We start from the raw sequence: 56916 nt of genomic DNA on the forward strand, positions 1-56916 counted from the left end.
AGCGGTGTCCTCGGCTCCCGGAGGATCGTCGGAGCCGGTCTGGTCGAGGATGGTCGTAGTCACGCTGCTGGTGCCAACCACGAGGTTCTCGTAGCCACCACCCGAGGTGCTGGCGATGCTGGCGGTGAAGGTCTCGCCGCTGTCGGCGTAGGCGTCGTCCAGCGTGCTGACGGTGAAGCTCGCGCTGGTGGCGCCGGCGGCGATGGTCACCGCCTGAGTCACCGGAACGAGGTCGCCATTGTCGGTGGTGACGTGGCCGGTGACGACGTTGACCGTCAGCACCGAGGTCGGTGCTTTGTCGACCGAGACGGTGTAGGTGATTGACTCACCCTCGATCACGCTGGACTCGCCGCTGATCGAGATCACGGCCGAGACACCCGCCGTTTCGACAACGCTGACAGTCTCTTCCCCCGTGCCGCCATCAAACACGAATTCCGGCGCGGTGCGAGCCGTGCCGAATTCGAACTCCAGCGGATCCACGCCTTCGGTGATACGCAGCAGGCGGACAAAGCTGTTGCCTTCGCCACCGGCGCCACCGTTCAGACCGGCAGCCGGGGCGTCGATGGCGTCGTCGATGTCGCCGCCGTCGTTGATGGCCTGGATGACGCGGTCAATCGTCGCGTCGCCGACGGTGGATTCTTGCGGTGTCGGGCGGGTGGTGTCGGAGAGCTCGGCGGTGATGGCGATGGTTTCATTCGGCTGCACTTCAAGCAGCTGGCCGTCGCTGGTGGCCAGTTCGACGCGGCCGCCGTTGCGGGTGATGACCACCTCACCTTCGAAAAGGGCGTCGCCAGCCTTGAGCACGCGCAGTTCGCCGTTTGCGTTGCGGGCATAGGCCTCGCCGATGACTGCCACGACGGTTGCTACGGGTTGATTGATCGCCATTTGAGTTCTCCGCTGGGCCGGCACAGCGCCGACCTACACTGATTCGATAGTGAAAGATTACGGTCGCCGCACGGCGAAGCCTATTGGACCGGTGGACAGGGTGGGCCACGCGCGATGGCGCAGCGGCCGGGGCTCAGGCCGCGTGATCGATATCGACCGGCACATATTTGAGTGCCAGCACGAGCTGGAGCCGGTCGCGCACGCCGAGCTTTTCGAAGGCTGCGCCGAGATGCGCCTTGACGGTGCGCTCGGTGATGTCGAGCCGGCGGGCGGCTTCTTTGTTGGTGGCGCCGCGGGCAACTTCGAGCGCGACGGCGCGCTCACGCGGCGTCAACAGATCAAGCCCGGGGTCGGCCTCGGCGGGGTGTTCGCCGAGCAGACGTTCGCTGGCGGCACCCATGACCCGACTCATCAACTCGGGGCCCAGCCACAAACCACCGTGCGTCACGGCGACGGCCACCTGCTGCAGCATGGCGGGGGTGGCGTGACTGTGGCAGTAGCCACGCGCGCCAAGTGCGATGGCGTGCATGGCGTCTTCCTGCACCGGCTCGGGCGAGAGCACGACAACCGGCACGCCAGACAGGGTCGCGATGGCCGATGACAACTCGGCCGAATTGAGCGGCACGCGAGCCCACCACAGCACGTCGGGACGGCCGCCACCCAGTTCTGTACGCACGACAGCATCCGGAAACGCACTTTGCCAGCGCGCCTGGAGTTGGCCTTTCGAGGAGATGAATAGGTGCTTTGTCATCGTTCCGTCAGCGCATTGGCCTTGGCCCGCAAGACCGGTTTGAGCAAATAGGACAAAATCGTTTTCTTGCCGGTCAGCACGTCAACTTGCGCGACCATGCCAGGAATAATCGGCAGGTTCTGCCCCAAACTTGACTCTGTTGTACGCACTCGCACGATATAAAAGGCATTTCCGCGGTCGTCCATGACCGTATCAGCGCCGATTTGCTCAACCGTGGCCTTGAGTCCGCCATAGATGGAAAAGTCGTAGGCAGTGAATTTGACCTCCGCCGCCTGGCCGGGCCGCAGGAAGGCGATATCCTTGGGATTGATCTTGGCTTCGAGCAGCAGAGCCTCGTCCAGCGGCACCACCTCGGCCACCTCCTTGCCGGGCTGCACCACGCCACCGACGGTGTTGATCAGCAGGCGCTTGACCGTGCCGCGCATGGGTGACTTCACTTCGGCGTGCTTGACGCGGTCGATCAGCGTCAAGCTGCCCTCGGACAAACTATTGAGTTTGGCGCGCGTGTCCGACAACTCGTTGCGCGCCGCATTGCGGTAGGCCAGTTCGACGTCCTGAATATTGCGACTGGCTTCGGCAATGGACGACTGGATGCGTGCGATCTGGGCATTCGCCTGATTGCGCTCGCCGCGCAGTCGCGCCACATCGCGCTCAAGACGCAGCAGCTCGACTTCGGACACGGCACCCGAGGCGAGCAAGGGTTTGGTCACGTCGAGCTCTTGCGACACCAGGTTGAAGGTCTGCGTGGCTTGCGCCAGACGAGCCTGCACCTCGACCAGCTCCTGGCTGCGCTGCGCCATCTGCTGGCGCGCAATCGCCAGTTCGCCATCGAGCTTGGCCTGGCCGGCTTCGTACAAGGCCCGCTCTTGCTCGATCAGCTCCGGCGCGGCCTTGGCCACCTCGGGCGGCGGAATGAAGGCCGCCCCTTCGGACAGCGCCACCAGCCGCGCGGCCTTGGCCACCAGGGCGTAGTACTGCACCCGGTTTTCGCGCAAAGAGGACACAAATCGGGTGGGATCAATGCGCACCAGCGTCTGGCCGATATCGACCACGTCGCCCTCCTTGACCAGAATCTCTTCGACCACGCCGCCGTCGAAGGACTGTAAGACCTGCAACTGGCTGGACGGGATGACACGCCCTTCGCCACGCGTGACTTCGTCGATTTCGGCAAAACCGGCCCACACCAACAGCAGCAGGAATACGACCAGCGAGCCGCGCAACAGCGCCCGCGCGCGCAGCGGCTCCTGCTCCATCACGGCGCGGTCGGCATCGCCGCCCCAATCGACATCGGTTTCGCGCTGCTCGGGTACCATCCGCCCGAACAGCCGGTCGAGCAGTGGCCGGGTACGACTGGCCACGGCATTGGACGCTCGGCCGATGCGCTTGAACTGTTCCGCATTCAGATTACTCATGCGGCCCTCCCGATACGCCCCTGGCGCAAGGCCTCGACCACTTGAGACTTGGGTCCGTCAGCAACGATCTTGCCGCCGTCCACCACGATGATCCGGTCGACCAACTCGAGCAACGAGGTGCGGTGGGTAATGACGATCATCGTCTTGCCCGCCGCGCAGCTACGCAACTGCTGCTTGACGTACTCCTCGCTGGAGTGGTCCATCGAGCCGGTCGGCTCATCCATCAGCAGGATCGGCGGATCGTTGATCAGCGCGCGGGCAATCGCCACGCCCTGACGCTGGCCGCCGGAGAGCGATTCGCCGCGCTCACCCACGAGCATGTCGAAGCCCTTGGGATGGCTATTCACAAACTCCGCGATCCCTGCCTGCTCGCTGGCGCGCACCACGTCGGCGTCGTCGGCGTCGCGCGAGGCGATGGTGAGGTTGTCGCGCAGGCTGCCGTAGAACAGCGTCACATCCTGCGGCACATAGCCCACATGGCGGCGCAGTTCGGCGGGGTCGAGCTGGCGCAGATCGATGTCATCGATCAGCACCGCGCCTTCGGTGGGCCGGTACAGACCGAGAATCAGTTTGTGCAACGTGGTCTTGCCCGAGCCAACCCGCCCGAGAATGGCCACCCGCTCGCCCGGCTCGATGCGCAGCGACACATTGCGCAGCGCCTCGACGTCCTGGCCTGGGTACACAAAATGCACATCCTTGAATTCGATGCGGCCGACGAAATTCTGCCGGCTGACAAAGCTGGAATCCTCCGGCCGCTCGATGGGCCGCGAGAGAATCTCGTCCAGCGAGGTCAACGCCGTCGCCGCGTTGTGATACTGCGTCAGCAAACCGGCCACCTGACCGATCGGTGCCAGTGCGCGCGAAGACAACATCGAGCAGGCGATCAGCCCGCCCATGCTCAGCTCGCCCTTGGAGATCAGATACACGCCGAGCACAATGATCACCACGTTGGTGGTCTGCTGAACCCATAGCGCGCCGTTCATGGTCGAGGCTGACAGCAAGCGCAACTGGGCGCTGGTGCGCGCCAGAAACACCGCGCTCTGCTCCCACTTGCGCTGCATGTACCCCTCGCAACCGAGTGCCTTGACCGACTCCAGCCCGACCAGACTCTCCACCAGCGTGGCGTTGCGCTGCGCGCTGGCGCGATACGTGGTTTCGGACAGCTCGTGCATACGGCTCTGAACCGTCATGGCGTAGAGCAGCACGATCAACACGCCGACAACGATGGGGATGATCATCGGCCAAGCGATCCAGCCGATCACCACCAGAAAGATCAGTGCGAACGGCAGATCCACAAAAGCGCTGACCGTGGCCGAGGTGATGAAATCACGCACCGTCTCGAAGGAGCGCAGATTAGACGCAAACGAGCCGGCCGACACCGGTCGCTGCTCCATCTGCAAGCCGAGCACCCGCTCCATGATATAAGCCGACAATTTGACATCGACCCGGTTGCCTGCCAGATCAATGAAATAGCCGCGCATGGTGCGCATCACCAGATCGGCCACCATCACGATCGACACCCCGATCGCCAGCATCCACAGCGTATCGACGGCGTTGTTCGGCACCACGCGGTCGTACACGTTCATGGTGAACATGGGCAGTGCAATGGCGAACAGATTGATCATCAAGGCCGCGACCAGCACATCGCGATACAGCGGGCGATTGTCGTTGATTGCCCCCCAGAACCAGTGGCGATGACGCACCGTCCCCACGGCCGGCGTGCGCGCATCGAAACGGAAACGCGGCCGGACGAAAATCGCATGGCCGGCGTAGCGCGCCGCCAATTCGCCGATCGGCAGCTCGGCTTCGGCGTCGCCGAGATCGGGGAAGATCACCCGCGCGGTCGAACCATCCTCGCTCCAGCCTAGCAACACGCAGGCCTGCTCATCGGCCAGAATCAACACCACAGGGAAGAGCGCCGCATTCAGCCGTTCAAGCGGCCGACGGGCCAGGTTGGACGTCAGCCCGGCGCGCCGCGCGGCGCGGTCGAACAAGGACGGGGTGAGGCGATGATTAACCAGCGGCAAGCCGGCCGTGGCCGCATCGCGCGTGAGGGTGCGGCCGTGTGCACGCGCAATCACCAGCAAACTTTCAAGCAGAGCGTCGGGCCGGTGAACATCTGCGGCTGGCGCAGCCATCGCTTCAGCAGCGGCGGCGGCCGGTGGCGCCGTATCGACCTGAGAAATGTCGTTGTCAGTCATGTGATCCTGTCGCAGCTCCCGTTCGTCGGGAAAGAAGGCGAGTCTCGCAGGTCAGTAACGGCAACACGCGTGCCGACTTTATGCGAAACGCCAATATTGGCACAGGCTCAGCTCAATTTAGGCGACGTCACCCTGCCGGGCAGCCCAGGACACGCATTTTTTCCTCAAGATCAGGGAACTCACTCCGTTGTTAGCACTCCCAGTACGCGAGTGCTAAAATAGCCGCAACTTTTTGGGAGGACATCGTCGATGACGCACACTTTGTCGCTACCGATCCCGACCTCCGTCGGCAGTATCGACCAGTACATCCAGTTCGCCAACCGCATCCCCTTGCTCACCGAGCAGGAGGAAAAGACCTACGCCCACCGTCTTCACGACGATGGCGATGTCGAGGCGGCCCGCGCCCTGGTGTTGTCACACCTGCGCCTCGTGGTCGCCATTGCCCGCGGCTATCTGGGCTACGGCCTGCCGCACGCCGACCTGATCCAGGAAGGCAATCTCGGCCTCATGAAGGCGGTCAAGCGCTTCGACCCGCGCCGCGGCGTGCGCCTGGTGTCCTTCGCCATTCACTGGATCAAGGCCGAGATCCACGAATACATCCTGAAGAACGCGCGCTTGGTCAAGGTGGCCACCACCAAGGCCCAGCGCAAGCTCTTCTTCAACCTGCGCAGCCTGAAGAAAGATCGCAACGCGCTGAGCCCGGACGATGTCTCGGCGGTTGCCGCGCAGCTAGGTGTCAAGCCCGAAGAAGTCGTCGAGATGGAAACCCGTCTCGGCGGGCAGGACGTGCCCCTCGACGGCGGCCGCGACGACGATGACGAGCACTTCGCCCCCATCGCCTACCTGCGCGACCCCGCTGCCGAACCGAGCGAATTGCTGGCCAACGCCGAACAGGCACAGCTGCAGAGCGACGGCCTGGTCAATGCCATGGCCGCACTGGACGAGCGCAGCCGCCACATCATCTCGGCCCGCTGGCTGACCGGCGACGACGGCAAGGCCGCCACACTGCACGAGCTGGCCGACGAGTACGGCGTCTCCGCCGAGCGGATTCGCCAGATCGAAGCCAAGGCGCTCAAGCAGATGCGCGGCGAGCTGGCCGCATTGGCCTGATTGCGACCCGTCGCAGACAAAAAAGGGCGACCCGCAGGTCGCCCTTTTTCTTTCGCTCAGCGCGCGCCGGGCGCTGACAGTCGTTTAACACCTTCAACAAAACGCTTGAGCGTCGGCGACAACTCACCGCGCGGAATGCTCACATCAATCAACTGGAAGCGACCACGCGTGGCCACGGCATGCTCGAGCGCCGCGGCCAGTTCAGCGCGCGTCTCAACCCGCAGACCATCGCCGCCCAGCCCCTTGGCCATCCCGGCAAAATCCCAATGGCTCAGGTCATTGAAGGACGACTCCGGCTGGAAGGTGCGCAGCATCTCCCACGAACGGTTGTTAAACACCAGCACAATCGGGTCCCAGCCAAAGCGGCTGCAATTGCCGAGTTCCCAGCCGGTCATCTGAAACGCGCCATCGCCGACCAGAATCAAGGGTCGCTCGCCGGTCGCCGCCTGTAACCCCAGCCCCGCCGGCACGCCGAAGCCCATGGTCGCGTAGTAGCCCGGCGCGACCAGCGCCTGGTGCGCGATATCCATGGCGGTGAACATGCAGTCGCCCATGTCGGCGGCGATCGGCATCACGCCGTGGCGTGCCATCAAGTCATTGATACCGCGTGCGATGTCACCGGGCACGATGGGCGCATCGTCGGCGACCATCCCGTGTGGATAGCTTGGCGGCGGCAGGGTCGGCACCTGGCGTGCTGAGGGCGCACGTTCGAGCAGCCGACGCACCACCCGGCCAAGCGGCAGATGCGTGTAGGTGTGATAGCCGAGCGTGACTTCGCTGTCGCACGCCACGATCGCCTTGCGCAAATCAATCTGTCGCGCCGACACGCCAAAGTTGGTATCCGACACCAGCACGCCGAGCATCAGCAGCGCATCCGAGTCCTCGACCATGGCGGTCACCGACTCGGCACCCGCGACGCCCAGATACGTGCCGGCCAGCGGTGCATCGTGCCCCGCCAGCAGACCACGCCCCAGAATGCTGGTCACCACCGGAATGCCCAGCTGGCGCGCCAAGGCGGCCACCTGCGCCTCCAGATCGAAGCGTCGGACCTCGACACCGGCCATCAACACCGGCCGCTCGGCCGCCGCGAGACGCGCAAGGATTTCGTCCGCACAGGCATCGAGCGCAGCATCATCAACCACTGGCTCGCCCAGCGCCACGACCGGCTCGCAGGGCTCGGCCACCATGTCGCGCGGCAACTCGATATACACCGGGCGCGACTCACGCAGGCAGCTCGCCAGCACCCGGGCAATCTCGGCCGGCGCAGTGCGCGCGTCAGTCAGGCGCGCCTGGTCACAGGTGATTTCCTGATAGATGGCGAACTGCGAATCCAGGGTTTTGGCCTGGTGATGCAGCAGCAGGCCGGCGCTCGACTCACCTTTGCCCGGCGCGCCTGAGATGACCACCACGGGCGACTTCTCGGCATAGGCGCCGGCCACCGGATTGACCATGTTGAGCGCACCAGCGCCATAGGTCACGGCAGCCACCGACAGCGTACTGCGAATGCGCGCCGAGGCATCGGCGGCGAAACCGACGCCGGGCTCATGACTCAGGGTGTAGAGCGGGAGGATGCCGGAGCTTTCGATTTCCCGGAAAAACGGGAGGGCGAAATCGCCGGGAATACCGAACACTTCGCGCGCACCGTGTGCCTTGAGCGCCGACAGCAGAACTTGGGACAGATTCATGACGAATCTCCGGGACAGGAAAGCGCCCAGACTACCGATTCGCTCGATCCAGTTATTGCGTAATGCGGCCTGCGTTTGGCAGATTCTGCCTCGCGTCAGGTCTCGGAGAACAAGGCCTGGATGTCCTCGGCAATATCCTGCGCCGACGTGCCGTGCTTGACGTAGAGCCGCAGCCGACCCTGGGTGTCGAACACATAGGTGCCGGCCGAGTGGTCGATGGTGTAGTTCGGCCCCTCGGTGTCACCGCTCTTGCGGTAGAAGACCTTGAAATCCTTGGCCACGGCCTCGGTGGTCGCCATGTCGCCAAACAGCCCGAGGAAACGCGTATCGAAGGCCGGCACATATTGCGACAGCAACTCCTGCGTATCGCGCTCGGGGTCGACCGTCATGAACAACACCTGGGTGCGCGCGGCATTGGGGCCGAGCAGGCGCATGACTTCGGTCATGGTCAGCAAATTGGTCGGGCACACGTCCGGGCATTGGGTAAAGCCAAAGAACAGCGTCACCACCTTGCCCTTGAAATCGGTGAGCGTACGCGGCGCGCCGGTGTGGTCGGTGAGCGAGAAGCCTTTGCCGTAGTCGGCGCCGGTGATGTCGGTGTTCTTGAAACTCTTGGGCGGCTCAGCAGGACTGCAGGCGGTCAGCGCAAGCGCGGCGACCACCAGGAAGATTCGAAGCATCGTGGCCTCATCAATAGGGCAAGTAGTGATCCACCAGCAAGGCGGCAAACAACGATGATAGGTACACGATGGAGAAGCGGAAAGTCTGTTGCGACAATTTGTCGCTGTAATCCACATACAAACGCCATGCGTAACGCAGGAAGGCCAGGCCCAGCACCACCGCCGCCGCCAGATAGGCCGCACCGCTCATGCGCGTGGCAAACGGCAGCAAAGTGACGGCGAACAGGATAATGGTGTAGAGCAGCACCGACAGCCGGGTGTAACGCGAGCCGTGCGTGACCGGCAGCATGGGCAGGCCGGCGCGGGCGTAATCGGCGCTGCGGTACAAGGCCAGCGCCCAGAAGTGCGGTGGCGTCCAGGCAAAGATGATGAGAAACAGCAGTAGGGCATCACTGCCCACTTCGCCGGTCACGGCCGCCCAGCCTAGCACCGGCGGCATGGCACCGGACGCGCCGCCGATCACGATGTTCTGCGGTGTGCGCGGCTTGAGAAACACGGTGTAGACCACGGCATAGCCCACAAAGGTGGCCAGCGTCAGCCACATGGTGAGCGGGTTCACCGCGTTGTAGAGCAGCAGCAGACCCGCGCCGCCGAGCACCAGCGAAAACGCCAGCGTCTCGGCCGAGGACAACTCACCGCGCGGTAGAGGGCGCGCCCGGGTACGCGCCATGCGCGCATCGATCTGTTGCTCGATCAGGCAGTTCATCGCCGCCGCCGCGCCGGCGACACACGCGATACCGAGCGTGGCGAACAGCACGATCTGCGCCGAGGGCAGCCCCTCCGGCACCGCGAGGAACATGCCGATCATGGCGCAGAAGACGATCAACGTATTGACCCGCGGCTTGGTCAGCACATAGAAGTGCCGCAGACGGCGCAAGGCGTCAGCGCTATCAAGCGTAAGCGTTTTCATGTTTTTTACTCCCTGCAACGCCCCATGCCCGCCCGGGCATCAGCCGTGTATTGATCACTACCATCACCAAGAGCAGCAGCGCCGCACCGGCGTTATGTGCCACCGCCAAGGGCAGCGGCAGACTCATCAGCACGTTGGCAATACCGAGGCCGACCTGGCCTGCCAGAACCAGCGCCAACAGCGCTGCCATGCGGCCAAACCCCTGCTTCGTCAAACCCACCATCAACCCGAGCAAGCCCACCGTCACCACGAGGGCCCCCATGCGGTGCGCCCAATGAATGGCGGTCAGCGCCTCATGTGAGAGCAGATCGCCGGTCGCGGTCATGCCCAGTTCGCGCACCACATGAAAGGCATTGGCCGTGTCCATGGCCGGCCACCAGCTGCCGTGGCAGGTCGGGAAATCGGTACACGCCAGCGCGGCATAGTTGGTACTGGTCCAACCGCCGAGCAGAATCTGGACGAGCACCAGCAACAAACCGACACGCGCTAAACGCACCAGAGCCGGCGAGGCAAAGCGTCGCCTCAGCCCACCCGCGCGGATCGCCAGTAGCGCCAACAGCGACAAGGTTGCCAGCCCGCCCAAGAGGTGCCCCGTCACGATGGCTGGCTTGAGCAGGAGCGTGACCGTCCATTTGCCAAGCAAGCCCTGAAAGACCACCACGCCGACGAGCAACACCGCAATGCCGGGCCGTACGTCCGGGTCGCGCCGCTGCCGCCAGGCCAGTGCGGCAATCACCAGAATGATGAAGCCGAGCGTGGCTGCCAGATAGCGGTGGATCATTTCCTTCCACGCCTTGGGCAGCGACACCGGCCCGCCCGGCGCGGCAGACTCGGCCTCGGCGATGTGCTCGGCTGCGTGTGCAGGCGTCACCTGCCCATAACACCCCGGCCAGTCGGGGCAGCCGAGGCCGGCATCCGACAGCCGCACATAGGCGCCAAACACCACCACCGCAAGGGTGAGTGACAGCGCAAGGAAGACCAGCCGGCGATACATGCTCAGCCGACCTGCGAGTATTTGAGGAGCCGCGCGAGGTCCTTGACCATGCCTTTCGGGTCCAGTTCGGTGGGATAGCGCATCATCACGTTGCCGCGCGGATCGGCGAGCCAGACCTGCGCGACGGTGGTGCCATCGAGTTGATCAAGCCATTGGCGGTCGGCCCGCGCGACGACCAGCTCGGGATGCTCGGCCAGTAGCGACGCGTCGGGCGCGCCGTCATCAGACAGCAGCCATACCCGTGCGACGCGAGGAGATTCCTTGGCCTGTGCGGTGCGCACCTGGCGCGTGAAATACAAGGCCTGCCGGCAGCTTTCGTCGCACGCAGCGGGCGAGACGACGACATAGGTCCAGAAACCTTTAATGTCCTCGCGCGCGAACTGACCGCCGTCGGCAGTAGCAAGCGCGCCATCGGGCAGCAAGGTCGGCGTCACCAGGGCGCCGTAGTTGCTGCGCCCGCTCGGTTGCCAGACGTAGAACGCAAAATACGATGCCGCCACCGGCAACACACACACCACCATCAGGGCCACCAGCGTGAGCCGGGCTTTACGAGTCATTTGAGCCACTGCCATGACGCCTCCAGCGCCGCCATCCAAACCATCCACACAAGCCAGCGGACAAGGCCGCCAGACCAAACCATTGCACCGCGTAGCCGCGATGACGATCCACCCCAAGATCGGGGCGGGGCCAGTCGCGGATGAGGCCGTCAGTCGAGGGGTCGGTTTGCTCAAGCACCTCGTTAATGACCGCCAGTTTCGACCAGGCGCGATACGCCGCCAGGTCCACATACTGCCAACGCGCGCCCTCGCCCGGTGCATCCGCCAGGGTGTAGGGCTTGGCCTCGGGCAAGCGGACTCGCCCGTTGATCGTCACCTCACCCGCCGGCGTAGTCACGACCGGCAAGGCGCTGCGATCCAGCCCAATGCCCGTCCAGCCTCGCTTGACCAGCACCACCGTGCCATCGGCCATCTGCAAGGGCGTGAGCACGTGATAACCCGGCTGACCATACTGCACCCGGTTGTCGAGGTAGATCGTTGCTTCACTCCGCCACTGCCCCGTCAGCCGCAGCACTTGCCACTCGGTCAGATTCGCTGCCGCGGTGGTCGAGGGCGCGGTCGCCGCGGCTTCGATGCGCGCGCCCAGCGCCAGCTTCTCTTCCGCCCGGTCGGTTTGCCACAGCCCGAGCTTGATCGTCAGCACACAGACCAGCCCCCCCACCACGTAGGGCACAACGCCCATCAACCGCATGCTCACCCCTGCGACGGAGCCGCTGGGCTAAACTGGAATAACACCTCCGTGGAGCCTCGCATGCGCATCGTCGTCGTTCTCTTTCTGATCGCCATTCTGGTCAGCCTGGGCTCCGCCCTGTTGTTCATGCTGCGTGACGATGGCAAGGGGCCGCGGGTCATCCGTGCGCTGACGCTGCGGGTTGGGCTGTCGATCGGCTTGTTTCTGTTGCTGATGGCGGGCTTTGCGACCGGCATCATTCCCGGCCGCCTGTAACACGCACTCCGGCCATCACAGCCAATAGACCACCACGAACAACACCAGCCACACCACATCGACAAAGTGCCAATACCAGGCCGCCGCTTCAAAGGCGAAGTGATTGTCTTTGGTGAAGTGGCCCGCCATCACGCGGAACAGCATCACCAGCAACATGATCGCGCCAATCGTCACATGCAGGCCGTGGAAGCCGGTCATCATGTAAAAGGTCGAGCCGTAGATGCCTGAGGTCATCTTCAGGTTCATCTCGCCGTAGGCGTGCATGTATTCATAAATCTGAAAGCCCATGAACAAGGCGCCGAGCAGCACAGTGAGCAGCAAGCCGAGTTTGAGCTGCGTCCGGTTGTCTTTCATCATGCCCCAGTGGGCCCAGGTCAGCGTGGCCCCCGAGGTCAGCAGAATCAGGGTGTTCAGCGCAGGAATGCCCCAGGCGCCCATCGGCGAGAACGCCTCTTCGGCGCGCGGACCCGCCGTCGGCCACACGGCCTCGAAACCCTGCCACAGCACGCTCACGCTCTCTTCGCTGCCGAGCGACGGCACCGCAATGACGCGTACGTAAAACAGCACGCCAAAAAAAGCGAAGAAGAACATCACCTCGGAGAAGATGAACCAGCCCATGCTCCAGCGGAAGGAGGCGTCGACGTTCTTGCCGTACTGCCCGCTTTCGGATTCGCGAATCACCTGGCCGAACCAGCCGAACAGCATGTAGATCAGCGTCGCCAGACCGACGAAAAACACCAGCGGCCCCGGCCCGGTATGGTTCAGCCACATCACCGAACCGGCACCGATGCATAGCAGGGCAAAGGAACCGAAGATGGGAAACTTCGACGGCTCTGGTACGAAGTACTTCTCGAAAGTCGGACTCATGTTGAAGTCTCCGGTCAGTTAATTCTGGGGTCGCGCATGCGCGCAACCCTCAACTCATGCGCCCACGACGAAGTGTACGAAGGCTACGATAGTCAGCACGAACACCAGACCGGCCAGCAGGCCGGCAACGATGACCGCCTTGGGGTTCAGCGAGGTGGCGTCATCGTTGTAATGACGCCGCTTGCGAATCCCCACAAAAGACCACAGCACTGCACGCAGGGTCGCCCAGAAGCTGGCGCGTGGCGTGTCGGCCATCAGCTGCGCCCGCCCGGCGCCGTTTTCTGCGCCTGCGTGCCCTCAACCTCGAAGAAGGTGTAGGACAAGGTGATCGTATTCACATCATTCGGCAGCTTGGGGTCGACCACAAACAGCACCGGCATGACCCGCGTCTCGCCTGCGGCCAGGGTCTGCTTCTCGAAACAGAAGCAGTTGAGCTTCTTGAAGTAGTCCCCCGCCAGCTGCGGCCCATAGCTCGGCACCGCCTGTCCGGTGATTGGCACGTCGCGCGTGTTGGTCACCTCGTAGGTAATCTCGACCAACTGCCCCGGGTGAACATCGACCGTGTTCTGCGTCGGGCGGAAACGCCAGGCCAGATCATGCGTATTGGCATCCAGCTCGATGGTCAGCTGGCGCGTCGGATCGACCTGCGTGTTCTCCACCACATCGGGCTGCAGGATATTGCGCAAGCCGGTGACCTGGCAGATGGCCTCGTAAAACGGCACCAGGGCAAAGCCGAAACCGAACATGGCCACCGCCGCAATACCGAGGCGCACCAGCAGACGACGGTTGTCTTTCGCCTGCGCGTTCATTGGCCCAGCCAGCCGATCTTGACCACGATGGCGAAGAAGAACACCAACGCCATCAGCAGCAACAACAGTGCGGAGCGGGTGTTCTTCCCTTTGGTCATGGCAGCAGCGATCACTTGACGACCGGCGGGATCTCGAAGGTGTGGTGCGGCGCCGGCGACGGCACTGTCCACTCGAGGCCCTGCGCATCTTCCCACGGACTGGCCGCGGCTTTCTTGCCATCACCGCGCACACACTTGACCACGGCGACGATGAAGATCAGCTGCGACAGGCCGAAGCCGAAGGCCCCGATACTGGCCAGCGCGTTGAAGTCAGCGAACTGCAGCGCGTAGTCAGGAATCCGGCGCGGCATGCCGGCCAGGCCCAGGAAGTGCATCGGGAAGAAAGTGATGTTGAAGAAGATGATCGAGCACCAGAAGTGCAGCTTGCCGATGAACTCGGAGTACATGACCCCGGTCCATTTCGGCAGCCAGTAGTAGGCACCGGCAAACAGGGCAAACAAGGAGCCGGCCACCAACACATAGTGGAAGTGCGCCACCACGTAATAGGTGTCCTGCACCTGGATGTCGATCGGCGCAATCGCGCAGATCAGGCCGGTAAAGCCGCCCATGGTGAACACAAAGATGAAGCCGGTCGCCCACAGCATGGGCGTCTCGAAGGTCATCGAGCCACGCCACATGGTGGCCACCCAGTTGAACACCTTCACCCCGGTAGGCACCGCGATCAACATGGTCGCATACATGAAGAACAACTGAGTCGCCGCCGGCATACCGGTGGTGAACATGTGGTGCGCCCACACCACGAAGGACAGGATGGCGATCGAGGCCGTGGCATACACCATCGAGGCATAACCAAACAGCGGCTTGCGGGCAAAGGTCGGGATGATCTCGCTGACAATGCCGAAGGCCGGCAGAATCATGATGTACACCTCGGGGTGCCCGAAGAACCAGAACACGTGCTGATACAACACCGGGTCACCGCCGCCGGCCGCATTGAAGAAGCTGGTGCCGAAATGACGGTCGGTGAGAATCATGGTCACCGCACCGGCAAGCACCGGCATCACCGCAATCAGCAAATAGGCCGTGATCAACCACGTCCAGCAGAACAGCGGCATCTTCATCATCGTCATGCCGGGGGCGCGCATATTGAGCACGGTCACCACGATATTGATGGCGCCCATGATCGAGCTGATACCCATGATGTGCACCGCAAAGATCGTCAGATCCATGCCCATGCCCATCTGCACCGACAGCGGCGCATACAGCGTCCAGCCCGCGGCGGTGGCGCCGCCCGGCACAAAGAAGGAGCCGATCAGCAAGATCGCTGCCACCGGCAGCAGCCAGAAGCTCCAGTTGTTCATGCGCGCGAAGGCCATGTCGGAGGCGCCGATCATCAGCGGCAGCATCCAGTTTGCAAAGCCCACAAAGGCCGGCATGATCGCGCCGAACACCATCACCAGGCCGTGCATGGTGGTGAGCTGATTGAAGAACTCGGGCTGCACGATCTGCATGCCCGGCTGGAACAGTTCGGCCCGGATCGTCAGCGCCATCACACCCCCCGAGAGGAACATGATGAAACTGAAAATCAGGTACATCGTGCCGATGTCCTTGTGATTCGTCGTGGTGATCCAGCGCATCAGACCGGTCGGGCCGTGATGGTGATGATCGTCGTGCACTTGATCGGGGGTGACAGCAGACATGCAGCCTCCTCTACCTGAACTCAGTTAAGCGCGGCCGTGATTTCGGCCGGCTGGATGGCTTCGCCCGTCTGGTTACTCCAGGCATTGCGGGTATAGGTAATGACGGCGGCGAGGTCCGTGGCCGACAACTGCTTGCCGAACGCGGCCATGGCCGTACCATCACGGCCTTGCATCACCACCTTGATCTGCTCAGCCTTGTCGCCCTGCACAATCGGCGAACCATCGAGCGGCGGGAAGGCCGGCGGCATGCCTTTGCCATCGGCCTGATGGCATGCGGCACAGTTGGCGGCAAACACCTGCTCGCCCTTGGCAACCAGCTCCTGCAAGGCCCATTCCTTGTTCGGATCTTCCTTTGTGGCAGCCAGCTTGCCTTGCTGATCCGCAACCCAGGCGCTGTATTTATCCGCAGAAAGCACATGCACTTCGATCGGCATGAAGCCATGGTCCTTGCCGCACAGTTCGGCACAGTTGCCACGGTAGACGCCTTCCTTGTCGGCACGAAACCAGGTGTCGCGGATGAAGCCAGGAATCGCGTCTTGCTTGACACCAAGCGCCGGCACCCACCAAGCGTGGATCACATCATTGGCGGTCAGCAAAATACGCACCTTCTTGCCCACTGGCACCACCACCGGATTGTCCACCTCCAGCAGATAGTGTTCGCCCTTGGCGGCCCGCCCCTGAATCTGGTCCTGCGGGGTCGACATGTTCGAGACGAACTGGATGCCCTCGCCTTCGCCCTTGATGTAGTTGTAACCCCACTTCCACTGATAGCCGGTGGCCTTGATGGTGATGTCGGGGTTTGAGGTGTCCTTCATGGAGATCACCGTCTTGGTCGCCGGCCAGGCCATGCCAAGCAGGATCAGCACCGGGATCACGGTCCACGCGATTTCCACCATGGTGTTCTCGTGGAAATGCGCCGCCACGGCCCCTTTGGACTTGCGGTGGTGAAACACCGACCAGAACATGACACCGAACACCGCCACGAAGATCACCAGACAGATGATCATCATCAGGGTGTGCATGTCGTAAATTTCGGTGGCCACGGAGGTCACCGGCGTCTGTAGATTGACGCTGGACTGTTCCGCCCACGCCCCGGCTGCGGGCACGGCGGACAGTGCGGTTACTGCGAAACGAGCCAACACGCTCATGTGCAACCCCCATCCAAGTCTATGTGGGGCGCAAAAAACTAGCGTTCCCGGTCAGCCAAAACGGCGCCGTCAAATCTCTGCGGGGCTCAGGCCATCCGGAACCCGCCTTGCGCCGGTTGCGGTCTCTCTCCCCCGAAATCCGCTGTGTGATTTGTTTTGCGCGGAATCGGTCTCTGCGCGGCATAGTGCCACATGCGTTTTAAACGTCGCAAGGAGATTTTTGATATGGATCAACGTGCTGCAGTGCACTATGAGCTAGTGCGCCGCAACACGCCCGCACTTCAGGCGCCGCAGGCTTGCGCCGCCACGTCGCGAGCCGCCGCTTATTCCATCGTCGTTTGCGGGGCGGCCAGGCGTCGCCGGAGCCATCGCATCAGCGCGCCCATCAGCGGAAATTCTTCGTACACCCCGCGGGCGGCATCCCAGAAGTCCCGGTGCTCGGTGACGCGCCCTGACGCATCGAAGCGCAGATGGCTGGCGCCGATGATCTCGACGTCCCGGCCCGCAAGGCGACAATGCAGCGCCCAGATCAGCATGGCCTGGTCGCCCCGCTCGAACCGCTCGGTCACCACAAAGCGCGGCGTGCCGAGTTGCTCGAACATGTGGCTGAAGATGCTTTTGATCGCGTCGATGCCGTGCACATCATTGAACGGATCAACAAAATGCGCATCCTCGGCATAGAACGCCGCGAAGCCGTCGACCTCCGTCGGCGTCAGCGTTTCGTAGAAGCGCACCAGCGAATCGAGCGTCGCCATCACCGCCCTCCCCCGCCGGTCAGCCGGCGCACCAGCGCAAAGTAGAGCCCGTAAGGCAGCAAGCGCAAGAGCTTGAGCACCCGCGAAAAGCGCTTCGGAAAATGAATATCGAACTCGCCCCGACGCAAGCCCTCGACCACCGCCTCGGCCGCCGTCGGCGGATCGATCAGTGCCGGCATGGGGAAATCATTGCCGGCGGTCAGCCGCGTCGCCACAAAACCGGGGTTGATCACATGCACACCGATGCCGCGCGGCCGCAGTTCCAGAAACAAGCTCTCCGCAAAGTTGATCAGCCCCGCCTTGGTCGCGCCATACACACAGGCGCGCGGCAGCCCGGAATAGCCCGCCACACTCGACACCACCGCCACATGGCCCAGCCCCCGCGCCAGCATGCCCGGCAGCACGGCCGCCACACCCGCCATGGTGGCTGACAGATTGACCGCCACGGTCATGTGAATCACCTCGGCACTCAGCTCAGTTGCGGGTGTCGGTTGATAGGCGCCCGCCAGAAAGATCACCACGTCGCAGCTGCCCCAACGGTCCATCAGCGTCGCCCATGCATCGGCCACCGCCCCTTCCGCCGTGATATCCAGCGGCAATACCTCGGCACCACCGACCGCCTCCGCCACCGTCTCGAGCACCGCCGCCCGGCGCCCACTCAAGGCCAGCCGCGCGCCCCGCGCCGACAAGGCGTGCGCCAGCGCCTCGCCAATCCCAGTGGACGCCCCCACCAGCCAGACCCGCTGGCCGCGCCAGTCCCGAATCGGGGGGTTGAGACTCATTTGCCCGCGTCGCGCTTGGTAAAGCTCAGCGTGACCTCGCCCAGATGAATGCCAAATTTGCGCATTGATGAGCGATTGAGCATCACGCGCTCATCAATCAGAATCATCCAGTCGTCGAAATCCACCTCATACACCTTGCCGTCCACCGGCAGGGCCAGCACATAGCGCCAGCGCAGCGCATTGCCACGCGCCTGCCCCTCGGCCGTGCCGACCACGTCGCCGGCGGTGCCGGTGTAGCGACCATCGCCCTCGGCGCGGATCGTCCACACCCGTCGCTGGGTCGTGCCGTCGGCGTAGGTAAAACGCTCGTCCAGCGTCCCGACCGGCCCCTCCCAGGACGCGTCGATCACCACATGGAAGCGCTTGATCACCTCACCACTGCGGTCTTGAAACATGCCCCACGCATCGAGCGTTCCGTTGAAGTAGGACTCCAGTGTCAAGCGCGGCGTCTCTGCGGCGTAGCGCGACACATCGGTGCCCGCACAGCCGCTCAGGCCGATCGCGCCCACTAGTGCGCATATCCATTTTTTCATCGCAACTCTCCCATGTGATTGCGCCAGCGCCACAGCAACAGCGCGGCGATCAGCTTGAGCACCACAGGCACGCCGGCATACACCACGGCCAGTGCGCGCAGCGCCGCCTCGTCCTGCCCGCCGGGCACATAGCCCAGCAGTGCAAGCAACGGCAGAGCGAGGCCGGCGGCCAGCGCCAGGTTGGCCTTGGTCACGAAGTTCCACCACCCGAAACACGCCCCGTCGCCAGCGTTCACCTCCGCTAACTGGTCGGCCAGAATGGCCGGCGGCAGGGTCAGGTCCGCGCCAAGCGCCAGGCCCGATGCCATGCAGATCACCAGAAACGCCGTACCGTCGCCGGCCGACAAGCCGGCGGCCCACGCAAAGGCGACGATGCTGACCAACATGCCCAGCAGCCAGGCGCGCACCTTACCCACCCGGCGCGCCACCGCCACCCACAGCGGCAAACTCGCCGCACCGGCGACAAAATAGGCGGCCAGAAACAGGCCCGCCCGGTCGCCCTGACCGATCACGTCATCCACAAAAAACAGCACGGTGGTCGCCGGCACGGCGGCCGCGATACCGCCCACGGCAAACACCGCGAGCAGACGCCGAAACGCGGGCCGGCCAAACACCGCGGCGAGCATGGCAAACGCCGGGGCATGGCTGGCACCGTGCGCCGAATCCCGCCCCACACGACCGAGCGTCAGCCACGCCGCCAGCATCAGCACGGGCACAAAGACCAGCGCCAAAGCCGCCAGCCCCTCGGCCGAGTCAGTCGCCAACAACCCAGGCAAGGTCGCGGCCAGCACCACGCCCACCAGCCCAAAACCCTCGCGCGATGCAACCACCCGGGTCCGATCCAGCGATGTCGGCGCCAAGCGCGCGCCCCAGGCCTGATAGTTGATATTGGCCACGGAGTAGCCAGCGTAGGCCACCGTGAGTGCCATGATCAGCCACAGCGCGCCGGCAGACTCGGGCGGGCGCAGCAAGGCCAGCACGCCCAGGCCCAGCGGTATCAGACCCCACGCGATCAGCGCCCTGCGCCCCCGCGCGCGGTCGCTGAACTGACCGATCAATGGGTCGGCGACGGCATCCAGAATGCGCGCACCGAGCAACACACCGCCCACCAGCGCCAGCGGCATGCCGAGCGAATCGGCATACAGCTTGGGCACGTGCACATAGATCGGTAACGCGGCGAACGCGAGTGGCAAGCCGAGCACACCATAGGCCAGCACCTCTCGGCGCGGCAGCACGGCGGTGGTCACGGTCGCGCCTCACCGAGCAACTGTGCGCGCAGCGCCGGCTCCCGCGTCCGCGGATCGAGCCAGATACCAAAGAAGGCCTCGCCGAACGCGACCTCGTCGATGCGGCCCACCGGTCGTCCCTGATGAAAAAACTGCACGCCCTTACCCGCCTCGCGCAAGGCCACCAGCACCTCGCCTTCGCGCACGTCGGGAAAAATCGACACCAGCGCCGGGCGCCAACGCTCGGCATCATCAACCCCAAGTCGCGCCATTTCTTCAAAGGTGGTGTCGATCAGCGCCGTGGCGGGGATGTCCCGCGCGTATCGAATCGCCAAGGCCTCGCCGGGCGTGCCGCGCCACAAGGTGGCGTCGTAGACCCGCAGCACGAACCAATCGAGGCTGCCACTGCCGACACGCTGCCATGCCCCTCGGTCCAAGGCGCCGGGCAAGGGCACTTCGGCCCGTGCGACTGCGCTCCAGGCCAGCATCAGTGCGATCAGCAGCAGGCGTTTCATTGGGTGCGCTCCGGCTCAGCATGCGCCAGGCAAAAGTGATGCACACCGAGGTCGCCAGCAGCAAAACCCGCCTCGCAGTAGGCCAGGTAGAACTGCCACATGCGCACGAAGCGCTCGTCGAAGCCCTGCACCCGTACCGCTGATTGCTGGCTGTTGAATGCCACCGCCCAGCGCTGCAGGGTGCGGGCGTAGTCGAGCCCGAAGTCGAAGCGATCCACCGTGTCGAGCCCCGCGCGACCGGCGTCGGCCGACACCCGCGTCGGCGTGGGCAACATGCCGCCCGGAAAGATGTAGCGCTGAATGAAGTCGGTGCCGCGGCGGTAGCCGTCGAACAAGGCTTCATTGATGGTGATGGCCTGAATCACCACCCGCCCGCCCGGCGCGAGACAGTTTTTGAGCTGGGCGTAGTAAGTCGGCCAAAAGGCCTCACCGACCGCTTCGATCATCTCGATCGACACGATATGGTCGTAGGTGCCTTGCACATCGCGGTAGTCGCGTAGCTCGAAGTGCACCCGATCCGCCCAGCCGCCGGCGTCGGCGCGTGCCTGCGCCAGATCGCGCTGGCGCGGCGACAGCGTGATGCCGTGCACCTCGCAGCCATAATCGCGCGCGGCGATCTCGGCAAAACCGCCCCAGCCGCAACCCACTTCGAGAATGCGCTGCCCCGGCTGCGCGCCGAGCTGGTCCAGAATACGGCGATACTTGCGGGTCTGCGCGTCGAGCAGTGGCTCGTCGGCATCCGCGAACACGGCCGCCGAGTAGGTCATCGACGGGTCGAGCCACAGGCGATAGAAATCGTTGCCCAGATCATAGTGGGCGGCGATATTGCGGCGCGCCCCCCGCCGCGTGTTTTTGCGTGCCAGATGCATCAAGCGATGCAGCAGCAGCGACCAACCGCTGCCGCGGACCGCGCGCCCCAGCGATTCGCGGTTGGCCGCAAGCAGGCCGAGCAGCGCGCTCAGGTTGTCGCAATGCCACTGCCCGTCCATCCAGCTCTCGCCCAGGCCGATGTCGCCGCTGGCGATGACCTGGTCGAACATCGCCATATCGGTCACCGTCCAGCTCGCCACCACCTCGCCCTCGCCCAGCCGCAACGGCGACGCACCGGGCAGTTGCAGCGCAATCGCCCCGCCACGCAGGCCCTCTAGCAGACGCAGAACGGCACGCACCCGCCGCGGCAGGCGCGCCTCGCGACCGGTCAGACGAATTTCCAGGGATTGTTCGTGGGTATTCATGAGCGGATCCTCTCGAGCGGGGGTTCGGGTTTGCGGAAAAACGGCACGCGCTTGCGCCACAACTTCAGCGCCTGCACATGGATGCGCCACATGACGCCGAAGGTCATGAACGGGAAGCGCATCGCCCAGCCGGCCAGCACCCGGCCGCCCAGCGGCGCGAGCTGCCCGCTCAGGCGGGTCGACAGCTGCGGCTGGCCGTTTTCGACATAGTCGATGCGCACATCACTGCGCTCGGCCGACAGATTGAAGCGGAAGCGATACACGCCGGAGACCGGAAAAAAAGGCGACACATGGAAGACCTTGTCCACGGTGAATACATCGGTCGACACGATCGGACGGTGGTCCGGGTGGGCGACCACATAGGTGTGACACTCGCCAAAGGTGTTGTTCACCTCCGCCAGCACGGCCCGCAGGCCACCGGTTGCGTCATGGCAAAACCAGAAACTGACCGGGTTGAACACATAGCCGAGCAGGCGCGGAAAGGTCTGCAGAATGACTTCACCATCGACCACCGCGTCCAGCCCCTTGTCGCGCAGCATCCTGGCCAGCCACACCGCCGGATCGCCGCCGTCACGCGCACCATGATCGGCCCGGCGCAGGCTGAAGACATTCGCCCGGTCGACGCCCAGCAGCGGCACGCGCAGCGAGCCCCACGCCGACAGCGGCACCCGCAGGAAGGCGATGGGATAGACAAAGCGATGCGTAACCGGCGTGTGACGCACATGCACCACGGAGCCGGTCCCGACGCTGGCGGTCAGCGGCATGCCCATCAGGCGCTCAGTGCCACGGGAGCGTCGGCGGACGCACCCCACGGGATCTCGGCGCCGAGACGGCGCGCGACGTCCATGGCCGAACGCAAGCCGTCTTCATGAAAACCGTAGCCCTGCCATGCGCCGGCAAACCAGATGCGGTGCTGCCCCTGCACCGCCGGCAACCAGCCCTGCGCCTCGATGGCGAGCTGGTCGAACACCGGATGCGCGTACTCGATGCGCTTGATCACGTGCTCATCGCGCGGGGCACGGTACGGGTTGAGCGACACCACCACCGGCCGGGCAAACGGCAGCGGCTGGAGCTTGTTGATGAGGTAGGACACCGACACCGGCGCGTCGCCATCGCTCGGCACCGCCCCGGCCATGTAATTCCACGCCGACCACAGCGCCTCGCGACGTGGCAACAGCGCACGGTCGGTATGCAGCCACGCCACGTTGGGCTGGTAGCGCACCGCGCCCAGCACCGACTCTTCCGCCCGCGTCACCTGCCGCCCGAGCATTTCCAGCGCCTGATCGCTATGGCAGGCGAGCACGACACCGTCGAAATCCTCGACACCCAGCGGGGTATGCACCCGCGCACCCCGCGTCGAGCGGACCACCCGCCCAACCGGTGAGGCCAGCCGCACATCGTCAAGATCCGCCACCATGCGAGCCACATAGCGCTTGGCGCCGCCGGCGACCGTCAGCCATTGGGGGCGATTCTGTATCTGCAGCAAGCCATGATTGAGGCAGAAGCGCACAAAGGTGCTCACCGGATAGGCGAGCATGGTGCGCGTCGGGCACGACCAGATGGCCGCCGCCATCGGCAACAGATACCAGTCGCGAAAGGCTTGCCCGTAGCCGTGCGTATCGAGGTAATGCCCCAACGAATCAGACGAGGTCTCGGCCGACACCGCCATCGCACTCGCCTCGCGGTTGAAGCGAACGATGTCGGCCACCATCCGCCAGAACGCCGGCCGCACCGCATTGCGCGGCTGGCCGAAAAGCGTCGCCAGCGAGGTGCCCGACCACTCCATGTCCGGGTCCGAAAGACTCACCGAAAACGACATCTCCGAGGCCACCGACGCCACCCCCAGCTGCGCGAACAGCGCGCACAGGTTCGGATAGGTGCGCTGGTTGAACACAAGAAAGCCGGTATCCACCGCAGCCACCTGGCCGTCGAGCTCGATGTCGACCGTATTCGTATGTCCGCCCATATAGTCGGCCGCTTCGAAGAGCGTCACCCGATGCGTCTTGCGCAACAGCCAGGCCGTCGCCAGGCCGGAGATTCCACCGCCGATCACGGCGATCTTCTGGCCCGGCGGCGGCGTAAAGCGATGCTGTTCAGTCATGTCCATGGTCGACTCCTGAAAATTGACGGCCGCTCAGGGCTGGCGGTCGGAAAGCAGTTTCTCGATATGCGCCACCAGCGCCGGATCGTCCGGCGGCACATCGCTGGCGAAGCTGCGCACCTCGGTGCCGCTGCGGTCGATCACATACTTGTGAAAGTTCCAGCGCGGCGCCTCTCCGGTCTGCGCGGCGAGTTGTCGATAGAAGGGATGCGCCTGCGCACCACGCACCGACGATTTCGCGTGCAGCGGAAACGTCGCGCCGTAGGTCGTCTGGCAGAAATCGGCGATCTGTTTGCCCGAGCCCGGCTCCTGGCCGCCAAAGTCATTTGACGGGAAGCCCACGACCACCAGACCGCGCTCGCGATACTGCGCATGCAAGCGCTCCAGCCCGTCGTACTGAGGGGTAAACGCGCACCGGCTGGCCGTATTGACCACCAGCACGACCTGCCCGGCGAACTGACACAAGCGCTCGGGCTGCGTATCCATCAGCGGGGTGAAGTCGTGGTCGAGCAGTGCGGGGCAGGTTTTCTGCGCCCACACCGGCGAGGTCAAGGCCCATAGCGCAAAGGCAGTCACCGCCGGGGAAGCGGCCGAGCTGATCGCGAAGCGGCGCATGATCACCACCCCCGATGCAGCACGATCAGGTGCTCGAGCGGCGTCGTCGATGAGGCCTGTTTGTCCAGGACAGTATTTGAGCCCGTTTCCGCCCCGGCAGCGGCCGGAGAGGCCTCGACACGAAGCCCGGAGACCAGCAGAACCGCAGCAAATCCGACGCTCAAGGCGGCGACCCCGCTGACACTGAACACGCTTTTCTTATTCATGAATCTGTCCTAGACAAAATTGAATCACACCCCTAAGATAGAGCTAGCCGAAAGAAACGTCAACACTTTGTCCAGGACAAACAATGAGCGCACTCCCCATCGCCGCCGTCGAACGCGACACCGGAATCCCCAAAGACACCTTGCGTGTCTGGGAGCGTCGCTACGCCTTCCCGCAACCCGTGCGAGACGACAAGGGCGAACGCCTCTACCCGGCCGAGCAGGTCGAAAAACTGCGTCTGTTGAGGCGCCTGCTCGACCAGGGCCACCGCCCCGGCAGCATCGTCGCGGCCCCCACCGAGGCGCTCGCCGCACTACTCGAACCCGCCGGCGAGCGCGGTCGAGAACCCGCGGACCCCGGCATTGCCGCGCTGATCGACCTGGTGCGCCTGCACCGCAGCGCGGAGCTTCGCGCCACACTCCAGCAACACCTGGTCAAACTCGGCCTGCAGCGCTTTGTGAGCGAACTTGTCGCGCCCTTGAGCCGGGCCATCGGTGAGGCGTGGTTGCACGGCGAGATTGGCGTTGCCGAGGAACACCTGTTTACCGAGCACGTCCAGAACCTGCTCCGCAGCAGCATCAGCAGCCTGGGCACGGGCAGCCGCTCACCGCGCATCCTGATGACCACCCTGCCCGGCGAGGAGCACATTCTCGGCCTGCTCATGGTCGAGGCCATGCTCGCGCCCGAGGGGGTGCAATGCATCTCGCTGGGGGCGCAAACGCCGTTGGCCGACATCGCACAGGCGGCCCGCGACGGCCAGTTCGACGTCGTCGCCGTGTCTTTCAGCGCCGCGTTTCCGGCACGCCAGGCCTTTCGCGGCATTGAGCAGCTTCGCGATGCACTCCCCGCCAGCATCGCGCTGTGGGCAGGCGGCGCGGCGCTGCATGGCAAACGCAAGCGCATCGACAAGGTGCAGCAGATTGCGCAGCTCGACGACTTGCCCGACGCGCTCGCCGAATGGCGCAAGGCGAACTGATCAGCACGGCTGCGGTATCCTGCGCCTTTGCCCGCCGGACGCCGTCATGGCCCTTTTGCCTCCTGATTTCGAAACCAAGATCTGCCCCCCCGAAGCGCTCGCCGAGCGCGTCGCGAGCTTGCCGCGGCCGCGTGTATTCACCAATGGCTGCTTCGACATCCTGCATCGCGGCCACGTGACCTGCCTGGCCCGCGCCCGCGCGCTGGGCGCATCGCTCATCGTTGCGCTCAACACCGATGCCTCTGTGCGCCGCCTCGGCAAAGGGGCCGACCGCCCCATCAATCCGCTGGCCGATCGGCTCGCGGTCATGGCCGCGCTCGGCAGTGTCGATCTGGCGACCTGGTTCGACGAAGACACGCCGCTCGACACCATCCTCACCTGCCGTCCGGACGTGCTCGTCAAAGGCGGCGACTGGCCGACCGACACCATCGTCGGCGCGGCCGAGGTGACCGCCTGGGGCGGCCAGGTTCACGCCATTGCCTTCGAGCATGAACGCTCCACCACCCGACTGCTCGACACCATCCGGCAAAGCCTCGGCGCCCCGCCACGGTCAGCCTGACCCCCGCGGCGTGACACACCTCACGCCGCCAAGCCTTTGCGCTCAAGAAGAGGCCGCATCCGCCGATAGCACTAGAAGCGATTAATGAGCAATCGACTCTCGACTATCGACCCTATGCGGATTCACTCAGGCAAACAGCGCACACAGGAGCTCGGCGATACCATTCGCCGCGTTGCGCGGCTGTGTACGCTGGTGGTCGTGCTGCCCCTCTACGCCGAGGCCGCCGCGCAATCACCCACGCCGAGCCCCCAGGCCGCTGCGACCACAGCATTCAACACGGCCCCCACGCCACCACAGGACCATCAACACGGGTTTGGCCCGGGTCTCAGCGCAGCCACCATCGCCTTGTTTGCCGCGCTGGCCTTTGGTTTGCACTGCATCAACCGGAAACGCGCCCGGGCCCTGAAGAGTGCCGAAGAACAACGCGCACTGCTCGAAGCGCTGATTGACGCCAGCGACGACTTGATTTTTTTCAAGGATCGCGACAGCCGCTTTCGACTGATCAACCGTGCCGCCGCGCAAGTCATCGGACGCCCCCCTGAAGACATTCTCGGCCACAACGACGACGACTTTTTCCCCGGCGAAGAAGCCTGTGCCTTTCACGCCGCCGATCAACGCGTCCTCAGCTGTGGATCAACGCAACGATTCGAGGAGCGCGTCAGGCACTCCGACGGACACTACGAGCGCTACGAAACACTCAAATCGCCGGTCACCCTGCCCGACGGGACGGTACTGGGCCTGCTTGGCGTCGGACGACGACTTACCCAGGAGCGCCGGGCCAATGACCGCCTGCGACTCGCGGCACAGTTTTTCGACAACGCCGCCGAAGGCATCACCATCACCCGCCCTGACGGCGTGATCGAGATGGTCAACCCGGCTTTTACCCGCATCACCGGCTACAGCGCCGAAGAAGCCGTTGGCCAAACGCCAAAGCTGCTGCACTCGGACCGGCACAGCGAAGCCTTCTACCAACGCATGTGGGACAGCCTGGCCCAGTATGGCCGCTGGCAAGGCGAGATCTGGAACCGGCGCAAATCGGGCGAGATCTACCCCGAATGGCTGGACATCTCGCCCGTACGCAATGAGGAAGGCCAGCTCATTCACTACCTGGGCATCTTTACCGACATTTCCGCCGCCAAGACCTCCGAAGCCCAGCTCGAGCACATGGCGCAACACGACTCGCTCACCGATCTGCCCAATCGCAACCTGCTCAACGATCGCATCGCCACCGCCATTCGCCGCGCCAGCCGCGACAAGCGAACGGTCGCGGTGATGTTCCTCGACCTTGACCACTTCAAGGACATCAACGACTCCTACGGTCACGAAACCGGTGACCTGGTGCTCAAACACGTCGCCATGCGACTGCACGAGTGCGTGCGGGACGAAGACACCGTGGCCCGCCTTGGCGGCGACGAATTCGTGGTGCTGATGGAAGACATCGAAGATGCCGAGCAAGCCGACCAGGCCGCCGAGCGCATTCTGGCCAGCCTTATCCCGCCAATCGGCCGGAACGAACAAGAGTTCTTCATCGGCGCGAGCATCGGCGTCAGCCTCTACCCCCGCGATGGCGACTCCGTCGAAGCCCTGCTGCGCAACGCCGACACCGCCATGTACCAGGCCAAGCAACTCGGCCGAAACAACGCTCAGCGCTACTGCGCCACCCAGACCGAAACCACCCGCCAGCGCGTCAAGCTCGAAAACGCGCTGCGTCACGCCATCAGCAGTGAAACACTGAATGTCTGGTTCCAGCCCCAAGTCGACCTCCAGTCGGGCGAACTGATCGGCTTCGAGGCTCTGTGCCGCTGGACCGACCCCGATCACGGCACCATCCCGCCCGACATCTTCATCCCCCTGGCCGAAAACAACGGCATGATCGTACCGCTCGGCGAATTGGTGCTCCGCAAGTCCTGCGCCCAGATCCGGCACTGGCGCGAGGCCGGCTTCGTTCCGCCGCGAGTGGCCATCAACGTCTCGGGCCGCCAACTGCGACGGCTCGACTTCCTCGGCGTGCTGTGCACTATCCTCGAGCAGGAACAATGCCGCCCGGAGTGGATCGAGATCGAGGTCACCGAATCGGACATTCTCAAAGACGCCGAGCCCGCCATCGCCACCTTGCACGGCATTCGCGAAATGGGCATCGCCCTGTCGCTCGACGACTTCGGCACCGGGTTCTCGTCGCTCTCCTACCTCAAGCGACTACCCATCAACACCCTCAAGATCGACCGCAGCTTCATCGACGGCCTGCCCGGCGACGCCAATGATCGCGCCATTGTGCAGGCCATTCTCGCCATGGGACGAAGCCTGGGCATTCAGGTACTGGCCGAGGGTGTCGAAAACCCCGCCCAGGTTGCCGCGCTGCGCCTGATGGGCTGCAGCACTGCCCAGGGCTACCACTTCGGGCGACCGGCCCTCGCCGAAACCCATCTCGGCCGCCTCGCCTGCGCCTGACAACACGCCTTAGCGTTATGTGCTTATTCCAAATTTGCCCTGCGATTCGCCACCCGCATCGCCTAGAATGAATAAGTCAAACCAGTCAGGACACGTCCATGAAAATCGCCAACTCCGTCACCGATCTGATCGGCAACACGCCGCTCGTTCGTCTCAACCGCGTCAACGCGGGCATCGACGCGACCATCGCGTGCAAACTCGAGTTTTACAACCCGGCCCACAGCGTCAAGGACCGCATCGCTGTGTCCATGATCAACGCCGCCGAGGCCGCCGGCAAAATCACCGCCGACACCATCATCCTCGAACCGACCTCCGGCAACACCGGCATCGGCCTGGCCATGGTTTGCGCCGCGCGCGGCTACAAATGCGCCTTCGTCATGCCCGAGACCATGAGCCGCGAGCGTCGCCTGCTGCTCAAGGCCTACGGCGCCGAGCTGATCCTCACCCCCGGCCCCGACGGCATGGGCGGCGCCATCCGAAAGGCCGAAGAACTGGCCGCTGCCGATTCGCGCTACCTGGTTCCGCAGCAATTCGCCAACCCGGCCAACCCGGAAGTCCACCGCAAGACCACCGCCGAAGAAATCTGGAATGACACCGATGGCAAGGTCGATATCGTGGTCTCGGGCATCGGCACCGGCGGCACCATCACCGGCGTGGGCGAAGTGCTCAAGGCCCGCAAGAGCGACGTGCAGATCATCGCCGTCGAACCCGACGCCAGCCCGGTGCTGTCCGGCGGCCAGAAGGGCCCGCACCCGATTCAGGGCATCGGCGCAGGCTTCGTGCCCGAAGTGCTCAACACCGAGATTTACGACGAAGTGGTACGCGTCAAGAATGAAGACGCCTTCAGCCTTGCCCGCCGCATGGCCGCCGAAGAAGGTCTGCTGGTCGGCATCTCCTCCGGCGCCGCCGTCAGCGCCGCACTCGAAGTCGCCCGCCGCCCCGAAAACAAGGGCAAACTGATCGTCGTAGTCATCCCCTCATTTGGTGAGCGCTACCTGTCGACCGCCCTGTTCCAGGATCTGGAAGTCTGAGCATTACTCAACCGACAAATAAAAACGGCAGCCAGAAGGCTGCCGTTTTTTTGACTCGCTGAAATCTCAGCTGCGCTTGCGAACCGCAGCCAGACCGGCCATGCCGAGGCCGAGCAGGGCCAGCGTACCGGGCAGCGGGATCTGGTTACCCGGAGGCGCGGTTTCGATACGCAGCTTGTTCTCAACCGCGCGCTGGAAGTCCGAGAAGTCAGCTGCCGTCTCGACAAAGCCGTCACCGGTTACCACGTTGTTGGTGTAGTAGTTGGTGATCGAGGTGCTCGTCGCATTTGCTTCGATTGCCAAGCCGTTGATCGTGATGTTCAGGGCCGCCGCAGCGTTCCGCGCCGCCTGATCGGAACTCGACGAACTGGTGCCATCGCCCGACACGTCAATCACCATATTGGTGGTTTCGATGCCGCTCGTTGCCGCGGTCAGCAGCGAAACCGCACGGTTTGTGCCGGTGTAGATGGAGGTGCCGCCGCTGCCCGGGCGCGCAAACACATCCAGGATGTCTGCAAAAGCATTGATCGCCGAGGTGGAGTCCAGAATCGTAAACGCGTCGAGGCTGGTGGAGTAGAAGTTGGAATCAAAGAACACCACGTTGACGCCAATCTGACCGTTCGTGCCGCCGAGAATATTCGACTGCACGGCAGCACTACGGAAGGCGTTGGCGTAACCATCCATCTGCAGGTTGTATTCGGCGGTGTCCACACTGCCGGATACATCAATCACCAAGGACAGGCCGAGGTCGACCGGCACGGCGGAAGCAGTGGATGCCACTGCGCTGAACGCCAGCGCAGCAAAAATTTTCTTGATGCTTTTCATGGGAAAACTCCTTTCGTTTGAACTCACGAAAGCTGTACAGCACACATCATGCCTGAATAATTTTTCAGCATTAAAACAATACGATAGGTTCTACAACAAAAGAACTCCAAGCCATTTCAGACGTAAGTGTCAATTTTTCCGACGCAGCCCACTGCCCCCGCCGAACACGCACCCCGGTAGAATGTTGCCCCATGTCCCGTGCCCACGAAATTCTTCAACATGTCTTTGGTTACCCGGAGTTCCGCGGTGAGCAAGGCGCCATTGTCGAGCATGTCGCGGGGGGCGATGACGCCCTGGTGCTGATGCCCACCGGCGGCGGCAAATCCTTGTGCTACCAGATTCCGGCCCTGATGCGCAGCGGTACCGCGATCGTCATTTCGCCCCTGATCGCCCTGATGCAGGACCAGGTCAGCGCCTTGCAAGAGGCCGGCGTCGCGGCAGCGTATCTGAACTCCAGCCTCTCCTACGAGGCGGCCGACGCGGTCGAGCGGCGCTGGATGTCGGGCGGGCTCGACCTGCTCTATGTCGCCCCCGAGCGCCTGCTCAATGCGCGCACCCTGGCACAACTCAATCACACGCACGAGACCGGCGGCATCGCGCTATTCGCCATTGACGAAGCGCACTGCGTCTCGCAATGGGGGCATGACTTCCGACCCGAATATTTGCAGTTATCGGTGCTCTCCGAACGCTTTCCAGATGTGCCACGCATTGCCCTGACGGCCACTGCCGACCATCAAACGCGCGAAGAAATCGCCCTTCGCCTGAACCTCACCGAGGCGCGCCGCTTTGTGGCCAGCTTCGACCGGCCGAACATCCGCTATCGCATGGTCGAGAAGGACGGGCCGCGCAAGCAGCTGTTCGACTTCGTGCAGGAACACCCGGGCGAAGCCGGCATTGTGTACTGCCTGTCGCGGCGCAAGGTCGAGGAGACCGCCGCCTGGCTGGCCGAGCAAGGCGTCAAGGCCCTGCCCTATCACGCCGGCCTGCCGCAGGAGCAACGCGCCGAGCACCAGCGCCGCTTTCTGCGCGAAGACGGCGTGGTGATGGTCGCCACCATCGCCTTCGGCATGGGCATCGACAAACCCGATGTGCGCTTCGTTGCCCACCTCGACTTGCCGCGTTCGATCGAAGGCTATTACCAGGAAACCGGCCGCGCCGGGCGCGATGGCCTGGCCGCCGAGGCGTGGATGGCCTGGGGCGCCGCCGATGTGGTGCAGCAGCGCCGGATGATCGACGAATCCGAAGGCAACGACACCTTCAAGCGCCTGGCCAGCAACCGGCTCGACACGCTGGTCGGGCTGGTCGAAGCCACCGACTGCCGGCGCCAGCACCTGCTGAGCTATTTCGGCGAGGCGGCCCAGCCCTGCGGCAACTGCGACAATTGCATCGACCCACCCAAAACGCTCGACGTGACCGACGCCGCGCGCAAGGCACTGTCCTGCGTCTATCGCACCGACCAGCGCTATGGCGCGGCTTATCTCGTCGACGTGCTGCGCGGCGAAACGACCGACAAAGTGCGCGAGCGCGGTCACGCATCGCTCACCACCTTCGGCATTGGCGCAGACGTGGACGACAAGCTCTGGCGCAGCGTGTTCAGGCAACTGGTCGCGCGCGGATTTCTGGCGGTTGATCACGACCGCTTCGGCGCGCTGATGCTCACCGAGACGGCACGCCCCCTGCTCAAAGGCGAGGCGGCCTTTGAAATTCGCCAGCCGGTCAAGAAAACCAAGCGTCTCAAGGCCGGCCGCGGCCGCATCGTACCGACTGGCGCCGAAGCCGAGCTCTACGAGCGCCTGCGCGAATGGCGCGCCGACACCGCCCGCGAGCGCAACGTGCCGGCCTATGTCATCTTCCATGACGCCACCTTGCTCGAAATTGCCAACCGCAAACCGGGCTCGCTAGCAGAACTCGGCGCGGTCTCCGGCATTGGCGACCGCAAGCTCGACGCCTACGGTCCGGCCCTGCTCGAACTGCTCACCGCCTGATTCCCCGCCTGCCGCAATTTGTTTCAGTTCAGGGGGTGGTGTCCACGCCTTGATGCCGACATCATTAGCGCCGGAATGCTGGCGCCCATGCCGGCCTCGCCCCCCAAAAAGGCTGTCATGACCCCATTGAAAAGAACCCTCATGCTCGGCGCCAGCGCTTGGCTGGCCATCGGCACCGCAAACGCCACCGACGTTGAACTGCTCGTCCCCGCCTACTTCTACCCCGGCACCCACACCGCCGAGTGGACACAACTCACCGACACCGCCGCCCGCCAGCCGCTCAGCGTCATCATCAACCCCGACAACGGTGCGGGCAGCGCCATCGATGCGAGTCACAGCGCCGCGATCAACGCGCTACGCGCTGCGGGCGGCAAGGTCTATGCGTATGTCGGCACCGACTGGGCGGCACGCAGTTTCTCCGGGCTCACCCAGGAAATCGACCGCTACCTCGACTGGTACGCCCTTGACGGTTTCTTTGTCGACGAGGTCTCCGAATACGCTGCCGATCTGGGCTACTTCACCCAGCTTGCCGACTATGTGCGCGACGCCAATCCGTCGCTCGGCCTGATTGGCAACCCCGGCACCCCGACCGACATCGGCTATCTCAACATCTTCGACACCCTGGTGATCTTCGAAGAATTCGCCCACAACTTCGACCAGTTCGTCGCCCCAGCCTACCAACAGCAGTACGATGCCTCACGCTTCGGCATACTTTTGCACGGCGCCGATGCGGCCACGATGCAGTCGGTGATTGGCGGCGCTCCGGCCGCCAACTTTGGCTACGCCTTTGTCACCGACGGAGTGCATAACGACAACTTGTGGCAGAGCCTGCCGAGCTACTGGGACGCCCAAACCCTGGCCGCCCTGCCGGCGGTGACCGCCCCCGTGCCGGAGCCTGCACCGGCGGCGATGCTGCTCGGCGGCCTTGCCGTGCTGGCCGCCTTCCTCCGCCGCAAGCACGCATAAAAAAACGGCCGCTCGCAGCGGCCGTTTTTGTTGGCACGCAGCGTCTTCTTACGCGACGTCCAGCAATTCCACTTCGAACACCAGCGTGGCATTCGGCGGAATCACACCGCCCGCGCCGCGCGCGCCATAGCCCAGTTCGGGCGGGATGGTCAGCTTACGCGTGCCACCCACCTTCATGCCCTGAACGCCCTCGTCCCAACCAGAGATGACATGGCGCTGGCCGAGCGGAAACACGAAGGGATCGTTGCGATCCTTGCTCGAATCAAACTTGCGCCCGTCGGTCAGCCAACCGGTGTAGTGCACCTTTACGTGCTGACCGGCCTCGGCGGTAGCGCCTTCGCCAACAACCAGCTCTTCGATGATCAGGCCGCTGGCCGTGGTGGTTTGCTCAGTCATGTTGCCTCCTTGGAAATTGAACGCCGATTGTACCGTCTCAGGCCGAACGCAGCGCCGCGAAGCGCGCGCGGAATTTGGCCAGCTTGGGTGACACCACCGCCTGGCAATAGGGTTGGTGGCCATTGCGGGCGAGGTAATCCTGGTGGTAGTCCTCGGCCGGCCAGAAGTGCTCGGCGGCGACCAGTTCGGTCATGATGGGGTCGGCGAAGGCGCCGGCCGCGCGCAGTTCATCCATCACCGCCTCAGCGTCGGCGCGCTGCGCCGGGCTCTGCGCAAAAATCACCGACCGATACTGCGTACCCACATCGTTGCCTTGCCGGTTCAGCGTGGTCGGGTCATGAATGACGAAGAACACCTCGAGCAACTGTCGAAAACTCACCACCGCCGGATCGAATTCGATCTGCACCACTTCGGCGTGGCCCGTACCGCCCTCGCACACCGCGTGATAGTCCGGCACATCAACCGCACCGCCGCAGTAGCCCGAGACCACCCGGCTCACACCGCGAATATCACGGTACACCGCCTCCAGGCACCAGAAGCACCCCCCGCCGAGCACCGCTGTTTCTGTCGCCGCCATGGCTGCCTCCTTTGTTGTGTCGTGACAGGCTTCGACCCTCAGGCGGACGTGTCGTTCGCGCCTTCGGGGAAAACCGTCTTGTTCCAGTGGATGCTGGCGTAAGCCACCACCGGCAACACCACCAGCAAGGCCGGCAACAGGAAGATGCTGGCCATCACCGTCAGCGCCAGCAGCACCGCCCACAACAGGTGCGCAAACAGCGAGCGTCCGACCGCCCGCACACTGGCCGTCACCGCGGTCACAAGCGTGCCCTGACCGCGTACCAGCAAGGGCACCGCATGCACCGTCACGGTATACACAATCAAGGACAGCGCGCCGCCCATGATCGCCGCGCCAAAGTGGAAGCGCAGCAATTGCGATGAATGCGGCAACACCGACATCCAGTCGTGGCGCCATTCGCCCACCATGAAGCTGTACAAGGTGCCCGCATCGGTCAGCCACAACAACACCATGAAGCAGCAAAACAAGCCCATCACCCACACCGGCCGCGGGGTGTGCCTCATCGCGCCATAAGCCACCCCCAGCCGGGGCGACTGGCCCGCCTTCCGGGCCGCGAGCAAAGCGTGATAGCCGGCCATCGACACCGGCCCGAAGAGCATGAAACCGCCGATCAGCGGCGGCACCATCGGCCCCATGCCGATCGTGACAAAGCCGGTCATCAGCACAATGCCAATCACCACAAAGCACGCCGCAAAGCCCATGCTGACCAAGGCCATGTCGAGAAAATCGAGCCAGCCACGCCGCAGCGACTGGGCAATCAGACGAATCGATACTTTCTCTGGTACACCATGAACAGACATGCAGACCTCGTCGCAAGACAGATAGCTCACCATTTTGCCGCGCCGATGGCGAAGCCAAACACGACAAATATCAAGCCATTGGCAGACGAGGCCGCGCGGGCCCCATGGAGCGAGAACGCCTGACGCGACTGCACACGCCCGACGGTGCGAGCCGACGCTGAGCCTGCACCGCCTCAGCGGAAGCTCATGCTCCACTGAAGATCGACCGCGTTATCCGTGCCGGCGCGGCCGACCACGGACAGGCTGCGGGTCAGTTGATGGGTGAGTTTGACGATCTGCGCCACACCCGACAGACTTTGTTCGAAGGAAATGGTGGTGGTCGCCGAGAGCCGTTTGCCGAGCGTGAGCACCCGGCCGCTGGTGGTTGCGCCGCTATCGATCCGGCTACCGCCGCCGACCACCGAGCTGGTTGCCCCGCGGCTGACGCTGTTCAGCTCCCCCTGACCGAGCGATATCTCATCCAGCCCGAGCCCGCTTGCCAGCTCCCGGGTCACGCCGCCGCCTGGCCCGCCAAGCAAGGCCTGTGCGGCCGGCAACAGCAAGGCCAGATCGGCACCACCCGACTCATCCGGCTTGCGGCCGAGGACGATCCAGCCGAGTTTTTCGGCGTCTGGCACATCGGGCGTCGACACCAACTGAATGTGCGGCCGACGTACCGTGCCGGTGATCGACATCCCGGCCTCGACCTCCAGACCCGAGCGCACAGCCAGCACATCGAGGCCAGGGTTATCCAGCGGACCAATGAAATTCACCTGGCCGCGAGTGATATTCAGCTTCTGTCCGTAGCCCTCAAAACTGCCACCCACGGTCTTGACCGTGCCGGTCGCGCGTAGCGCATCGCCGGCCTGCACCTGCAGCAGCAACTTGCCCGCCAAGCGCGTATCGAGCCCCAGCGCCGACAGATAGAGCTGCTCACCCAGATCCACCTCGACCCGCGCCTGGAGCGCACGGTTCGACACCGACGGCTCGTCACCGAGAATCACCACATCATCGGACAGGCTCGGCGCCGGCGACTTGGCGAATTCAAGATAGCCCCCGTCGGCACGAAAACTGGCTTCGAGCGAAGGCGCATCCCAGCGCGTTTCGATCTTGCCCGTGCCGCTGACCGCCAGCCAGCGGTCGGCGCGCTGGAAAATCGGCAGGCGGTCGGCCTCGAAGCGAATCTGACCGTCGCCGTCCTTCAGGCTCATCGCGCCACTGGCGGTGAGCTGACCCGGTGTTTTGGTAAGCGATGCGTAATTGATGCGCCGGTCGCGCGGCGCCACGCGGCTGGGTGAGGCGAAACTCAGGGTATCGATGCGTAACTGGTTCGCATCGAAATCGGCGATCAGCTTGCCCCCCGACAGACGCAGCCCCTCATCAGCGATTCCGATCGCAAGATCATCCCCGGTGACGCGGCCCACGCCTACCGGCGCATCGGGCGTACCGCTGAGCGAGAACTCGGTGCGCAGCTTGCCGTCGGTGCGCACGGCCGGACTCACCAGCGCACCAAACCAGCCAATCGCCGGGATATCGAGCACGGCCGAACCCAACAGCGGGCCTTGCCCATCCAGTTGCCAACCGGCCGCGCCCTTCTTGAGCCGAGCCGTCGCCGAACCGGCGAGCGTCCCAAGGGTGTCCCCCTTGGCATTCAGACTGAGCGCCAACTGCGTGTTGTCAATATTCGCCAGCACATCGAGCTCGGTCAGGCCAAAGCGCAACACCGTGTCGCCGGTGAGCACCAGATCGCCCGACTCGCGAAACACGTGCACCGTGCCGCGCGCGGTCTCGCCGAGCTGAACATCCCAGTCACCGCCGAGTTGCAATTCGCCCTGGCCGCGCTTGGGGGGTTGGTCGGGGCGAGTTTCGAGACCCAGCAACAGACCGCTCATGTGGCCCTTGGCCACGACGGCGCCCGGCGTCCAGTCCGTCTGCTCGAGGACCAACTGGCCCCCATCGTCGGTGCGCAGCGCCGCGCGTGACAGGCGCACCCGCTTGTCGCTCGCCTCCAGCGCCGCCGGGGCCGTCAGCTTCAGCGGCAGGCGCCCCGCCAAGGCGAGCGCCTCGACCGTGCCGCGCCAGGCCATGGACTCGCTCAGGCCGCCGCGCAGGCGGGCATCGATGGCCTCGCCGCTGCCGGCGGCCGCCGACAGTTCGATCACATGCTGCTGACGACGGCCGTCGGCAGTCAGCGCAAAGCGCTCCAGCAGGGCCGGCCCCTTGGCCTGGGTGCGCAAGTCCTGCCCGCCAATGGCCAGCGAGATCGGCCCGTCCAGCCCTTCGCCCAGCGACACATCGGCCGTCAGGCTTTGCAGTCGCAGTTCGCCCGGCAGGCGCAGCTTTTCGGCCGAGGCGGTAAAGCGCCCCGCCGGTGTTTTCAGCCCGCCACTGATCTGCCCGTCGAGCCGCGCCACGCCCGACACGTCCAGCCCCAGCGCGGCCAGCTCTGGCGCATTCACGCGCACATCCAGCACATCGGCCTTGGCACCCCAGGCGCCCGTGGCGTCGACCCGGTTGCCCGCCAGACGCAACCACGCCGCCACCTCCGACAGCCGTTCGCCCCGCCAGCGCAGCGCGCCCTCTCCGGCCAGCGGCTTGCCATCGAGCACGCTGTCGATAAGCCGATAGCTCACCCGCCCCTGCAAATCATCGAGCTGGCCGGCCACTTTCAGATCACCGTTGATGGTGGCCGGTGGCGCGTCCGCCCACAGCGGCTTGGGGTCGAGTGCGGTGAGCTTGAGATCGACCTCGAAGGTCTGCACGCCGGTGGTGTTCAGATGCCCGGTTGCCACCACCCGGCTCTTGTCGCGCTTGAGCGCCAGCGTTTCGATGGTGACGCGGTCGTCGGCGTGATTCACCGCCAGCGTCGCCTGCAGGCGCGGGTCGCTGAGCGTGCCGGACAGCGTCTGCTTGCCGGCACTGGCGGCGGCATCGAGCTGCCCCTTCATGCGCGAGTCAGGCAGGCGCGCGTCCAGTGCATGCAGATTGATATCGGCCAAGGCGAGCTTGGCATTGAGCAGGCCGGCCGGATCGTCCGACGGCGCCCAGTCGATCGCGCCGGTGATGCTGCCCTTGCCGGCGAGCCGCGCGCGCAAGTCGCTCACCATGACCTGCGCAGCGCTCAGTTGCAGCTGCGCGTCGAGTTGCTGCAGCGGCAGTTTGCCGGTATCCCAGGCGCCGCTGTCGGCGTTGCTGACGCTCAGCGGGCCACTCAGTTGCGGGGCCGTCATGTCGCCAGTCACCGTCAGCGTGCTCTCAACACGCATCAGCGCTGTCGGTGCGCTGGCGGCCCACTGCGCCGGGTTGATGCGCTCACCGGTCAGGGCGATCCGATCGACCGGCATGACTTCGAAAGGCTTGAGCTGCGTCGCGACGACGACCTCGGTCGCTTCGCGCGTGACGGTCGCGGTGGTGTCCAGCGCCGCCAGCGGGCCGTGCGCCACGAGCGCCACATCCATCGCGTACTCGCCGAACTGGCCGGCCAGTGTGGCCGTCAGTTGGGTCGGATGTGGCGCCGCGACACCGAGCGACAGCTCGCCTTTCGCCGGGCCGACCGGGGTGCCCACCGAGTCGAGCACCAGGCGATGCACCTCGGCACCGGTGGTAAGGCTCAAGGCCAGGGTGTCGATCAGCGGTGTGCCGGCTGGTGTGGCGGGGTCGAACGGGAAGGCTTCTTGCGCCAGGCGGCCGAGCGTCAAGCGGTCAACCTGAACAGCGACCGGCAGCGCCAGCGAGTCCGGCAAGGCGGGCGACTCGCCCGGCGCATCGGAGGGCGCGGTAGCGAAGCGCACACTGTCGAGCGACAAGGAATGAATATGCACGCGACGCTCGAACAAGGCCGCGGGCGACCAGTCCAGCGCCAGCGCGTCGAGTTGCAACTGCAGCGTCGGGGTAGTGAGCGACAGGCGGCGGATCTGCAGCGGGCCGGTCAGGCGCCCCTCGGCGCCCTCGATACGCAACTGCCCGTCACTGTAATCCACCGCCGTGCGCACCAGGCGTTCGAGGCCCGACGACGTGGTCAGCAACCAACCGAGCACGGCCAGCACCGCACCGAGCAGCAGTACCAAGCCGCCGAGCACCGCCCACGGCCAGCGGCGGCGTTTTGGGGTCGGCTGCGCGTCGGCGGCCATGGTCAAACCTTAGCCAAACAGGCTCTGCAATGCCACGCCCGGATCGTCTGCGCGCATGAACGCTTCGCCGACGAGGAAAGCATTGACCTGATGTTCGCGCATACGCTGCACGTCGGCGGGCGCAAGAATGCCCGACTCGGTGATCACCAGCCGGTCGGCCGGAATACGGTCGAGCTGGTCGAGCGTGGTGTCCAGCGACACCTCGAAGGTACGCAGATTGCGGTTGTTGATGCCGATCAGCGGCGTGCGCAATTGCAGCGCCACGTCGAGTTCACCGGCGTCGTGGCTCTCGACCAGCACCGCCATGCCGAGCGACTCGGCCACCGCTTCCATCTCCTGCATCTGCGCCAGCGACAGCGCCGCGACGATGAGCAGGATGGCATCGGCGCCCATGGCGCGGGCTTCGAACACCTGCCACGGATCGATCATGAAATCCTTGCGCAGTACCGGCAGCGCACACGCGCCGCGGGCTTCGCGCAGATAGTCGGCATGGCCTTTGAAAAATTGCTCATCGGTCAGCACCGACAGGCAGGCCGCGCCGCCGGCTTCATAGGCGCGGGCGATCTCGGCCGGCCGGAAGTCGGCACGGATCACGCCTTTGGACGGGCTGGCCTTCTTGACCTCGGCAATCACCGCCGACTGGCCGGCCGCGATCTTGGCACGCAAGGCGCCGGTGAAATCGCGCGTCGGCGCCTGCGCGCGCGCGGCGGCGGTCACCTCGGCCAGTGAACTCAACGCTTTACCGGCGGTGACTTCATCGGCCTTCACGGCGAGGATTTTTTTGAGAACGTCGCTCATTCAGACCTCAAAATTGTGAAGAAATCGTCGCGAGCGCCGGCAGGTCGGGGGCGGCCGGCGCGCAGCGAGCGGAATGTATTTCTGGATACATGAGCATCGCGAGCACCGCCCAACCCCGAGATGCCAAGCGCAGTAGATTGATTCACAATTTTCAAGCGAAACGCTGCGTAAAGCGCGCAAACGCATCCACCTTGGCCCGCGCCGCGCCGCTTTCGATCGCCTCGCGCGCCTTGCCGATGCCGTCGGCGATGTTCTCGGCGAGCTTGGCGGTGTACAAGGCGACACCGGCGTTAAGCACCACGATGTCGCGCGCCGCGCCCGGTACATTATCGAGGGCGCCGAGCAGCACACCTTTGGATTCGGCCGCATCGTGCACCCGCAACTGACGGGCCGACTGCATCTGCAGGCCGAAGTCTTCGGGGTGAAGCTCGTACTCACTCACCGCGCCGTCCTTGAGTTCGGCAACCATCGTCGCCGCGCCCAGCGACACTTCATCCATGCCGTCGCGTCCGTGCACCACCAGCACATGATCGGCGCCGAGGCGCTGCATGACGCGTACCTGGATGCCGACCAGATCGGGGTGGAACACGCCCATCAGGGTGTGCGGCGCGCTGGCCGGGTTGGTGAGCGGGCCGAGGATGTTGAAGATGGTGCGTACCCCCATTTCCTTGCGCACCGGCCCGACGTTCTTCATCGCGCTGTGATGGTTGGGTGCAAACATGAAGCCAATGCCAACTTCCGAAATGCATTCGGCCACTTGCTCGGCGTTGAGCGCGATATTGACACCCAGCGCTTCGAGCACGTCCGCGCTGCCCGACTTGCTCGACACGCTACGCCCGCCATGCTTGGCCACGCGCGCGCCGGCCGCCGCGGCGACGAAGATGGTGGCGGTCGAGATGTTGAAGGTGTGCGTGCCGTCGCCGCCGGTGCCGACCACATCGAGGAAGTTGTCGTTGGGCGGGGGTACTACTACCTTAGTGGACAGCTCGCGCATCACCGTGGCGGCGGCGGCGATCTCGCCGATGGTTTCTTTCTTGGTGCGCAAGCCGGCCAGAATGGCCGACATCATCACCGGCGAGACCTCGCCGGCCATGATCTGGCGCATCAGCGAGACCATCTCGTCAAAGAAGATTTCGCGGTGTTCGATGGTGCGCTGAAGTGCTTCCTGGGGGGTGATGGACATGCTGCCTCCTGGGTTCTACCGACACGCCTCCGGGCCCTCGCCCGGAGGAATGCCGGCAGGGCTTAAGCCTTGCGATCAAGAAAATTACGCAGCAGATCATGGCCGTGCTGCGTGAGGATGGATTCGGGGTGAAACTGCACGCCCTCGACGTCCAGCGTCTTGTGGCGCAGCCCCATGATCTCGCCGTCTTCGGTCCACGCGGTGACCTCTAGACAGTCGGGCAGGCTCTCGCGTTCCACCGCCAGCGAATGGTAGCGGGTGCTCACCAGCGGGTTGGGCAGGCCCTTGAACACGCCCTGGTCGAGGTGATGCACCGGCGAGGTTTTGCCATGCATCAGCCGCTTGGCGTGCACGACCTTGCCACCGTAGGCCGCGCCAATGCTCTGGTGGCCCAGACACACACCGAGAATCGGCAGCGTGCCGGCGTAGCGCTTGATCGCCTCGACCGAGATGCCGGCCTCGTTGGGCGTGCACGGCCCCGGTGAAATCACCAGATGCGTGGGTGCCATGTGGCCGATCTGTTCGACGGAGATTTCGTCGTTGCGGAAGGTTTTCACCTTGGCGCCCAACTCACCGAAGTACTGGACCAGGTTGTAGGTAAAGCTGTCGTAGTTGTCGATCATCAGCAGCATGCTGTGGTGCTCCTGCAAGGCGCAGCTCAGGGCGCGCCGTTCATCCGGGGGGCTGCCGCGCGGCGCTCAGGCCTTGGCGCGGCACGCAATGAGGGCGAGCTCAGTCGAGGTCGGAGTCGAGACCCCGCTCGGCCATCTCGGCGGCGCGCAACATGGCGCGGGCCTTGTTGCGCGTCTCCACCCATTCGGCGTCGGGGTCGGAGTCGGCGACGATGCCGGCGCCAGCCTGCACATGCATCAGCCCATCCTTGAGCACCGCGGTGCGGATGTTGATGCAGATGTCCATGTCGCCATGGAAACCGATATAGCCCGAGGCGCCGGCATACATGCCGCGTTTGACCGGTTCGAGCTCGTCGATGATCTCCATCGCCCGTACCTTGGGCGCGCCCGACACCGTACCGGCCGGGAAGGACGCGCGCAGCACCGCCAGCGCGTTGAGCTCGTCGCGCAGACGGCCTTCGACGTTGGAGACGATGTGCATCACATGCGAATAACGCTCGATGCCGAACTGCTCAGTCACCCGCACCGAACCGACCTCGGCCACGCGGCCCACATCGTTGCGGCCCAGATCAAGCAACTGCACATGCTCGGCGCGCTCTTTTTCGTCGCCGAGCAGTTCCTTTTCCAGCGCCAGATCTTCGTCCTCGTTGGCGCCGCGCGGCCGTGTGCCGGCAATGGGACGCAGCGTGACCTTGTCCCCCTCCAGGCGCACCAGAATTTCGGGCGAAGCGCCAACCACATGAAAGTCTTCGAAGTTGAAGAAGAACATGTAGGGCGAGGGGTTGAGCGTGCGGATGGCGCGATACAGCGCCAGCGGCGAGGCAGTAAAGGGCTTGCTCATGCGCTGCGAGAGCACCACCTGCATCACGTCGCCTTCGACGATGTAATCCTTGGCACGCTGCACAGCGGACTTGAAGGCCTCTTCGCCAAAGCTGGAGACCTCGGGCAGGGGCTCGCCACGCACGTCTTCAGGCATCGACACTGGGGCGCGCAGCTTGTCGATCAGCTCGCGCAGGCGGCGCTTGGCGCGGCGAAACGCGCCCGGCACTTCCGGCTCGGCATACACCACCAACGTGAGCTTGCCGGAGAGGTTGTCGACAATCGCGATTTCTTCGGACAGCAGCAGCAGGATGTCCGGCGTGCCGATCGGGTCGTCTTTTTTGGTGCCGGCCAGACGCGGCTCGATATAGCGCACCGTGTCGTAACCGAAGCAGCCGACCAGACCGCCGGCAAAGCGCGGCAAGCCGTCGTTGGGCGGCACCTTGATGCGCTCCATGAACTCGGCCACGTAATTGAGCGGGTCGCCATAATCGCGGCGCTCGACCAGACGGTTGCCGGTGAGCAGCAGCGCGCTGCGACCATACACTTCGATGCGCGTATTGGCGGCCAGGCCAATCATCGAGTAGCGGCCAAAGCGTTCGCCGCCCTGCACCGATTCGAGCAGATAGGTGTAAGGCTCGTTGGCCAGTTTCAGGTAAATGGACAGCGGGGTGTCGAGATCGGCAAAGGTCTCGAGGGTGACCGGGATACGGTTATAGCCTTGCGCGGCAAGCGCATTGAATTCGGCTTCTAGCATGTGAGCTCCACAAAAAGCAGGGGGTCGTCAGGACGGCGCGGGGCGAGCCCGCGAGGCATCAGGGGCGCAGGCGCCAGGGCCACGACCGCCAGCCACGCGGGACGGCGTTTAAGCCGGCGCAGGCCGATGCGATCTCCTTCAGAAAAGACGGGCTTTCGTGGGTCACGGATGAGGTCTTTGTCGAGTCAAAAAAGGCTGCAGTTTCAAGGCGCTCGCGGCGCAACGCGCTGCAGCAGTGCGTTTGCGCTCGATAGTAGCCCATCGCATTCGATGGTGTCCACCGGCACCCCCTCGGTGTAGCCCCAGGTCATCAGCAGCACCGGACAGCCCGCCGCGCGGGCGCTTTCGGCGTCATTCGCCGAGTCGCCGATCATCAGCACATGCGCGATATCCACCCCAAGTTGCTCACAGGCGTGCAGGAGCATGCCGGGGTGCGGTTTTTTTACATCGAGCGTGTCGCCGCAGACCACCGCACCAAAGAAGGTTGCGATGCCCGTCAGCCGCAAGAGCGGTTCGGTAAAGGCCGCAGCCTTGTTGGTCACGCAGGCCATCGGAATGCCCTGCGCCTGCAGCGTAGCCAGCATGTCGGTCACACCAGGATAAGCCTGCGACACCTGACCATTGGTTTGGGCATAGTGCCGCTTGAACACTTCGACCGCCGCATCGAACGCCGCGTCCGTCAGCGAAGCATCGGCCAGACAGCGCTCGACCAGCTTGGGGATGCCCTTGCCCACAAAACAACGGACTTCCTCCAGCGACCGGGCCGGCCGGCCAAGCTCGGCGAGCATGGCGTTGGCCGCGAGCGCCAGATCGCCGATGCTGTCAACCAGCGTGCCGTCCAGATCGAAGAGCAATGCGTCGACCGCAAAGCGCGTACTCATACGCCCGCCAGCGCCTTGCGCAAATCGGCGATCACCGTGTCGTAGTGATGCGGATCGCCCTCGCGCGCCGCGCCAAACACCGCCGAGCCGGCCACGAAAGTGTCGGCGCCGGCACGGGCAATCTCGGCAATGTTGTCGGTCTTCACCCCGCCGTCGATCTCGAGCAGGATCTTGCGGCCGCTCTGCGCTTCATACGCGTCCAGTCGGGCACGCGCCGCGCGCAGCTTGTCTAACGTGCCGGGAATGAACTTCTGCCCGCCAAAACCGGGGTTCACACTCATCAGCAGCACCACGTCGATCTTGTCCATCACATGGTCGAGATGGTGCAGCGGCGTGGCCGGGTTGAACACCAGCCCGGCCTGACAGCCCGAATCGCGAATCAAGCCGAGCGTGCGGTCGATATGCTCCGAGGCCTCGGGGTGAAAAGTGATGACATTCGCGCCCGCCTTGGCAAAGTCCGGGATGATGCGGTCCACCGGCTTGACCATCAGATGCACATCGATCGGCGCCTCGGTATGCGGGCGGATCGCCTCGCACACCAGCGGGCCGATGGTCAGGTTGGGCACGTAATGGTTGTCCATCACGTCAAAATGAATCCAGTCGGCACCGGCGGCGATCACATTGCGCACCTCCTCGCCGAGACGGGCAAAGTCGGCAGACAGCAGGCTGGGGGCGATTCGATACATGTGGGCTCCGGCAAGGTTGAGCTGAACAGACCCGCATTTTAGCGCCGCCCACCGTGCTGCGCTTGCGGGCATCGGGAGATTCCGTTTCAATGAGTCGATTCTCTCGCCCCGCGGGACGCCCGACATGACCGAATACGAACATCCCTACCATATTGAAGTGACCGCCGAGTCCTTCTACCTCGCCGACCAGTCCGACCCGGACGAGGCGCACTACGTGTTCGCCTACCGCATCACCCTGCGCAATGTCGGCTCGGTCAGCGCGCAACTGGTCAGCCGACACTGGATCATCACCGACGGCAACGGCGACGTGCAGGAAGTGCGCGGCCTCGGCGTCGTCGGCGAGCACCCCGAGCTCGCCCCCGGCGAGAGCTTCGAATACACCAGCGGCAGCGCCTTGACCACCCCGGTCGGCTCCATGCGCGGCACCTATCAGATGGTCGCCGCCGACGGCGAACGCTTCGAAGCCGAGATCCCCGAATTCGCCCTGCTCGTGCCCAACGTGCTGCACTGAGCGCGGGTGAAGACATCGCGCGCACAAACCCCACGCCAGACCGCATCGGGCAACGACGCGCTCGAACGACGACGCATCTCAAATGAATGGGCGAGAAGTGAAAGAGTGAGTAACGCAGCCATCTGTCTACGCCGTCGATTCATTCACATGCGTTGAACGCCGCCATGTCGCTGCGCCACAGCTACACCCTCATCGCCCCCTTCTACGACGCGGTGCTCACCGCCGCCACCCGCCAGGCCCGCATCCGCAGCCTCACCCACCTCGCCACGCAAACGCCCGGCACCGTGCTGGTCGCCGGTGTCGGCACCGGGCTGGACCTGCCGCATCTCCCGCCCCAGCACCGCTACATCGGCATCGACCTCACCGCCGCCATGCTCCGCCGCAGCCTGCCGCGCGCCGAACGGCACAACTATCACGCCGTGCAAGGCAGCGTGCTCGCCCTGCCCTTTGCCAACGGGCACTTCGACCACACCGTATTACACCTCATCCTCGCCGTGGTGCCTGATCCGTTGCGCGCCTTGCAGGAGGCGATTCGCGTCACCCGGCCGGGAGGGAGTCTGCTGGTGTTCGACAAGTTTTTACGACCGGGGCAGCGGGCGCGGCTGCGACGCTGGCTCACGCCGATCTCGGGGCGCATCGCGACGCGGATGGATGTGGAGTTCGAGACACTGCTGACCGGGGCACCGGGCGCGCGAGTGGAGAGCGATAACGCCGCGCTGGCCGGAGGGTGGTTTCGGCGGTTGCGGCTCACCCGGCTATAGCCGGGGTTTGATTGGAGCGTAGGTTGGGTTGAGCGCAGCGAAGCCCAACGTGAAAAGCCCTGCCACATCGCCATGTCGCCCGCTACGGCCTGGGCGGTGCCACCCAGTTGCCACCACGGCTCCGACCGGCTTGGATTGGCCGGGTCTCGCCCCGGCGGGCGACTTACTTTCTTGCTTGTGCAAGAAAGCTAAGCAAAGAAGCACAGCCCGCTTCTGCGCCCCCTGCGGGGGTTCCCGCCCTGCGGCAGCGTCGGGCGGGGTGCTTCGCAAACTCGCCCTGCGGGCTCAAACAGCGAAGCCCCTTGCTCCGCCCGCCACCGCCTCCGGTTGGCGCGACAGAGGGCGGCTCGGCCGTGCGAGGCCGAACGAGCAGGCACACCGTTTACGCGCCCCCCTCGCCCCCCACTGTCGAACCATCCCTCTTCCCCGGTCAAGGGCACAAAACGCGCAGGGCCAATCCGTCCTTGAATTGGAAATACTCGACGCATTCAACGCCGCCTTTCACGACAACCCGACTGCCTATATCCACGGACTTCAACATCTCTGAAATCGATGTTGCACCATCGCCGTCCCAATCCATCTCGGCAATTGAGTACCCCGAGCGCCAAACAAGCGTCGCAAGACCAGATCCGACGATAGCGAAGACAATAACCACGGCGAACGCCAGCAGCCGGGGCGTCATGAAACTCAACTCCGATAATCCGCGTTGATCTTCACATAGTCATACGAGAAGTCGCAGGTCCACACGGTGGCTTCGGTCTGGCCGCGGGCGAGGTCGACGGTGACGTCGATTTCGGCTTCGGCCATGACGCGGGCGCCGTCTTCTTCGCGGTAGCTGGCGGCGCGGCCGCCGTGTTCGGCGACGAGGACGTCGCCGAGCCAGACGCGGATCTGGCTGACGTCGAGGTCGTCGATGCCGGCGTAGCCGATGGCGGCGAGGATGCGGCCGAGGTTGGGGTCGGAGGCGAAGAAGGCGGTCTTGACCAGCGGGGACTGGCCGATGGCGTAGCCGACCTTGCGGCATTCGGCGCGGTCGCGGCCGCCTTTGACTACGATGGTCATGAACTTGGTGGCGCCTTCGCCGTCGCGGACGATGGCTTGGGCGAGTTCAATGGAGACGGCGATGACGGCTTCGCGCAGCGCCGCCCACGCGGGCGAGCTGTCGTCGGTGATTTCGCTGTGGCCGGCTTTGCTGGTGGCCATCAGGATGTAGGAGTCGTTGGTGGAGGTGTCGCCGTCGATGGTGATGCTGTTGAAGGACAGGTCGGCGGCTTCGCGCACCAGGCGCTCGAGCAGCGGCTGCGACACGGCGGCGTCGGTGGCGACGAAGCCGAGCATGGTGGCCATGTTGGGCTTGATCATGCCGGCGCCTTTGCTGACGCCGGTGATGGTGACTTCCTTGCCTTCAATCTGGATGCGGCGCGACACGCCTTTGGGCACGGTGTCGGTGGTCATGATGGCGTGGGCGGTATCGAACCAGCCGTCGATATGCACGTTGCCGGCGGCCTTGGGCACGGCGGCGGTGAGGCGGTCCATGGGCAGGTGTTCGAGGATGACACCGGTAGAGAACGGCAACACTTGCTCGGGCGTGATCGACAGTGCAGCGGCGACCGCAGCGCAGGTGGTGTTGGCGTCGGCCAGGCCGCGCTCGCCGGTGCCGGCGTTGGCCACGCCGGTATTGATGACCAGGGCGCGGATGTCGCCGGTGGCGAGGTGTTGCTTGCACACTTGCACGGGGGCAGCGCAGAAGCGGTTTTCGGTAAACACACCGGCCACGCGGGTGCCCGCATCGAGGGCGATGACGGTCACGTCCTTACGGTTGGCCTTGCGGATACCGCCCTCGGTGACGCCGAGGCGGACGCCGGCGATGGCATGCAGGTGGTCGGGCTTGAGGGTCGGCAGATTGACAGGCATCGGGGCGTCTCCGGACGAAATCAGCAGAAAAGGGCTGTGCGCATGGCGGGGCCACGGCATCGGCTGAAATGATACCGGAGTTGCGCCTCAGGGCGCGGCGCCGCCGCCTGCCCGGTGGGTAGTGACCAGCGCCATCGACATTTGCTGGACGAAGTGCACAAAGGCGTAGAAGGCTTCATCGTCGATGGCGGCGGCGCCAACGTCGCGCTCGGCATAGACCAGGCCAATCACCCGGCCGTTGCCCATGATCGGCGCCATGGCGGCGGGCCCGGTGCCGACAATACCGGCCAGATGGCCGCGCGATACCGCAAGGCGCATCGGTTGCGCGGTACCGATCAAGGAGTCGACCGGATCCTTGCCGCCGGGGTTCAGCGTCAATGCGAAGGCGGCACGCATGGCTTCACCGCCGGCGCCCAGGCCGTACTTGCCAACCAATTGCTGGCGATTCGGCGTCAGCAAGGCAACCACCACGCGAGCAAAGCCCACACCTTGCAAAATGCCTTCGGCGGCGAGATACACGGCGTCAGAGAATCGCCCGCCAGACATGATCAGCGCAGTCAATTCGCGCAAGATGGCCAGCTGCCGCTCGGCCGGCGACACCGTCGGCAACGGTTCGGTTACGGTCTCGACCACTTCGGACGAAGCGGGAATGCCACGTGCCGCGGTGGACGCGCCGTATTCGGTGGCCAGGCGCGCGGCTTCATTGGCCAGCGCAGCCACGGTCTCGCGCACTTCCTTCTCGGGGCGGTCGATATGGCGCGCGAGCGCGGTCAGCGCGGCTTTGGCCGGCGCGCTGTCCCAGCCGCCGATCACTGCCCCGGCCACCTGATGGCCAAGCGCGATTGAGGTTTCGAGCGCACTGGGCCGAGCCGACGGTTCTAACACCGCATGCAGCAAGCTGCCCAGACGCCACTCTCGGGTCAGCTGCACCGACAGTTGACGCAAGCGGAAGCCGAGCACGGCCATCTGGGTTGAGGTTTCATGCTCCGGCGTGCAATCCGGCGGAAGCTGTTCCGCCAGCAACTCCGCCTTGGTGCCGCCAAAACACCAAAAGGCCATTTCACCCACGCGCGTGAGGAGAGCAGCGATGAAGACCTCTTCGGCCCGCCCGTCGCCGCGCATTTTGGCAATGCCGCGCGCCAGTGTTGCGGCAAAGAAGCAATGCGACAGCTCGGCCTCGACACGTTTGCGCACGCCACCCTGCAACAGACCGTCAACCAACGCAATCCCGATGGCCAGATCGGCCACGACATCAAAGCCGAGCACGACAATGCCGCGGCTGATCGTACCCACGCCCTGCCGCGCGCTATTGAAATAGGCACTGTTGGCCAGGCGCAAGACCTTGGTGGTCATCGCCGGGTCTTTGAGAATGACCGCGGCCAGCCGGCCGGCCGAGGCACTGTCGTCGTCCATGATGGCGCGGATACCGTCGACCGTCGAGCCGAAGGCCGGCATCTCCTGGTCGCGAATATGGGCGACCCACTCGCTCAAACCCTCGGGAGTCACACCGGGCAGCGGGGGGATTTCGTCGAATGAGAGTTCTGGAAACATGCTGAATTTAACGGTCCGAGAGGCCGCCGGCTTGAGCCCTGCGCCAAATATGACAACGGCGCCCTCGGGCGCCGTTGATTGATGCTTGAACGTTCAGGCCAGTCGGCCGTGGCAATGCTTGTACTTCTTGCCCGAGCCGCAAGGACACGGCTCGTTGCGACCGACTTTGGGACCGGCGTCGGCGGGGACTGTGCCATCGTCGTCGCCTCGCTTGATGCCCAGGGCTTCGTCGTAGTCGGCGTGGTGATATTGCACATTCTCGACACCCGCCGCCTCGACTTCTTCGAGCGGCGCTTCGGTGCGAATCTGAACCGTCATCAGCAAACGGGTGACGTCGGTGCGCACGGATTGCAACAGCGTTTCGAACAGCTCGAAGGCTTCGCGCTTGTATTCCTGCTTGGGGTTCTTTTGCGCATAACCGCGCAGATGGATGCCCTGACGCAGGTGGTCCAGCGCGGCGAGGTGCTCGCGCCAGTGGTTGTCGAGGCTCTGCAGCATCACGCTGCGTTCGAACTGGTGCCAGGCGGTGGCATCGACCATGGCAACCTTGGCGGCAAAATGCGCGTCGGCCGCTTCGACCACACGCTGGGCGATGGCGTCGTCGTCCAGCCCGGTTTCGGCCGCGATCCACTCGCCCACCGGCAGCTTCAGCTGATACTCGCCCTCGAGCGCCTGCTCGAGCGCGGCAATCTCCCACTGCTCCTCGACGCTGTCGGCCGGCACATACAGGCGGAAGCAGTCGTGGATCACGCCCTGACGCATGGCGGTGATGGTTTCGGAGATGTCGGTACTTTCGAGCAGCTCGTTGCGCTGCTGGTAGATGACTTTGCGCTGGTCGTTGGAGACGTCGTCGAACTCCAGCAACTGCTTGCGGATATCGAAGTTGCGCTGCTCGACCTTGCGCTGGGCAGATTCGAGCGAACGGGTGACCATGCCATGCTCGATGGCCTCGCCTTCGGGCATCTTGAGGCGAACCATGATGGCGTTGAGGCGGTCACCGGCGAAGATGCGCATCAGCGGATCTTCGAGCGACAGATAGAAACGGCTCTCGCCCGGATCGCCCTGACGACCGGCACGGCCGCGCAGCTGGTTGTCGATACGGCGCGATTCGTGACGTTCGGTACCAATGATCTTCAGGCCGCCCGCCGCAATCACTTGTGCGTGCAGCGAATCCCATTCTTTGCGCAGGGCCTCGGTCGCGGTGGCTTTTTGCTCGTCCGACAGCGACGCGTCGGCCATCACCGAATCCACCTGTTTCTGGACGTTGCCGCCGAGCACGATGTCGGTACCGCGACCCGCCATGTTGGTGGCGATGGTGATGACGCCCGGACGACCGGCCTGGGCGACGATCTGTGCTTCTTTTTCGTGCTGCTTGGCGTTGAGCACCTGATGGGGCAGCTTGGCCTTGACCATCAGCTCGGCGAGCAACTCGGAGCTTTCGATGGAGGTGGTACCCACCAGCACCGGCTGACCACGCTCGTGGCAGTCCTTGATGTCGTCAATGACGGCGTCGAACTTCTCCTTCATGGTGCGATAGACCTTGTCGTTCTGGTCCTTGCGTTGCATCGGGCGGTTGGTCGGAATGACCACCGTCTCGAGGCCGTAGATGGACTGGAACTCGAAGGCTTCGGTGTCGGCCGTACCGGTCATGCCGGCCAGCTTGGCGTACATGCGGAAGTAGTTCTGGAAGGTGATCGAAGCCAGGGTCTGGTTCTCGGCCTGGATCTTGACGCCTTCCTTGGCCTCAACGGCCTGATGCAGGCCTTCGGACCAGCGACGACCCGGCATCAGACGGCCGGTGAATTCGTCGACGATGATGATCTCGCCGTTCTGCACCACGTACTGCTGATCCTTGTGGAACAGCGAGTAGCCACGCAAGGCGGCGTACATGTGGTGCATCAGCAGGATGTTGGCCGGATCATACAGCGAGGTGCCTTCCGGCAGCAGCCCGTGCTCGGTCAGGATCTCTTCGGCGCGCTCGTGACCGGCTTCGGTCAGCAGCACCTGGTGCGCCTTGAGATCGACGGTGTAGTCGCCCGGCTCGGTGATGTCATCGCCCTCGCCGATCTGCTTCTTCAGCAGCGGCGCGATGGTGTTCATCTTGAGGTAGAGATCGGTGTGGTCTTCGGCCTGGCCGGAGATGATCAGCGGCGTGCGGGCCTCGTCGATCAGGATCGAGTCCACTTCGTCGACCACCGCAAAGCTCAGCGCGCGCTGTACACGCTCTGCCGCTTCGTACTTCATGTTGTCGCGCAGGTAGTCGAAACCGAATTCGTTGTTGGTGCCGTAGGTGATGTCGGCGGCGTAGGCGGCGAGCTTCTCGGCCTCACTCAGCTGTGACACATTGACGCCCACCGACAGGCCGAGGAAGCCATACAACTGCCCCATCCACTCCGCATCGCGGCGGGCCAGATAGTCGTTCACCGTGATGACATGGACGCCCTTGCCGGTCAGCGCGTTGAGGTACACCGGCAGCGTCGCCACCAGAGTTTTGCCCTCGCCGGTCCGCATCTCGGCAATCTTGCCGTTGTGCAACACCATGCCACCCACGAGCTGGACGTCGAAGTGGCGCATGCCGTGCACCCGCTTGCCGGCTTCGCGAACCACCGCGAACGCTTCGGGCAAAAGGCTGTCCAGACTCTCACCCTCGGCAATCCGCGCCTTGAAGGCGTCGGTCTTGGCCTTGAGGTCGGCGTCGGACAGTGCCGCCATCTCGGGTTCGAGCGCATTGATCGCCCGCACCGTCTTCGAATATTGACGAATGAGCCGATCGTTGCGGCTACCGAATACTTTCTTTAGAAGGCCGGAAATCATGTCAGGGGCGTGGGAGATGGGGCAAAATGCGAATACTAGCACGGTCAGCAGAACTGACTCCGTCCCGTGCACGCCATCACCACCAACCCTTGAGATGCATCAATTCACCCCATGACGCAACGGCTTGATCGCTTTGCTGGAGAAGGCTCGGCCCTCGACCGCTTGCGCGCCCACGCCAGCCGTCTGGGCCGGCTCCAGCAGATCGTGCTGGCCGAGCTGCCGCCCTACCTGGCCGACAGCTGCCACGTAGCCAACCTCAAGGAAGATGTGCTGCTGATTCACGCCGCCACCGGCGCCGTCGCCGCCAAACTGCGCCAGGCCACACCCCGCCTGCTTAACACGCTCGCAATGCAGGGCGTGATGGTCAGCAGCATCAAGATCGCCACCCGTCCGGTGAACCCCGCGCCCCCGCCGAAACCCCCCGAACAACGCACGGTGAGCGATCAAACGCAGGACGCCTTGCGCTCGCTCGCCAGCGCCCTGCCCGCCGACGACCCGCTACGCGCGGCGCTGGAACGCTTCGTGCGGCGAAGCCGTGGGGCATCCAAATCCGATTGAACCGCTGATGCACCCGCTTCTTGCGCACCTGCTCAAAGTGGTTGCCGTTGGCGTTGCGGCGTTGGCGGCAGTCGTTGCTATTCCTGCGGCGGCACTCTCCTTGGCCTTTGGCCTCATCGTCGGACCGAGCAAGGACGAAGTGACTCGTCTCAGTGCGCCAGACGGAAAAGTCGACGCGGTGCTGATTGAAACGAATGGTGGCGCAACGACCTCGTTCGGCTACGAAGTCTATCTGGTGCCCACGGGCACGGAACGCAGTGGCGAACCCGCGGCGGTGCTATACGGAGCCATGCGCAACGAGAATGCATACGGCGTGACACTGGTTTGGGAGTCCCCAACATCACTGTCTGTGCGTTTTTTGACGACCCGATCCAAGGCGTTGACCAACCCCCGCGTTGCCATTGACGGGCAAAGCGTCAGAATCACTTTGAAGGCGGGAGAGAATGATCCCGCCGCGCCGCCGGGAGGAATGCTCTACAACTTGAGAGATGGTCACTGACGCCTTGGCGGACGACTTTACACAAGGCCACCTCGGTCGCGACGCTCACGGCTAGAAAATCGGCGCCAACAAGCGCTCGATGAGCAGCAGCGCCATGAATACCAGCAGGGTGACCAGACCAATGCGGGTGAACACCCAGGCCCAGTAGCGATAGCGGGGGTTGCCCGAGAGCAGATAGAGAATCAGCGATCCGCCCACCATCAGCAGTGCCAGCACACCCGCCAGTCGAATGACAAACATCGGCGATCAGCCCAATACGGGTTCGAACATGCCAGCGACACTGGGGGCGGCCTGGGTGTGATCGTCGAAGGTGACGACCTCCCAGGCACTTTCGTCTTCAAGCAGCACGCGCAGCACCTGGTTGTTCAGCGCGTGGCCCGATTTGTGTGCCGAGTAGGCGGCCAGCAGCGGCTTGCCCGCCAGGTAGAGATCGCCGATGGCGTCCAGCACCTTGTGTTTGACGAACTCGTCGTTGTAGCGCAGCCCGTCTGAATTGAGGATGCGGTACTCGTCCATCACGATCGCGTTGTCGAGACTGCCACCCAAGGCCAGGCCGTTGGAGCGCATGAACTCGACGTCTTGCACGAAACCGAAGGTGCGGGCGCGTGACACGTCCTGCACATACGACAGGTCGGCGAAGTCGACGGTGGCGTCAGTCTTGGTGCGGTTGATGGCCGGGTGATTGAAGACGATGGAGAAGTCGAGCTTGAAGCCGTCGTAGGGCTCCAGGCGCACCCATTTATCGTCTTCGCGGTATTCGACCGCCTTCTTGACGCGCAGAAAGCGCTTGGGCGCAGCTTGCTCTTCCAATCCGGCAGACTGAATCAGAAACACGAAGGGGCCGGCGCTGCCGTCAAGAATCGGCAGTTCGGCCGCGTCCACATCCACGTGCACATTGTCCACACCCAGACCGGCCAGCGCCGACATGAGATGTTCGACCGTGCCCACCTTGGCCTCGCCTTGCTGGAGGCCGGAGCACAGCCGGGTGTCGACCACGGAGTACGGGTCAGCCGGCAGATCAACCGGCGGATCGAGGTCCACCCGGTGAAACACCACGCCGGTATCGGGCGCGGCGGGGCGCAGCACCATGGTCACCTTGCGGCCGCCGTGCAGGCCGACGCCGGTGGCCGAAATTGTCGATTTGAGCGTGCGTTGCTTGATCATGATCCGTCGCCGTGTAGGGTCCTGGCGCCCGCTCAGGAAATGACTCAGGCGCATCAGGCTGAAGTCTAGCATGCGGTGCACAACGCGCTTTTCAATGGCGACGGGCGCCTTGCGCGCGGACGGGAGGCATCGTCCATGCGCAAGGCGCCCGCCGGGGCGGAACGAATGCTGATCAGTCTGCCTGCTTGCGCAAGAAGGCCGGGATATCGTAAGTGCCCACACCGCTGGCGCTCATCGCCTCGACCGTCGTGCGACGACCGCTGCGAATCACCGCCGGCACATCATTTTCGTGCGCGCCGCTGGACGGGCCATACGTGCCCGTACCCTGCACCACTTGCATCACGGGCTTGCTGGCCGACACGGCCGGGTTGCCCAGACCGGTGGCAACCACGGTGACGCGAATGCGGTCTTCCATGGCTTCGTCGAAGACGGTGCCGTAGATCACGAAGGCGTCCTTGGCGGCGAAGGCGCGCACGGTATTCACAGCTTCCTTCACTTCCGACATCTTCAGCGAGCGGCTGGCGGTCAGGTTGATCAGCACGCCACGGGCGCCGGAGAGCTCAACCCCTTCGAGCAGCGGGCTGGCGGCAGCCTGTTCGGCAGCAATGCGTGCACGGTCGATACCGGCGGCTTCGGCGGAGCCCATCATGGCGCGGCCCATTTCGGCCATCACCGTGCGAACGTCCTGGAAGTCGACGTTCACCAGACCCGGGATGTTGATGATTTCGGCAATCCCGCCGACGGCGTTGCGCAGCACGTTGTCGGCGGCGCGGAAGCCGTCTTCGAGGCTGGCGTCATCGCCCAGCACTTCCATCAGCTTGTCGTTGAGCACGACGATCAGCGAATCGACATGGCTGGAGAGCTCTTCGATGCCGCTGTCGGCGACGCGGTCGCGGTTTTCGAAGTCGAAGGGTTTGGTCACCACACCGACGGTGAGGATGCCCATTTCCTTGGCCACTTCAGCCACCACCGGCGCAGCACCGGTGCCGGTGCCACCGCCCATGCCGGCGGTAATGAACACCATGTGCGCGCCCTTGATCGCCTCGGCGATCTGCTCACGCGCTTCCTGCGCGGAGCAACGGCCGGCTTCCGGCTTGGCGCCGGCGCCCAGGCCCGAGGTGCCGAGCTGCACCTTCTGGGATGACAGATTGCGTTTGAGCGCCTGCGCATCGGTATTGGCGGTGATGAACTCCACGCCGTGCACGCTCTCGCGGATCATGTGATCGACGGCATTGCCGCCGGCGCCCCCGATACCGACCACCTTGATGATGGTGCCGATCGGTTCCTTTTCAACGATTTCAAACATGTGCCTCGCCTCCTTGAAAAACGGCTTTAACGCCACTTTCTCGTCTGCGCTATCCGGTATCTAGTATTAGTTTGGCATTCTATAACTAAATACCGGGCAGCAACAGACGAACTACAAATTCATACAAAACCCCGCCCGAGGGCGAGCCCTAGAAATTCCGTTCAAACCAACCCTTCATCCGGTCAAACATCTGGCGCAGGTTGCGTGTCTCGCGCGCCTGAATCCCGCGGCGCCGCTGCGCCATCGCCTCGACCATCAATCCCATCGCGGTGGCATAGCGCGGCTGACACACCACATCCGCCAGGCCACCCCTGTATTGCGGTGCGCCGATGCGCACCGGCATATGGAAAATTTCTTCGCCCAGCTCGATCATGCCGTCCATCACCGAGGCGCCGCCGGTGAGCACGATGCCGGACGAGAGCAGCTCTTCGTAGCCGCTGCGACGCAACTCCGACTGCACCAGCTCGAACAATTCCGACACCCGCGGCTCGATCACGTCGGCCAGCGCCTGACGCGAGAGCTTGCGGGCAGAGCGATCACCGACACCGGGCACTTCGATCATCTCGCTCGGGTCGGCCAGCGAGCTCATCGCCACGCCGTGGCGGATCTTGATTTCTTCGGCTTCGGCCGTCGGCGTGCGCAAGGCCATGGCGATGTCGTTGGTGATCTGGTCACCTGCCACCGGAATCACCGCCGTGTGGCGAATCGCCCCCTGCGTGAACACCGCCAGATCGGTGGTGCCGCCGCCGATATCGACCAGGCACACGCCCAGCCCCTTCTCGTCTTCGGACAG

Annotated in this window: 56 protein-coding genes (1 of these 56 only partly in view); 12 read left to right on the top strand and 44 right to left on the bottom strand. The window is 64.3% G+C overall.

Annotation, left to right across the window (positions count from 1 at the left end):
• The 4 genes from FHP91_RS10980 to FHP91_RS10995 all read right to left on the bottom strand — a co-directional run.
• On the bottom strand, positions 1-885 hold an 885-nt coding region (locus tag FHP91_RS10980; protein ID WP_144309650.1), incomplete at its 3' end, for a retention module-containing protein.
• A gap of 133 nt (positions 886-1018) precedes the next feature.
• A complete protein-coding gene (locus FHP91_RS10985; RefSeq protein ID WP_144309651.1) occupies positions 1019-1636 on the bottom strand; it encodes a response regulator transcription factor in 618 nt (205 codons plus the stop codon).
• Positions 1633-3048: an HlyD family type I secretion periplasmic adaptor subunit gene (locus FHP91_RS10990; protein WP_144309652.1), complete on the bottom strand. Its 1416-nt coding sequence runs from the start codon at positions 3046-3048 to the stop codon at positions 1633-1635. Before FHP91_RS10990 ends, FHP91_RS10985 begins: the two co-directional genes overlap by 4 nt.
• Positions 3045-5186, bottom strand: a complete 2142-nt coding sequence (locus FHP91_RS10995; RefSeq protein WP_144309782.1) for a type I secretion system permease/ATPase — start codon at positions 5184-5186, stop codon at positions 3045-3047. The genes FHP91_RS10990 and FHP91_RS10995 overlap by 4 nt, the downstream gene beginning before the upstream one ends.
• 312 nt (positions 5187-5498) lie before the next feature.
• Here FHP91_RS10995 and rpoH point away from each other — a divergent pair, with 312 nt between their 5' ends.
• Positions 5499-6359, top strand: coding sequence for an RNA polymerase sigma factor RpoH (gene rpoH / locus FHP91_RS11000; protein ID WP_144309653.1), 861 nt, complete (start codon positions 5499-5501; stop codon positions 6357-6359).
• A 56-nt stretch (positions 6360-6415) separates the two neighbouring features.
• On the opposite strand, the gene ipdC is transcribed toward rpoH, so the two are convergent.
• From ipdC to FHP91_RS11030, 6 genes are all read right to left on the bottom strand, one after another.
• The gene (gene ipdC / locus FHP91_RS11005; protein ID WP_144309654.1) at positions 6416-8044 is read right to left on the bottom strand and encodes an indolepyruvate/phenylpyruvate decarboxylase; all 1629 of its coding nucleotides are present in this window, start codon (positions 8042-8044) and stop codon (positions 6416-6418) included.
• 95 nt (positions 8045-8139) lie between these two features.
• Positions 8140-8724: an SCO family protein gene (locus FHP91_RS11010; RefSeq protein WP_144309655.1), complete on the bottom strand. Its 585-nt coding sequence runs from the start codon at positions 8722-8724 to the stop codon at positions 8140-8142.
• Positions 8725-8734: 10 nt separating this feature from the next.
• Positions 8735-9634 (bottom strand): heme o synthase, encoded by a 900-nt coding sequence (gene cyoE / locus FHP91_RS11015; protein WP_144309656.1) that lies wholly within the window; start codon positions 9632-9634, stop codon positions 8735-8737.
• A complete protein-coding gene (locus FHP91_RS11020; RefSeq protein WP_222105175.1) occupies positions 9615-10628 on the bottom strand; it encodes a COX15/CtaA family protein in 1014 nt (337 codons plus the stop codon). The genes cyoE and FHP91_RS11020 overlap by 20 nt, the downstream gene beginning before the upstream one ends.
• A gap of 2 nt (positions 10629-10630) precedes the next feature.
• Positions 10631-11185, bottom strand: a complete 555-nt coding sequence (locus FHP91_RS11025) for a hypothetical protein (RefSeq protein WP_144309658.1) — start codon at positions 11183-11185, stop codon at positions 10631-10633.
• Positions 11175-11867 (bottom strand): SURF1 family protein, encoded by a 693-nt coding sequence (locus tag FHP91_RS11030; protein ID WP_246116280.1) that lies wholly within the window; start codon positions 11865-11867, stop codon positions 11175-11177. Before FHP91_RS11030 ends, FHP91_RS11025 begins: the two co-directional genes overlap by 11 nt.
• Before the next feature lie 69 nt (positions 11868-11936).
• Here FHP91_RS11030 and FHP91_RS11035 point away from each other — a divergent pair, with 69 nt between their 5' ends.
• On the top strand, positions 11937-12131 hold the full coding sequence (locus tag FHP91_RS11035) for a twin transmembrane helix small protein (RefSeq protein WP_144309660.1): 195 nt from the start codon (positions 11937-11939) through the stop codon (positions 12129-12131).
• A gap of 15 nt (positions 12132-12146) precedes the next feature.
• Here the strand turns inward: FHP91_RS11035 and FHP91_RS11040 are convergent, their stop codons facing one another.
• From FHP91_RS11040 to FHP91_RS11110, 15 genes are all read right to left on the bottom strand, one after another.
• Positions 12147-12998, bottom strand: coding sequence for a cytochrome c oxidase subunit 3 (locus FHP91_RS11040; protein ID WP_144309661.1), 852 nt, complete (start codon positions 12996-12998; stop codon positions 12147-12149).
• A gap of 54 nt (positions 12999-13052) precedes the next feature.
• Positions 13053-13253, bottom strand: coding sequence for a DUF2970 domain-containing protein (locus tag FHP91_RS11045; RefSeq protein WP_144309662.1), 201 nt, complete (start codon positions 13251-13253; stop codon positions 13053-13055).
• Positions 13253-13807, bottom strand: coding sequence for a cytochrome c oxidase assembly protein (locus FHP91_RS11050; RefSeq protein WP_144309663.1), 555 nt, complete (start codon positions 13805-13807; stop codon positions 13253-13255). The genes FHP91_RS11045 and FHP91_RS11050 overlap by 1 nt, the downstream gene beginning before the upstream one ends.
• Before the next feature lie 109 nt (positions 13808-13916).
• Entirely contained in the window at positions 13917-15503 is a 1587-nt protein-coding gene (ctaD, locus tag FHP91_RS11055; RefSeq protein WP_144309664.1) for a cytochrome c oxidase subunit I, read from the bottom strand.
• A gap of 20 nt (positions 15504-15523) precedes the next feature.
• Entirely contained in the window at positions 15524-16651 is a 1128-nt protein-coding gene (gene coxB / locus FHP91_RS11060) for a cytochrome c oxidase subunit II (RefSeq protein WP_144309665.1), read from the bottom strand.
• A 323-nt stretch (positions 16652-16974) separates the two neighbouring features.
• A complete protein-coding gene (locus FHP91_RS11065; RefSeq protein WP_144309666.1) occupies positions 16975-17406 on the bottom strand; it encodes a nuclear transport factor 2 family protein in 432 nt (143 codons plus the stop codon).
• Positions 17406-18188 (bottom strand): SDR family NAD(P)-dependent oxidoreductase, encoded by a 783-nt coding sequence (locus FHP91_RS11070; protein WP_144309667.1) that lies wholly within the window; start codon positions 18186-18188, stop codon positions 17406-17408. The genes FHP91_RS11065 and FHP91_RS11070 overlap by 1 nt, the downstream gene beginning before the upstream one ends.
• On the bottom strand, positions 18185-18721 hold the full coding sequence (locus tag FHP91_RS11075) for a DUF3833 domain-containing protein (RefSeq protein WP_144309668.1): 537 nt from the start codon (positions 18719-18721) through the stop codon (positions 18185-18187). Before FHP91_RS11075 ends, FHP91_RS11070 begins: the two co-directional genes overlap by 4 nt.
• Positions 18718-19968 carry an MFS transporter gene (locus FHP91_RS11080; protein ID WP_246116281.1) on the bottom strand — a complete coding sequence of 417 codons (1251 nt, stop codon included), beginning with the start codon at positions 19966-19968 and terminating at the stop codon, positions 18718-18720. Before FHP91_RS11080 ends, FHP91_RS11075 begins: the two co-directional genes overlap by 4 nt.
• Positions 19965-20462, bottom strand: a complete 498-nt coding sequence (locus tag FHP91_RS11085) for a chalcone isomerase family protein (RefSeq protein WP_144309669.1) — start codon at positions 20460-20462, stop codon at positions 19965-19967. Before FHP91_RS11085 ends, FHP91_RS11080 begins: the two co-directional genes overlap by 4 nt.
• Positions 20459-21697, bottom strand: coding sequence for an SAM-dependent methyltransferase (locus tag FHP91_RS11090; RefSeq protein ID WP_144309670.1), 1239 nt, complete (start codon positions 21695-21697; stop codon positions 20459-20461). Before FHP91_RS11090 ends, FHP91_RS11085 begins: the two co-directional genes overlap by 4 nt.
• Positions 21694-22467 (bottom strand): DUF1365 domain-containing protein, encoded by a 774-nt coding sequence (locus tag FHP91_RS11095; RefSeq protein ID WP_246116282.1) that lies wholly within the window; start codon positions 22465-22467, stop codon positions 21694-21696. The genes FHP91_RS11090 and FHP91_RS11095 overlap by 4 nt, the downstream gene beginning before the upstream one ends.
• Positions 22467-23804, bottom strand: a complete 1338-nt coding sequence (locus FHP91_RS11100) for an NAD(P)/FAD-dependent oxidoreductase (protein ID WP_144309671.1) — start codon at positions 23802-23804, stop codon at positions 22467-22469. The genes FHP91_RS11095 and FHP91_RS11100 overlap by 1 nt, the downstream gene beginning before the upstream one ends.
• 27 nt (positions 23805-23831) lie before the next feature.
• Positions 23832-24413, bottom strand: coding sequence for a glutathione peroxidase (locus tag FHP91_RS11105; protein WP_144309672.1), 582 nt, complete (start codon positions 24411-24413; stop codon positions 23832-23834).
• Between the two features lie 2 nt (positions 24414-24415).
• Positions 24416-24619: a hypothetical protein gene (locus FHP91_RS11110; RefSeq protein WP_144309673.1), complete on the bottom strand. Its 204-nt coding sequence runs from the start codon at positions 24617-24619 to the stop codon at positions 24416-24418.
• Between the two features lie 83 nt (positions 24620-24702).
• Between FHP91_RS11110 and FHP91_RS11115 the strand changes: the two genes are divergently transcribed.
• The 4 genes from FHP91_RS11115 to cysK all read left to right on the top strand — a co-directional run bounded on the left by FHP91_RS11115 (position 24703) and on the right by cysK (position 29631).
• Positions 24703-25593 (top strand): MerR family transcriptional regulator, encoded by an 891-nt coding sequence (locus FHP91_RS11115; protein ID WP_144309674.1) that lies wholly within the window; start codon positions 24703-24705, stop codon positions 25591-25593.
• Between the two features lie 46 nt (positions 25594-25639).
• A complete protein-coding gene (locus tag FHP91_RS11120; RefSeq protein ID WP_144309675.1) occupies positions 25640-26152 on the top strand; it encodes an adenylyltransferase/cytidyltransferase family protein in 513 nt (170 codons plus the stop codon).
• An 84-nt stretch (positions 26153-26236) separates the two neighbouring features.
• The gene (locus FHP91_RS11125; RefSeq protein ID WP_144309676.1) at positions 26237-28600 is read left to right on the top strand and encodes a putative bifunctional diguanylate cyclase/phosphodiesterase; all 2364 of its coding nucleotides are present in this window, start codon (positions 26237-26239) and stop codon (positions 28598-28600) included.
• Positions 28601-28698: 98 nt separating this feature from the next.
• The gene (gene cysK, locus FHP91_RS11130; protein WP_144309677.1) at positions 28699-29631 is read left to right on the top strand and encodes a cysteine synthase A; all 933 of its coding nucleotides are present in this window, start codon (positions 28699-28701) and stop codon (positions 29629-29631) included.
• A 66-nt stretch (positions 29632-29697) separates the two neighbouring features.
• Here cysK and FHP91_RS11135 read toward each other — a convergent pair whose 3' ends face one another.
• The gene (locus FHP91_RS11135; RefSeq protein WP_144309785.1) at positions 29698-30456 is read right to left on the bottom strand and encodes a DUF1194 domain-containing protein; all 759 of its coding nucleotides are present in this window, start codon (positions 30454-30456) and stop codon (positions 29698-29700) included.
• Between the two features lie 191 nt (positions 30457-30647).
• On the opposite strand from FHP91_RS11135, the gene recQ reads away from it, so the two are divergent.
• Positions 30648-32441, top strand: a complete 1794-nt coding sequence (recQ, locus tag FHP91_RS11140) for a DNA helicase RecQ (protein ID WP_144309678.1) — start codon at positions 30648-30650, stop codon at positions 32439-32441.
• Positions 32442-32558: 117 nt separating this feature from the next.
• Complete coding sequence (locus FHP91_RS11145; protein WP_186301516.1) at positions 32559-33407, top strand: spherulation-specific family 4 protein; 849 nt, start codon at positions 32559-32561, stop codon at positions 33405-33407.
• A gap of 48 nt (positions 33408-33455) precedes the next feature.
• Here FHP91_RS11145 and FHP91_RS11150 read toward each other — a convergent pair whose 3' ends face one another.
• From FHP91_RS11150 to rpe, 10 genes are all read right to left on the bottom strand, one after another.
• Positions 33456-33803, bottom strand: a complete 348-nt coding sequence (locus FHP91_RS11150) for an FKBP-type peptidyl-prolyl cis-trans isomerase (protein WP_144178796.1) — start codon at positions 33801-33803, stop codon at positions 33456-33458.
• A 37-nt stretch (positions 33804-33840) separates the two neighbouring features.
• On the bottom strand, positions 33841-34380 hold the full coding sequence (msrA, locus tag FHP91_RS11155) for a peptide-methionine (S)-S-oxide reductase MsrA (RefSeq protein ID WP_144309680.1): 540 nt from the start codon (positions 34378-34380) through the stop codon (positions 33841-33843).
• A gap of 38 nt (positions 34381-34418) precedes the next feature.
• Entirely contained in the window at positions 34419-35180 is a 762-nt protein-coding gene (locus FHP91_RS11160; protein WP_186301517.1) for a DUF2189 domain-containing protein, read from the bottom strand.
• Between the two features lie 173 nt (positions 35181-35353).
• The gene (locus tag FHP91_RS11165; RefSeq protein ID WP_144309682.1) at positions 35354-39289 is read right to left on the bottom strand and encodes a translocation/assembly module TamB domain-containing protein; all 3936 of its coding nucleotides are present in this window, start codon (positions 39287-39289) and stop codon (positions 35354-35356) included.
• Between the two features lie 9 nt (positions 39290-39298).
• On the bottom strand, positions 39299-40087 hold the full coding sequence (trpC, locus tag FHP91_RS11170; RefSeq protein ID WP_144309683.1) for an indole-3-glycerol phosphate synthase TrpC: 789 nt from the start codon (positions 40085-40087) through the stop codon (positions 39299-39301).
• A 151-nt stretch (positions 40088-40238) separates the two neighbouring features.
• Complete coding sequence (gene trpD / locus FHP91_RS11175) at positions 40239-41270, bottom strand: anthranilate phosphoribosyltransferase (RefSeq protein ID WP_144309684.1); 1032 nt, start codon at positions 41268-41270, stop codon at positions 40239-40241.
• Between the two features lie 62 nt (positions 41271-41332).
• Positions 41333-41902: an anthranilate synthase component II gene (locus FHP91_RS11180; RefSeq protein ID WP_144309685.1), complete on the bottom strand. Its 570-nt coding sequence runs from the start codon at positions 41900-41902 to the stop codon at positions 41333-41335.
• Positions 41903-42002: 100 nt separating this feature from the next.
• Complete coding sequence (gene trpE, locus FHP91_RS11185) at positions 42003-43478, bottom strand: anthranilate synthase component I (protein WP_144309686.1); 1476 nt, start codon at positions 43476-43478, stop codon at positions 42003-42005.
• Between the two features lie 203 nt (positions 43479-43681).
• Entirely contained in the window at positions 43682-44359 is a 678-nt protein-coding gene (locus FHP91_RS11190) for a phosphoglycolate phosphatase (protein ID WP_144309687.1), read from the bottom strand.
• Positions 44356-45045, bottom strand: a complete 690-nt coding sequence (gene rpe, locus FHP91_RS11195) for a ribulose-phosphate 3-epimerase (protein ID WP_144309688.1) — start codon at positions 45043-45045, stop codon at positions 44356-44358. Before rpe ends, FHP91_RS11190 begins: the two co-directional genes overlap by 4 nt.
• Before the next feature lie 124 nt (positions 45046-45169).
• Between rpe and apaG the strand changes: the two genes are divergently transcribed.
• Positions 45170-45556, top strand: coding sequence for a Co2+/Mg2+ efflux protein ApaG (apaG, locus tag FHP91_RS11200; protein WP_144309689.1), 387 nt, complete (start codon positions 45170-45172; stop codon positions 45554-45556).
• 164 nt (positions 45557-45720) lie between these two features.
• Complete coding sequence (locus FHP91_RS11205; RefSeq protein ID WP_144309690.1) at positions 45721-46317, top strand: class I SAM-dependent methyltransferase; 597 nt, start codon at positions 45721-45723, stop codon at positions 46315-46317.
• A gap of 430 nt (positions 46318-46747) precedes the next feature.
• On the opposite strand, the gene FHP91_RS11210 is transcribed toward FHP91_RS11205, so the two are convergent.
• From FHP91_RS11210 to secA, 4 genes are all read right to left on the bottom strand, one after another.
• Positions 46748-46999, bottom strand: a complete 252-nt coding sequence (locus FHP91_RS11210) for a hypothetical protein (protein WP_144309691.1) — start codon at positions 46997-46999, stop codon at positions 46748-46750.
• A gap of 5 nt (positions 47000-47004) precedes the next feature.
• The gene (gene argJ, locus FHP91_RS11215) at positions 47005-48231 is read right to left on the bottom strand and encodes a bifunctional glutamate N-acetyltransferase/amino-acid acetyltransferase ArgJ (RefSeq protein ID WP_144309692.1); all 1227 of its coding nucleotides are present in this window, start codon (positions 48229-48231) and stop codon (positions 47005-47007) included.
• A gap of 87 nt (positions 48232-48318) precedes the next feature.
• Positions 48319-49782: an HDOD domain-containing protein gene (locus tag FHP91_RS11220; RefSeq protein ID WP_144309693.1), complete on the bottom strand. Its 1464-nt coding sequence runs from the start codon at positions 49780-49782 to the stop codon at positions 48319-48321.
• Between the two features lie 93 nt (positions 49783-49875).
• Positions 49876-52596: a preprotein translocase subunit SecA gene (gene secA / locus FHP91_RS11225; RefSeq protein WP_144309694.1), complete on the bottom strand. Its 2721-nt coding sequence runs from the start codon at positions 52594-52596 to the stop codon at positions 49876-49878.
• Positions 52597-52707: 111 nt separating this feature from the next.
• On the opposite strand from secA, the gene FHP91_RS11230 reads away from it, so the two are divergent.
• Positions 52708-53154, top strand: coding sequence for a DciA family protein (locus tag FHP91_RS11230; protein WP_144309695.1), 447 nt, complete (start codon positions 52708-52710; stop codon positions 53152-53154).
• Entirely contained in the window at positions 53132-53653 is a 522-nt protein-coding gene (locus FHP91_RS11235; protein ID WP_144309696.1) for a hypothetical protein, read from the top strand. Before FHP91_RS11230 ends, FHP91_RS11235 begins: the two co-directional genes overlap by 23 nt.
• Positions 53654-53704: 51 nt before the next feature.
• Here the strand turns inward: FHP91_RS11235 and FHP91_RS11240 are convergent, their stop codons facing one another.
• From FHP91_RS11240 to ftsA, 4 genes are all read right to left on the bottom strand, one after another.
• Positions 53705-53893 carry a hypothetical protein gene (locus FHP91_RS11240; protein ID WP_144309697.1) on the bottom strand — a complete coding sequence of 63 codons (189 nt, stop codon included), beginning with the start codon at positions 53891-53893 and terminating at the stop codon, positions 53705-53707.
• Positions 53894-53899: 6 nt separating this feature from the next.
• Complete coding sequence (lpxC, locus tag FHP91_RS11245) at positions 53900-54817, bottom strand: UDP-3-O-acyl-N-acetylglucosamine deacetylase (protein ID WP_144309698.1); 918 nt, start codon at positions 54815-54817, stop codon at positions 53900-53902.
• A gap of 172 nt (positions 54818-54989) precedes the next feature.
• Entirely contained in the window at positions 54990-56123 is a 1134-nt protein-coding gene (ftsZ, locus tag FHP91_RS11250; protein ID WP_144309699.1) for a cell division protein FtsZ, read from the bottom strand.
• A gap of 148 nt (positions 56124-56271) precedes the next feature.
• Positions 56272-56916 carry the 3' portion of a cell division protein FtsA gene (gene ftsA / locus FHP91_RS11255; protein ID WP_144309700.1) on the bottom strand. Its footprint extends 585 nt past the window's final position, so the window shows 645 of its 1230 coding nt (coding positions 586-1230); its start codon lies off the right edge, out of view; its stop codon occupies positions 56272-56274.

This window comes from Denitromonas halophila (assembly GCF_007625155.1).
Classification (GTDB): domain Bacteria; phylum Pseudomonadota; class Gammaproteobacteria; order Burkholderiales; family Rhodocyclaceae; genus Nitrogeniibacter; species Nitrogeniibacter halophilus.

Bases quoted from the DNA above. Each gene is read 5' to 3' on its own strand.
- FHP91_RS10985 (WP_144309651.1), bottom strand. From the start codon at position 1,636: ATGACAAAGCACCTATTCATCTCCTCGAAAGGCCAACTCCAGGCGCGC.
- FHP91_RS10990 (WP_144309652.1), bottom strand. From the start codon at position 3,048: ATGAGTAATCTGAATGCGGAACAGTTCAAGCGCATCGGCCGAGCGTCC.
- FHP91_RS10995 (WP_144309782.1), bottom strand. From the start codon at position 5,186: ATGGCTGCGCCAGCCGCAGATGTTCACCGGCCCGACGCTCTGCTTGAA.
- rpoH (WP_144309653.1), top strand. From the start codon at position 5,499: ATGACGCACACTTTGTCGCTACCGATCCCGACCTCCGTCGGCAGTATC.
- ipdC (WP_144309654.1), bottom strand. From the start codon at position 8,044: ATGAATCTGTCCCAAGTTCTGCTGTCGGCGCTCAAGGCACACGGTGCG.
- FHP91_RS11010 (WP_144309655.1), bottom strand. From the start codon at position 8,724: ATGCTTCGAATCTTCCTGGTGGTCGCCGCGCTTGCGCTGACCGCCTGC.
- cyoE (WP_144309656.1), bottom strand. From the start codon at position 9,634: ATGAAAACGCTTACGCTTGATAGCGCTGACGCCTTGCGCCGTCTGCGG.
- FHP91_RS11020 (WP_222105175.1), bottom strand. From the start codon at position 10,628: ATGTATCGCCGGCTGGTCTTCCTTGCGCTGTCACTCACCCTTGCGGTG.
- FHP91_RS11025 (WP_144309658.1), bottom strand. From the start codon at position 11,185: ATGACTCGTAAAGCCCGGCTCACGCTGGTGGCCCTGATGGTGGTGTGT.
- FHP91_RS11030 (WP_246116280.1), bottom strand. From the start codon at position 11,867: ATGGGCGTTGTGCCCTACGTGGTGGGGGGGCTGGTCTGTGTGCTGACG.
- FHP91_RS11035 (WP_144309660.1), top strand. From the start codon at position 11,937: ATGCGCATCGTCGTCGTTCTCTTTCTGATCGCCATTCTGGTCAGCCTG.
- FHP91_RS11040 (WP_144309661.1), bottom strand. From the start codon at position 12,998: ATGAGTCCGACTTTCGAGAAGTACTTCGTACCAGAGCCGTCGAAGTTT.
- FHP91_RS11045 (WP_144309662.1), bottom strand. From the start codon at position 13,253: ATGGCCGACACGCCACGCGCCAGCTTCTGGGCGACCCTGCGTGCAGTG.
- FHP91_RS11050 (WP_144309663.1), bottom strand. From the start codon at position 13,807: ATGAACGCGCAGGCGAAAGACAACCGTCGTCTGCTGGTGCGCCTCGGT.
- ctaD (WP_144309664.1), bottom strand. From the start codon at position 15,503: ATGTCTGCTGTCACCCCCGATCAAGTGCACGACGATCATCACCATCAC.
- coxB (WP_144309665.1), bottom strand. From the start codon at position 16,651: ATGAGCGTGTTGGCTCGTTTCGCAGTAACCGCACTGTCCGCCGTGCCC.
- FHP91_RS11065 (WP_144309666.1), bottom strand. From the start codon at position 17,406: ATGGCGACGCTCGATTCGCTGGTGCGCTTCTACGAAACGCTGACGCCG.
- FHP91_RS11070 (WP_144309667.1), bottom strand. From the start codon at position 18,188: ATGAGTCTCAACCCCCCGATTCGGGACTGGCGCGGCCAGCGGGTCTGG.
- FHP91_RS11075 (WP_144309668.1), bottom strand. From the start codon at position 18,721: ATGAAAAAATGGATATGCGCACTAGTGGGCGCGATCGGCCTGAGCGGC.
- FHP91_RS11085 (WP_144309669.1), bottom strand. From the start codon at position 20,462: ATGAAACGCCTGCTGCTGATCGCACTGATGCTGGCCTGGAGCGCAGTC.
- FHP91_RS11090 (WP_144309670.1), bottom strand. From the start codon at position 21,697: ATGAATACCCACGAACAATCCCTGGAAATTCGTCTGACCGGTCGCGAG.
- FHP91_RS11095 (WP_246116282.1), bottom strand. From the start codon at position 22,467: ATGGGCATGCCGCTGACCGCCAGCGTCGGGACCGGCTCCGTGGTGCAT.
- FHP91_RS11100 (WP_144309671.1), bottom strand. From the start codon at position 23,804: ATGGACATGACTGAACAGCATCGCTTTACGCCGCCGCCGGGCCAGAAG.
- FHP91_RS11105 (WP_144309672.1), bottom strand. From the start codon at position 24,413: ATGCGCCGCTTCGCGATCAGCTCGGCCGCTTCCCCGGCGGTGACTGCC.
- FHP91_RS11110 (WP_144309673.1), bottom strand. From the start codon at position 24,619: ATGAATAAGAAAAGCGTGTTCAGTGTCAGCGGGGTCGCCGCCTTGAGC.
- FHP91_RS11115 (WP_144309674.1), top strand. From the start codon at position 24,703: ATGAGCGCACTCCCCATCGCCGCCGTCGAACGCGACACCGGAATCCCC.
- FHP91_RS11120 (WP_144309675.1), top strand. From the start codon at position 25,640: ATGGCCCTTTTGCCTCCTGATTTCGAAACCAAGATCTGCCCCCCCGAA.
- FHP91_RS11125 (WP_144309676.1), top strand. From the start codon at position 26,237: ATGAGCAATCGACTCTCGACTATCGACCCTATGCGGATTCACTCAGGC.
- cysK (WP_144309677.1), top strand. From the start codon at position 28,699: ATGAAAATCGCCAACTCCGTCACCGATCTGATCGGCAACACGCCGCTC.
- FHP91_RS11135 (WP_144309785.1), bottom strand. From the start codon at position 30,456: ATGAAAAGCATCAAGAAAATTTTTGCTGCGCTGGCGTTCAGCGCAGTG.
- recQ (WP_144309678.1), top strand. From the start codon at position 30,648: ATGTCCCGTGCCCACGAAATTCTTCAACATGTCTTTGGTTACCCGGAG.
- FHP91_RS11145 (WP_186301516.1), top strand. From the start codon at position 32,559: ATGACCCCATTGAAAAGAACCCTCATGCTCGGCGCCAGCGCTTGGCTG.
- FHP91_RS11150 (WP_144178796.1), bottom strand. From the start codon at position 33,803: ATGACTGAGCAAACCACCACGGCCAGCGGCCTGATCATCGAAGAGCTG.
- msrA (WP_144309680.1), bottom strand. From the start codon at position 34,380: ATGGCGGCGACAGAAACAGCGGTGCTCGGCGGGGGGTGCTTCTGGTGC.
- FHP91_RS11160 (WP_186301517.1), bottom strand. From the start codon at position 35,180: ATGTCTGTTCATGGTGTACCAGAGAAAGTATCGATTCGTCTGATTGCC.
- FHP91_RS11165 (WP_144309682.1), bottom strand. From the start codon at position 39,289: ATGGCCGCCGACGCGCAGCCGACCCCAAAACGCCGCCGCTGGCCGTGG.
- trpC (WP_144309683.1), bottom strand. From the start codon at position 40,087: ATGAGCGACGTTCTCAAAAAAATCCTCGCCGTGAAGGCCGATGAAGTC.
- trpD (WP_144309684.1), bottom strand. From the start codon at position 41,270: ATGTCCATCACCCCCCAGGAAGCACTTCAGCGCACCATCGAACACCGC.
- FHP91_RS11180 (WP_144309685.1), bottom strand. From the start codon at position 41,902: ATGCTGCTGATGATCGACAACTACGACAGCTTTACCTACAACCTGGTC.
- trpE (WP_144309686.1), bottom strand. From the start codon at position 43,478: ATGCTAGAAGCCGAATTCAATGCGCTTGCCGCGCAAGGCTATAACCGT.
- FHP91_RS11190 (WP_144309687.1), bottom strand. From the start codon at position 44,359: ATGAGTACGCGCTTTGCGGTCGACGCATTGCTCTTCGATCTGGACGGC.
- rpe (WP_144309688.1), bottom strand. From the start codon at position 45,045: ATGTATCGAATCGCCCCCAGCCTGCTGTCTGCCGACTTTGCCCGTCTC.
- apaG (WP_144309689.1), top strand. From the start codon at position 45,170: ATGACCGAATACGAACATCCCTACCATATTGAAGTGACCGCCGAGTCC.
- FHP91_RS11205 (WP_144309690.1), top strand. From the start codon at position 45,721: ATGTCGCTGCGCCACAGCTACACCCTCATCGCCCCCTTCTACGACGCG.
- FHP91_RS11210 (WP_144309691.1), bottom strand. From the start codon at position 46,999: ATGACGCCCCGGCTGCTGGCGTTCGCCGTGGTTATTGTCTTCGCTATC.
- argJ (WP_144309692.1), bottom strand. From the start codon at position 48,231: ATGCCTGTCAATCTGCCGACCCTCAAGCCCGACCACCTGCATGCCATC.
- FHP91_RS11220 (WP_144309693.1), bottom strand. From the start codon at position 49,782: ATGTTTCCAGAACTCTCATTCGACGAAATCCCCCCGCTGCCCGGTGTG.
- secA (WP_144309694.1), bottom strand. From the start codon at position 52,596: ATGATTTCCGGCCTTCTAAAGAAAGTATTCGGTAGCCGCAACGATCGG.
- FHP91_RS11230 (WP_144309695.1), top strand. From the start codon at position 52,708: ATGACGCAACGGCTTGATCGCTTTGCTGGAGAAGGCTCGGCCCTCGAC.
- FHP91_RS11240 (WP_144309697.1), bottom strand. From the start codon at position 53,893: ATGTTTGTCATTCGACTGGCGGGTGTGCTGGCACTGCTGATGGTGGGC.
- lpxC (WP_144309698.1), bottom strand. From the start codon at position 54,817: ATGATCAAGCAACGCACGCTCAAATCGACAATTTCGGCCACCGGCGTC.
- ftsZ (WP_144309699.1), bottom strand. From the start codon at position 56,123: ATGTTTGAAATCGTTGAAAAGGAACCGATCGGCACCATCATCAAGGTG.